This is a genomic window from Rhizobium oryziradicis (assembly GCF_001939045.1).
In the GTDB taxonomy this organism is placed as follows: Bacteria; Pseudomonadota; Alphaproteobacteria; order Rhizobiales; family Rhizobiaceae; genus Allorhizobium; species Allorhizobium oryziradicis.
Genome location: NZ_MKIM01000028.1, coordinates 746918 through 803619 on the forward strand (window position 1 = coordinate 746918; position 56702 = coordinate 803619).

Here is a 56702-nt window from a genome sequence, read left to right on the forward strand (position 1 = left end):
GCCGCAATTGATCGTCACACCTTCACGCATCGTGCAATGATCGCCCACGTCCAGGGTCGTTTCCTCGCCCGTATGATGCACACTTTGCGGATCGCCTCCAATCACAGCATTGGAGAATATCTTGCCGTAAGCGCCAATTGTTGTGCGCCCGGTCACCACCGCATGCGCCAGCAATTCCGTGCCTTCGCCCAGCACCACCTTGGGACCAACATAGCAGAATGGTCCGATGGTGACATTGTCCCCAATCACCGCGCCATCTTCGATGACACTTGAGGGATGAATGCGCGCGCTGGCCGAAATGGATGTCATTGTTCTTCCTTACGTACGATCATCGCTCCGATATCTGCTTCCGCCACGAGAGCGCCATCAACTTTGGCGTCGCAATGGAATTTCCAGATATTTCCACGCTGCTTCTGCTTGGCAACGTGATATTCCACACGATCTCCAGGTACCACAGGCTTGCGGAAACGGGCATTATCAATCGTCATAAAGTAGACAAGATCCCCAGCATTTCCCGATTTGCGTGCACAGATCGCACCAGCCGTCTGCGCCATGCCTTCAACCAGCAAAACACCCGGCATAATAGGCTGAGTTGGAAAATGGCCGGTAAAATGTGGCTCATTTGCCGTCACATTCTTGATGCCGATGGCAGAGCTGTCGCCATCAATATCGATAATGCGATCAACCAATAGAAAGGGATAGCGATGCGGCAGGAGCTTCATGATCTCCAGAATATCCGCCTGCCCCAATTCATTCTGCTCAATAGTCATTTCTGCCCCTTTCTCGCTTTAGCTCTGTTTTCAGATCGCGCGATGATCTCAGCACAATCTCGCAGAAACTCTCCAAGTGGACGCGCTGGTATTCCGCCGAATTTCTCTCCAGCGGGAAGATCGCCCACAACGCCGCTCATGGCGGCAATTTGAACACCATCCCCAATCTTGATATGGCCGTTCACACCCGAACCACCGCCGATAAGCACGCCATCACCAATCACTGTGCTTCCGGCAATCCCCACTTGCGCCACAATACCGCAATGGCGACCAATGCGGACGTTGTGGCCAATCTGAACCTGATTGTCGATCTTGGTGCCTTCACCGATCACCGTGTCATCCATCGTGCCACGATCAATGGTGGTGTTTGCGCCAATTTCAACATTATCTTGAATGATCACGCGGCCGATTTGCACGATCTTGACCATACCACGGGCCCCAGGTGCATAGCCGAAGCCATCCTGACCAATGCGCACGCCATTGTGAATAATCACGCCATTGCCAAGATAGGCGGCAAGCACACTCGCTCCTGCCGCAATCGAGCAATTGCGCCCAATCTTGACACCCCGACCGATCACAGCCCCAGCGCCGATATGGCACCCCTCGCCGATCTCGACGTCCGCACCAATGACCGCCATCGGCTCAACGGTAACTCCACCTTCAAGCCGCGCAGATGGATCGACAAAAGCCGCTGGCGAAATCTCTGCTGTTTGTGAACGGGAAATGTGCAAAGGAAGCTGCGCCTCCGGATGCAAAATCTGCCCGGCAGTCGCAAATGCAGCGTGAGGATTCTTGATCAGGAGAACAGGAATATGGCCTGGCACCAATGAGCGAAGAGCTGGATCACATAAAACCGCCCCTGCATCGCAAGTCTCAAGCTCAGCGCGATTTTTTCTCGAAAGAATGTAGCAAAGCTCGCTTTTCTTGGCCCGGTAAACCGGCGCAACGGACCGTATAAGCCGATCCTCTGCGCCGTCACTCGTCACCAATTCCGCCCCAAGCTTCTCAGCCAACTCTTTCAAGCTAACCCCCGCATGGGGCGGGTAAAAATGTTCATGCTCCATTATACAATCCCAGACCTCTGAATTCGTCTGAGGTTCCGACTATAGAAATCAGAACTGGTTCGCAATGGAGAATCGGAACTGTTGCACTTTGTCGTAGCTCTGCTTGACAACAGGCTGTGCAAAATCGAACCGCAGTGGACCAAATGGCGATGCCCAGATGATACCGGCACCAACGGACGCGCGCCATTCCATATCGGAACCCTGCACGCCAGCGCTGTTTTTCACATCATTTCCATAGAGAGTTCCGGCATCACTGAACACCGCAAGTCTCAAACCGGCATCCTGCGGAACACCCGGCACTGGCATGCTGGCTTCAGCAGAGGCTGTGAAATAGGTAGTGCCGCCAAGCGGATCTTCGTTGGTTGGCATACGAGGGCCGATACCGTTGTTCTTGAAACCACGGATTTCCTTGCCGCCGATCTGGAACTGGTCGAAGACATTCAGGTTGCTACCCGTTGCCATAACGTGACCGGCACCAACGGAGAGCGAGCCGATAACGTCAAGCTCGTCGGACAGCGTCTTATAGTATTTCGCCTTACCGTAGATCTTGTAGAACTCGGAATCACCACCGAGACCTGCAAATTCATGCGTGAAGCTGGCGTAGATACCTTCATGTGGCAGTGTGCGATCATCAAGTGTGTTATACACGAAGCTCTGCGACACCGACGACTGAACCCAAGGGCTTCCAGCAATCAGGTCGAGATAGGGTGCGGACATCACATCATCACCACCACCACGCACACCGTTAGCACCATAAGCGCCGTTATTCTTATACTTAATTTCCTTGTAAGTATAACGGAATGTAGTCGCCAGGTCTTCCGTAATCGGCGCGGTTACACGAATTGTGCCCCCCTGCTCGTCATACTTATAGAAATCGTTGCTGCTGGTTGTGCTCTTGAAAATATCAAAGCCGACAGCGAGACGATAGCCCAGGAAATAAGGCTCGGTGAACGAGAGATTGTAGGTCTGGCTGTTATCTGTACCAGCGCCTGCAGCCACGCGGATATACTGGCCGCGACCGAGGAAGTTCTTTTCTTCCACGGATGCCTCAAGCACGAGACCGCCACCACCAACAGCATAACCGGCACCGATGCCGAACGAACCCGTGGACTGATCCTCAACATTCACGACAATGATAACGCGGTCAGGTGCGCTGCCCTGCGCTGTCGTGATATTGACAGAGCTGAAATAGCCGAGCGCCTCGAGCCGACGCTTCGCACGGGAAATAACTTCCTGATTGAAGGCATCGCCTTCGCTGATATCGAATTCGCGGCGAATAACGTAATCGCGTGTACGGGTGTTACCCCGGATTTCAATCCGCTCTACGTAAGCGCGCTCACCCTGGTCCACCATGTAGGTAACACCAATTGTGCCTGTCTGCATATCGCGATTGCCACGAGGCACGATACGAGCAAAAGGATAGCCCATTGCAGAAACGCGCTTGGAAATGGCTTCCATCGACTTCTGAATTTCGCGAGCGCTGTAAATGCTTCCTGTCGAGGTCGTAACAAGCCCCTTCAACTCGGCTGCATCAACACCGGCAACAGAACTGTCAACGCTGATATCGCCAAACTTGTAACGCTGCCCTTCGTCGACCGCGATATTGATCGTGTATTCGTTGGTCTGCTCATTGAGCGACGCGTCAGACGAGACGATTCTGAAGTCTGCATAACCATGATTATAGTAGAACTGACGCAGTTGCTCTTCGTCAGCCTTCAGCTTGTCTTCGTTGTAAACATCCTTGCGGGTCAAGAAAGACAGCGGATTGGATCTTTTCGTGCTCAGCACCGCAGCGAGGCGACTGTCACCATAGGCATGGTTACCGGAAAAGTTAATCGCAGCAATCTTGGTTCTATCGCCTTCATTGATGACAAAAGCAAGATTAACGCGACCAGCACCAACAACGGCTGTCTGGGTTGTCACCTGAACATCGCTACGGCCAATTGCGGCATAGGCGGCCTTGATACGACTGATATCCGCATCCACCAATTCCTTGCTGTAAGGTCCAAGCGGCTGAGTCTGAACAACGGTTTTCAGCTTGTCATCCTTGATCTTCCGATTGCCGTTGAAGACAACCTGGTTGATCAACTGATTTTCACTGACATTAACAACGAGGGAGCTGCCGGAAACGGAGATCTTCACGTCCGAAAAATATCCGGTGCCGTAAAGACGCTTCACCGAATCATCGATATCGGAATTCGTGAAAGCCTTACCCGGCTGGATCGTCAAGTTCGAGCGGACAGCCTCCGTCCCGACGCGGGTTGCCCCGCGAACATCGATACGCTGGATGACTGCAGCATTAGCCACAGACGTAGACGCGATAATACCGATCCCAGCACTCAGGGATACTACACCAGCAGACAGCGCTACCGCCGACACCGCGTTCAAAAATCTTGAACCAGCCTTCATGTGAACTTCTAACCTTTTTTCCGTTGTCCCTCGGTCAAAAAACCGACTCCGGTACTTTGGTGGTTTTAACCGCTTTTGCTCTACAAGCAAGGTCGCGGGTTAATTTCCATTTACTTCGTTTCAATTTGCGGCAAATTCACCACGACCAATTTGAAACATCGTAAACAAATCCTTTCGATCAATGCAAGCCGTAACCTACCCAATCAATCGACTAATATCATTCCAAGTCGCAAACACCATGAGCGAAAGAATCATGACCATTCCAACTCGGAACGCAATCTCCTGCGCATAGGCACTTACCGGCTTACCCCGAACTGCTTCAATCGCATAAAGGAATAAGTGTCCGCCATCAAGCACCGGAATGGGCATGAGGTTAAGTAAACCGATGGAAACAGACAGAACAGCTGCCAACTGCAGCAATGCGGCCACACCTAAGGTCGCAACTTGGCCGGAAGCCTGCGCCACACGGATAGGACCGCCGAGCTGATCGGCATTCATGTGGCCGGCCAACATGTTATGAATATAGTCGTATGTGCCAGCCACAATGTTCCATGTCTGCTGAACACCCTCTTTTATTGATTCGACCACACCGAGTTTTTCCACACGAAAATTACCGCTTTTGGCCGTGGTCATTATGCCGATCTGGCCAACTTCCATTTTATTGCCAAAGCGATCCGTCGTTTCAGTGCGGCGCGGCGTCAGCGTCATGTCGATATTTTGGTCACCGCGTTTTACAGTCACGACAATCGGCACTTCAGGCCGAACACTGACATAGCGCACAACATCGTCAAAGGTTTTGACCCGGCTGCCATCGAGCGCAAAAAGCACATCGCCCGGCTCCACACCCGCCTCTGCCGCAGCACTTGCAGGCTTGACTTCGGCCACAACTGGATCAGAAACGGCCTTGCCGTAGATGCTGAACGTGACCGAAAAAATTAAAATTGCCAGCAGGAAATTAGCAATTGGTCCAGCGGCCACGGTCGCGGCACGCTTCCAAAGCTTTGCACCGTTTAGCGTTCTGGCGCGCTCTTCGCTCGACATGGCGTTCAGCTCGGCCGTATTGCCCTTGCTGGACGCATCCGCATCACCAAAGAATCGGACATAGCCGCCGAGCGGGATCAGGCTCAATTTCCAGCGGGTACCGTGGCGATCATTGAAGCCAATAATTTCTGGGCCGAATCCCAGCGAAAACGCAAGAATACGAATGCCAGACCAGCGGCCGACCAGGTAATGCCCCATTTCGTGTACGAACACGATCAGGGAGAGAACCAAGACGAAAGGGACAATGTACCCAGTCAGGAAACCGAAAATAGCCATAAGCCCGCTCACTTTTCCACAGCCCTCACGCCAAACATCTTATCTTGGCAGTGTTAAAGCACAGCTGGAGGCTTCACGCCAGATCAAAGCGCAAAGCCGCTATGCGGCTGATAGGATGGATAAAAATCAAGCACTTTGATTTCGGATCACTTCCCGACAAAACCAAAAAGCAAACCGCCAATAGAATCAGTTAACCCGCTGCCACTGGCCGCCAGCGACATGGCGATGATGAATGCGCCAAAACTGGCCGTCGCCAGGCCATCGACGCGGTCCATGACACCGCCATGGCCGGGAATGAGATGGCTCGAATCCTTGGCACCAAACCGACGCTTGATGAAGGATTCGAAAAGATCGCCCATTTGACTGAGCACGGATAACGCCAAAGCGAGAAGCGGAATCCACAGACCGGAGACTGAAAAATAACTGAAAGCGACGATGTAGCCACCTATTACGCCTGCAATTGTGCCACCAATTGCCCCTGACCAGGTTTTGCCGGGGGAGATGCGCGGCGCAAGCTTTGGCCCGCCCAATGTACGCCCAACGAAATAGGCGAGTATATCTGTGCTCCAGACGATCACGAACACAAACAGCATGGCAACAAAGCCAAGGGCATCATCATCGCGAATGGACGCAAGAGCGACGATACAGGCACCGGAATAGAGAACACCAGCCGATAGCCACCAGGACCATCGCCAGATAAAGGTCGCCAATATCAGCGTAACGGTAAATCCTCCCAGCAGCGGGAGGCTGAGGGTCATATCACCGACCACCACATTCAGCGCGATCACCGCCACCGAGAACCAACCGGCCGTAGCCCCGCGAATGCTGTTCTCAACAAGGCCGGTCATGTGCGACCATTCCCAAAATACCGTCAGACCAATGACAGCGGCGAGGCCAGCAAAATAAAACCCGCCAAGCCATGTGGCTGCCAAAACGACAACCAGCATGACAATAGCGGACAGAGTACGGAGCCTAAGTTCACGCGTCATTGAAACTCACGAGCCTGCGACGGAAACGGGTGGATTAAGGCCACCAAACCGCCTGTTGCGGGAGGAATATTGCGCAAGGGCTGCCAAAAAATTATCCTTGCCAAAATCCGGCCAATACTCGGGCACGAACATCAGCTCCGAATAGGCCGATTGCCACAAGAGAAAATTGGACAAGCGCTCTTCACCACTCGTGCGAATGATCAAATCGGGGTCGGGAATGCCAGCAGTGTCCAGACGTGCAGAAATCGCTTCTTCTGTCACGCCATCGTCTGCCACGTCCCCTGAGCGTATATCGCGCACAAGAGCGGCCACAGCGCGGGTGATCTCGTCACGCGCGCCGTAATTGAAGGCAATCACCAGCGTCATGCCGCCATTGTTGCGAGTCTTTTGCTCAGCCTCGATCAACAGGTTGAGGATGTCGCTTTTGAGGTTGGCTCTGTCACCAATTACCCTCACCCGCACATCGCGCGCGTGCAATTCAGCTAGATCACGACGAACAAAGGTTTTCAGCAATCCAAAGAGATCTATGATCTCGGTTTCGGGTCTGCGCCAGTTTTCCGAAGAGAAGGCAAAGAGGGTCAGATATTTAATGCCGACATCCCCCGCCGTGCGCACAACGGTATGAAGTGTTTCCATACCCTGCCGGTGGCCATAGGCACGCGGCATATTGCGCGCATTCGCCCAACGTCCGTTGCCATCCATGATAATGGCAACATGTTCTGGTAAGGCGGGAGACATAAAACTCGTCATATCAGGTCCTGCATTGACGGCTCAAATCGGGCACCAATGGCTGCTTATAGCATGGCGTTCAACTGGTCTCAGTTGAACAATAACCTACATGCTGAAAACGAAGGATAAAGCGCGGCTCTGCTTTATCCAACAAACCGCGCCGCGCTTTAGACGTGCATGATTTCCTTTTCCTTTTCGACAAGCAAGCGGTCGATATCGGAAATCGTATCATCGGTCATCTTTTGCACCTTATCAGACAGAGAGCGGGCATCATCCTTACCGATGTCGCCGTCTTTTTCTGCCTTCTTCAGGTCGTCCATCGCGTCACGGCGAACATGGCGCACGGCAACCTTGGCATTTTCGGCATAGCCATGGGCAACCTTGACCAAAGACTTGCGGCGCTCTTCGTTCAGTTCAGGCAAAGGAATACGAAGATTCTGGCCATCCACAATCGGGTTCAATCCGAGATTGGATTCGCGAATGGCGCGATCCACCGCGCTCACCATGCTTTTATCCCAGATCGAAACGCCCAGCATGCGTGGCTCTGGCACAGTGATGTTGGCAACCGTGTTGAGCGCCACACGCGATCCATAGGCCTCGACCATGACCGGATCGAGAATGTTTGGCGAAGCGCGGCCGGTGCGCAACGACGCAAGGTCGTTCTTGAATGCATTGATTGCGCCATCCATGCGACGCTTCACATCATTGAGGTCAATACCAACTGTCATGTCGAAGTCTCCGTAAACTCTTGTGAGCTTTTTGTTCGTCTTGTCGGGAAACGCGGCGAACCGCCCTTCCTCGCAAACTTTCATCGCGTCTTGAAAACGTTAAATTGGGTCGGTGTCAATCGTCGCTGACAACCGTTTTCAATCCACCGCCGGCCAGAATTTTACCAAACTCGCCCTTTTCATGAATTGAGAACACGATAATTGGAATATTATTCTCGCGTGCGAGTGCAACAGCCGTCACATCCATCACCGCCAGGCCTTTTTCAAGCACTTCGCTATGGGTCAATCTATCGAAGCGTGTGGCGTTTGGATCTTTTTTGGGGTCTGCCGAATATATCCCGTCAACCTGCGTGCCTTTGAAGATCGCCTGAGCGCCAATCTCCGCACCCCGAAGGGTGGCCGCCGAATCAGTGGTGAAAAACGGATTGCCTGTGCCACCCGCAAAAATCACCACCCGGCCTTGCGACAAATGATGAATGGCTGCGCGCTGCGAAAAACTCTCACAGATCTCCGGCATGGCAATGGCCGACAAGACAACCGTTTCAACGTCTTGCTTGCGCAATGATGTTGCCAGCGCCAAGGCGTTGATCACCGTGCCCAGCATGCCCATGTGGTCGCCGGTGACACGGTCACCGCCCTTGGAGGCCACAGCGACACCACGGAAGATATTGCCGCCGCCAACCACGACGCCAACTTCGACGCCCATGGCACGTGCCTCTGCGATGTCGGATGCGATTCGATCTGCGACCGCAACATCAATGCCGAATCCTTGGGAGCCCATCAGAGCTTCTCCAGAGGCTTTGAGAAGAACGCGTGTGTAAAGGGGTTTGGAGGTCATGGTCTCTCCTGAAATGGAACTCAAAGCTGTCAGGTTCACATTGAGCCTGGCAGCCTCTCGATTCTTGTGTGGTCGTTTGTCTGTCTGGAAAACCGGGGACCACTTTTCTCTGACAAACTCTCAATGCCGGATACACGAAGGGCATCGCGTTGTCACGCGATGCCCTGAGTTTTCCCATGCTAGGAGCGTTTTACGGTAAAGACCGATCAGCCCTTGGCGACAGCAGCAACTTCGGCTGCGAAATCGCTTTCTTCCTTCTCGATGCCTTCACCGAGCAGAAGACGCGCCATGCCGACAACTTCAATCGCGGCACCAGCTTCTTTTTCAGCTTCCTTGATAGCAGCGCCAACTGTCAGGTCAGGGTTGACAACGAAAGCCTGCGACAGAAGAGCAACTTCTTCGAAGAACTTGCGCATACGGCCATCAACCATCTTTTCAATGATGGCGTCTGGCTTGCCGGATTCGCGAGCCTGTTCGATGAAGATTGCGCGTTCGCGCTCGGCAACAGCCTGATCAACTTCTTCAGCGCGGATGGCGAGTGGGTTGGTTGCAGCAATGTGCATGGCAACCTGACGACCAATCGAGGTCAGAACAGCCTTGTCGCCAACGGACTTCAGAGCAACGAGAACGCCGAGCTTGCCGATGCCGTCGCCAGCAGCGTTATGGATGTAGGTGGCAACAACGCCATGCTCAACTTCGAGCAGGGCGGCGCGGCGCAGAGCCATATTCTCGCCGATGGTGGCAATTGCGTCCTTGATGGTGTCAGTGACCGATTTGCCGGTTGCTGGGTAGGTTGCAGCAGCAATGGCGTCTACAGAGCCGTCTGTGCCCAGAGCAACGTTGGCAACGCCACGAACGATATCCTGGAAGGAATCATTGCGGGCAACGAAGTCTGTTTCAGAGTTGACTTCAACCACAACAGCCTTGTGGCCAGCGCCAGCAATACCGATCAAGCCTTCGGCTGCGGTACGGCCAGACTTCTTGTCGGCCTTGGAGATGCCCTTGGCGCGGAGCCAGTCAATGGAGGCTTCCATGTCGCCATTATTTTCAGCCAAAGCCTTCTTGCAATCCATCATGCCTGCGCCAGTCATTTCGCGCAGTTGCTTCACCATTGCAGCAGTGATCTCGGTCATTGTTTGCCTCTTGTGTCTGTTCATGGGCGGGCCAGCCAACAGAATCTGTCACCAGCACCCGGACTGGGCACGACTTGTACCCGGAAATGTTACACCGTGATGAAACCCTGTCATCACAAAGATCAGGCAGATGCTCTCTGCCGATCCGCTCAGTGAGCGAAAGGAGCGGGCCGCCACACAGTCTAATCCTGAGGTGGCGGCCCATCAATCCGTAGAACCTATCATATCTCTATAAAATCAAGGATATGTTCTATATTCTTACCATAATGGATAAAAGAGGGCGGGCTGGTGACAGCCCGCTCTCCTCACTCATTAAGCTTCGGCAGAACCTTCGAGCGCAGGCTCAACAGGTGCTTCGAAAGAAGCGCCGATGTCACGGCCCGAAGCGCCCTGCTGACGAGCAATACCATCGATGGCAGCGCGCGAAATCAGGTCGCAGTACAGAGCGATGGCGCGCGATGCGTCGTCATTGCCTGGGATCGGGAAGTCGATCAGGTCAGGATCGCAGTTCGAGTCGATGATAGCAACGACTGGAATGCCCAGACGCTTTGCTTCGTCGATGGCGATCTTTTCCTTGTTGGTGTCTACAATCACCATCAGGTCAGGGGTGCCGCCCATATCACGGATACCGCCAAGAGCCTTTTCAAGCTTTTCGCGTTCGCGCTCAAGGTTCAGGCGCTCCTTCTTGGAATAGCCCTGTGCTTCCGAATTCAGGATCTCGTCGAGCTTGCGCAGACGCTGGATCGAATTAGAAATGGTCTTCCAGTTGGTCATCATACCGCCGAGCCAACGGGAGTTGACGTAGTACTGAGCCGAACGCTTTGCAGCATCCGCAATCAGGTCAGACGCCTGACGCTTCGTGCCAACGAACAGAACGCGGCCACCACGAGCAACAGTGTCGGAAACGACCTGAAGGGCGCGCGACAGCATAGGAACTGTCTGAGCCAAATCGATGATGTGGATGTTGTTACGATCGCCGAAGATGTACGGCTTCATCTTTGGGTTCCAGCGATGAGTCTGGTGACCAAAGTGAACGCCAGCTTCCAGAAGCTGACGCATGCTAAAATCAGGCAATGCCATGCCTTTTCTCCTTTTCCGGTTTAACCCCCATGAAGCAAACAGCGCTCTTTGCAGAGACGCCACCGGGCGGAACCATTCGGATTTCTCCCGAACAATCCCAAGCTTCACGTGTGGAATGCCGGTCGCCATATAGCGGTTTGACCAGCAAATCAAGGCTAAGACATCAAAAACCCACGCATGACGCTATTTTTCCGCATTGCAGGTCTCAGCCGGCAGCATTTCCAGCTTCGAGAGGTTGCCCGTCAGAATCACGTCGCCGTAATCCAGCGTAAGATCGCGGGTAATGCCATTGTCATAGAGATTGAACGACTGGGTATAGATTGGCAACTGATCGCCGGACGACTTGTCTTCATAATAGGCAATGGAAACAGGCCAATAGCTATGGCCAGACAGCGGGTCTTTGCTATCTTTGCCAAGGGTTTCGGTTTTCCCCAGCACCGTGGTCGTCAGATAGCTTTTGTCGCCATCTTCCGTGCCATCAAAAATGCGCGTTTCAAAAAAACGATTACCTTTGCGGGCATGATCAATCATTTCAAGCACGTGCTGGCTTGGGAAAAGCGCCTTGGCCAATTGCAATTCACGCTGCTGCGGCTCTTTCAGCTCCACCTGCATGCCATTGGCCTTGCCCATGGCAAAGCCTTTCACATCCTTGTCCAGCTTGTCATCGGTAAAGGATTTGCTTTCAAAATCAAAACGGCTGGCCCCGACATTTTCAAATGTCTTGATCTGCTGATCGGTGACGCTGACCTGATCGCCGGTTTCAATCTTGGTCACGAACCGAAAATTAGTTTTATAGCCGGTACAGGTCGAACCGTTGAACTCATAGACCATGCGTCCGCTCATATCATCAACACCTGATTGATCCGTCGCTTTTTTCAGGCGGATGTCATAGGTGGCGCGGTGAGGGGCAAGAATCGTCGGCGTATGCGGATCAACCTTCACAGGTGTCATTGCCGTGTTAGCAGTGAGTGCCAGAACAAGGGCCAAGGTCGCCTGCGGCATGCATAATCTCCTGTTGCAGTCCAAAACAATGCTATAAGAACTGAGTTGTCAAAAGCGAGGCAGTTCCGCCTCACATACACGTTTATCACCACGTTTCAGTCGAATACGGGATTTGATCATGTCCGACACCATTGATAGCCGCCTGACCACCCTTGGCATCACCCTGCCAGTTGCTGCTACACCTGCCGCAAATTACGTTTCTTTCGTCATCAGTGGCAACCTCCTCTATCTTTCGGGCCAGTTGCCCATGGAGAATGGCAAAATTGCTGTCACCGGCCTGCTGGGTGCAGACGTTGAATTGGCAGACGGCCAGCGCGCAGCTGAGCTTTGTGCCATCAACATTCTCGCACAGGCCAAAGCCGCATTGGATGGTGATCTTTCGCGAATCGTCAAGGTCATCAAGCTCAATGGCTTTATTGCCTCCGCGCCGGGCTTTACCGATCAGCATCTGGTGATGAATGGTGCCTCCAATCTGATTGCCAATGTGCTTGGCGAGGCTGGCAAACATGCCCGTGCCGCCGTCGGCATGGCTGCCCTGCCCTTGAATGCGGCAGTTGAAGTTGATGCCATCATGGAGATCAGCCTGTGATTGACGCAAGCTGGATCAAGGATGTTCCTGTTGCCCATCGTGGCTTTCACGACCAGAACAAACTGGTTTGGGAAAACACGCTCTCGGCGGCAGCGCGTGCCGTGGACGCTGGTTTTGCCATTGAGTGCGACCTGCAATACACCACCGACAGCGTGCCCGTGGTGTTTCATGACGACGACATGCAACGCCTGTGCAATATGACCGGAGACGTGCGTGACCGCACCGCAGCCGAATTGAAGCTGATGTCGATTGGCGGCACCAAGGACAAGGTGCCCACGCTGAAACAGCTGCTGGATCTGGTCAAGGGTCAGGTGCCGCTGATTATTGAACTCAAGGGTCGGCTGGGTAACGACGAGGGCTTTGTCGAAGACGTGCTCGACGTTCTCGATGGTTATCAGGGAAAAGTCGCCCTGATGAGCTTTGACGTCCACCTGCTCAAAGAGTTGAAGGCGCAAAACTGCCCCTATCCTGTTGGCTTGACGGCGGAAGGCACAAAGCCCGAAAGCTTCTTTGCCCATGATGAAGCAATGCAACTGGGATTGGATTTCATTTCCTATTGCGTAGCGCACTTGCCCAACAGCTTCATTGAAGCCCAGCGGCAGAAAAACATTCCCGTGATTACATGGACAGTCAGGGATGAAATCATGCGGGCGCAGACCTATAAATATGCAGATCAGATGACGTTTGAAGGGTTCGATCCCAGAGACCCGGTCGTCACTGCGTAAGTTGGAGCCGCATGACCGAGGAAGTCACAATCAGGGTCGAGCAGTCCTTTAAGGACATTGCACAATCTGCCTGGGACAGGCTTTCCGGTGCCAGCAAGGCATCGGAAAATGCCGCCTATAATCCTTTCAACAGTTGGGCCTATCTTTCATCTTTGGAGGAATCTGGCTCGGCCACCGCCAAAACCGGCTGGATGGGCCACCATCTTTTGATGGAAAGCAGCTCCGGCCAGCTTTTGGCGGCCATGCCCTGCTATCTCAAAAACAACAGCCAGGGCGAATACGTGTTTGACCATGGCTGGGCCGATGCGTTTGAGCGCGCCGGTGGGCGATATTACCCCAAGCTTCAAGCGTCCATTCCGTTCACACCCGCAACCGGGCCTCGGCTGATGGTGGCACCCGGCGTGGATGCACAAAGCGCTTATGCCGCCCTGTCGAGCGGATTGGCGGAGGTGGCAAAGCAACTGGGCGTATCATCCGCCCACGTGACCTTTTTGCCAGACAACGAATGCGCGAGCTTTGAAGCGTCCGGTTTTCTGCCGCGGACCGATCAGCAGTTTCACTTTATCAATGAAGGATATGCCGATCACGATGCCTTTTTGGAAACGCTGGCCTCGCGCAAACGAAAAACGCTGCGCAAAGAACGTCGCTCAGCGCTTGAAAACGGCATTACCATTGATTGGTTGACCGGCAAGGACCTGACCGAGGATATCTGGGACCAGTTCTTCGGCTTTTACATGGACACTGGCAGCCGCAAATGGGGCAGGCCTTACCTCACCCGACAGTTTTACGCGCTGATTGGCGAGCGCATGGCCGATGATATTTTGCTGGTCATGGCCAAACGCGAGGGGCGTTACATTGCCGGTGCCATCAATTTCATTGGCTCCGAGGTGCTGTTTGGTCGCCATTGGGGTTGTATAGAAGACCATCCATTTTTGCATTTTGAGGTGTGTTATCATCAGGCCATTGATTTCGCGCTGGCCAAAGGCTTGAAGAAAGTTGAAGCAGGCGCACAAGGCGAGCATAAGCTGGCGCGCGGATATCAGCCCGTGACCACCCACTCAGCCCACTATATTTCTCACCCCGGATTGCGACGCGCCATTGCCGACTATTTGGAGCATGAACGCCGTGAAGTTGCCCATGCGCAGGAAATTTTGGGCGACCATACACCCTTTCGAAAAGGCGAGCGCCAACCGCGCGATGGCGAAGAATTTGACGGTTGACCAACAGTACCGACAGCATCACAGACAATATATCGATAGAGAATGAGGAGACCCGCATGAGCATTTCGGCCTATGATCCCGACAACATCTTTGCAAAAATCATCAAGGGCGAGATTCCATCGGTCAAACTCTATGAGGATGACGATACGCTGGCGTTTATGGATGTGATGCCGCAGGCTCCCGGCCATCTTCTGGTGATTCCAAAGCAGGGATCACGCAATCTGTTGGATGCCGATCCGGCCGTTTTGGCAAAGCTGATCCCTGTGGTGCAGAAATTGGCAGTTGCCGCGCAAGAGGCCTTTGATGCCGATGGCGTCTATGTGGCGCAATTCAATGAACCGGCCGCTGGCCAAACCGTATTTCACCTGCATTTTCACGTCATTCCCCGTCATGATGGCCTGCCCTTGAAGCCGCATGTGGGTGGCATGGAGAATATTGACGTGCTGAAGGCCAATGCCGCAAAGATCATTGCGGCTTTATAAAAACGCCAAGCCAAGTGCCAGCAGACCAAGCGAAACGGTCACACCCACAATGATGCGTTGCCCTGCCACGAGAAAGGCCACAAAGCCAAGACTGGTGGCCGCAAGGCGCAGCCACAGCGGTGACGCTGCCAGTGCCCCGGTTGGAAAAACAATGAGTTTGGCGGTGACGGCCATCACCAGAGAGGTGGCCACCGCCCTCACCCAATAGAGAGGCTCCGAGCCTTCTTGCAGGCGGTTTCCGGCGATCACGCCCAGCCAGCGCCACAGATCGGTGGCAAGCCAACCGGCCACGATAATCACCACAAAGGGCCAATAATCCGCCATCATGCACCTTCCTGCGCCAACACAGCTTTGGCGCGCCCGCGAATGAAAACGCGATCAATCAGATAGGCCAGAGTTCCACCGCCAATCCCGGCAATCAGAATGTCAAATCCGGGAACGATAACAGCCAGCAGCGGGCCGGACACGATGCCGATGACAAAGGCAACCTTCACCACCGTTTGGCGGCCGGTTGCCCAGATGGAAGCGACAAAATAGACCGGCGTAAGAAAAAACAGCACGCCCGCAACAAGAGGCGGGAATGTTGACACCAGACTGTAGCATATGCCCACCAGTATCGTGTTGACGGCCACCAGTGTCAGACCAAATCCGGCAAAGAAAGCAATGCGGCCTTCGCGCGGAATGGTCTTCAGATTGGCCATCGCGAATACCCAGGCGGTGATGGCGACAAAATGAGACAGGATCAGCAGCAGCCAGGTTGGTGTTTTGCTGTCGCGCATTTCCGGCACCAATGATGCCACCATTGGCATCATACGGATCGACGATAGCGAGACGGCCAAAAAACAGGCCAGCAGACTGGCACCGCTGCTCATCATGCCAATCAGAATCATCTTGGCAGGCAGCGCCCAGATAATCGCCGTCATAAACATGGCTTCGCCGCGACTAATGCCACTTTCAACCGCAAAGGCGCTAAAACCCACAAACGACACCATGAGGATCATGGCAGGGATACTGAAGAGACCACGCATGCCAATCAAAAACCAGCGGAGCTGCGGGCGGGCCTCAAAAAAAGACGATGACATCAACAAACCTATCAAAAGACAATGCCGGGCAGCGTGCCCGGCATTGTTGATTTTCCATCACTCGTGTTTCGACTCCAACGCTTGGTTCCCAAGCATCGGCCCGAAACCCTAGCTTATCTTTTGTTTGTGTTCAGGATTCACAAACGCTTGACGACTGCCACCGGGAATCAAGCGTTTGATCCAGAAATCTATGGACGCTTATTTCTTCTTCGGAACCTTCGGCACGGAGCTTTTCTTTGCCGATGGCTTGATTTCGTTCAAGGCCTGAACCTCTGGCTCAGCCTTTGCCTTTTTTGCTTTCGGCAATGGCTTGGTCACAACGTCACCATCATCGTGCATGGCTTCGATCTGCTCGGCCTCCGGCTTTGGCGCAACAGGTGTTGCATCCGACACGCAATCCAGCGTCAAGCCGTCTGTTCCGTCATCCTTCGTGGCAACGCCAACCTTAACCAGACCGCCCTTCTTGAGTTTGCCAAACAGGATCTCATTGGCCAAAGGCTTCTTGATATGCTCCTGAATAACCCGACCCAAAGGACGTGCACCCATTTTTTCGTCATAGCCCTTTGTCGCGAGCCATGCCACGGATTCTGGCGACAATTCGAATGTGACTCCACGGTCAGACAATTGCGCTTCCAGCTGCATGACGAACTTCTGAACCACCTTGTGAATGACTTCACTTGGCAGCGGAGCGAAGGGAATGATCGCATCCAGACGATTGCGGAATTCCGGCGTGAACAGGCGGTTAATGGCCTCCTCATCTTCACCGCTGCGCTTGGACGAGCCGAAGCCAATGGCAGATTTTGCCATTTCCGAAGCGCCCGCATTGGTTGTCATGATCAAAATCACGTTGCGGAAATCGATCTTCTTGCCGTTGTGATCCGTCAAAGAGCCATGATCCATAACCTGCAACAGGATGTTGTAGATATCCGGATGAGCCTTTTCGATTTCGTCAAGCAGCACCACGGAATGCGGATGCTGATCAACACCATCAGTCAACAGGCCGCCCTGATCGAAGCCAACATAGCCGGGAGGTGCACCAAGCAGGCGCGACACCGTATGGCGCTCCATATATTCCGACATGTCGAAGCGCTGCAACTCGACACCGAGGGACGAAGCCAGCTGCTTGGCGACCTCGGTCTTGCCAACCCCGGTGGGGCCTGAGAAGACGTAAGAACCAATCGGCTTGTTTGGCTCGCGCAAACCAGCACGCGCCAGTTTGATGGCTGTGGACAGCGCTTCAATGGCATCATCCTGACCATAAACCACCGAGCGCAGCTCCTGCTCGAGATTGGCCAAAACCATCTCGTCGTCCTTTGACACCGTCTTGGCCGGAATGCGGGCCATGGTGGCAATGGTCACTTCGATTTCCTTTTCAGTGATCAGCTTGCGCCGACGCGACGCTGGCAACAGCATCTGGGCCGCGCCAGTTTCGTCAATCACATCAATGGCTTTATCCGGCAGCTTGCGATCGCTGATATAGCGCGCCGACAGCTCGACGGCGCTCTTGATCGCCTCATTGGTATAGCGCAGCTTGTGATATTCCTCGAAGTAAGGCTTGAGCCCCTTCATGATCTCAATAGCATCATCAATCGATGGTTCATTGACATCAATCTTCTGGAAGCGACGCACAAGTGCGCGGTCTTTTTCAAAGAACTGCCGATATTCTTTATAGGTTGTCGAACCGATACAACGAATGGCACCAGAGGACAGAGCAGGCTTGAGCAGGTTGGACGCATCCATAGCCCCACCCGATGTTGCCCCTGCGCCAATCACCGTATGAATCTCATCGATAAACAGCACGGCACCGGGATAATCTTCCAGCTCCTTGACGACCTGCTTCAAACGTTCTTCAAAATCGCCGCGATAACGGGTGCCGGCCAGGAGCGTGCCCATGTCGAGCGAGAAAATGGTGGCATCCGCCAAAGCTTCCGGCACCTTGCCTTCAACAATGCGCTTGGCCAGACCTTCGGCAATCGCGGTTTTGCCCACGCCCGGATCACCCACATACAGCGGGTTGTTCTTGGAGCGGCGGCAAAGCACCTGAATGGTGCGGTTGACCTCGTTATGGCGGCCAATCAACGGATCAATCCGACCCTTCTTGGCCTTTTCATTGAGATTAACGCAATAGGCCTTCAAGGCATCCGGCTGCTTCTTGGCCGGGCCTTCTTCGTGATCGCGATTGGGCTTGTTGCTGGCTTCGCTCTCTTCTTCCACGCCGCGTGGCGGGCGTGACTGAGAGGTGCCAGGCCGCTTGCCAATGCCGTGGGAGATGTAGTTCACCGCATCATAGCGGGTCATTTCCTGCTCTTGCAGAAAATAGGCCGCATGGCTTTCGCGCTCGGCAAAGATGGCCACCAGCACATTCGCGCCAGTCACCTCTTCGCGGCCAGACGATTGCACATGGATGACCGCGCGCTGAATAACGCGCTGAAAACCCGATGTGGGTTTGGAATCTTCGTCATAGCCAGTCACCAGATTGGCCAGTTCGTTATCGACGTATTCGCTCACTGTTTTGCGTAAAACATCAAGATCCACATTGCACGCCCCCATAACAGCGGCGGCATCGGCATCTTCTATCAACGCCAGCAGCAAATGCTCGAGAGTTGCATATTCGTGATGACGCTCATTGGCAAAAGTGAGAGCCTGATGCAGCGCCTTTTCCAGGCTTGGAGAAAATGTTGGCACGGTCAGATCCTCATTTCTTTTCCATGACGCATTGCAGCGGATGTTCGTGCTGCCGTGCGAAGTCCATGACTTGGCTTACCTTGGTTTCGGCGACCTCATAGGTGAAGACGCCGCATTCCCCTACCCCGTGGTTATGCACGTGCAGCATGATGCGGGTTGCTGCTTCCCTGTCCTTTTGAAAAAACCTCTCCAGTATATGTATCACGAACTCCATGGGCGTGTAATCGTCATTCAGGATGAGAACACGATACAAGTTCGGCTTTTTGGTCTTCGGCTTTGTGCGCGTGATGACAGACGTGCCCCGATTGGGTCCGTCTCCACCATTCCCCGGCCTTTGCATGACGATCGGTTGCGCGATCATTTTCAATATAGTCTCCCGACACCCGGTCTTTTTGGCAGAATCCGAATCTGCAGGACGTTAACCTGTCCATAAGGTAGTTCATTTGTCGACGATTTTAAGCCCATTGCCCATCACTTCAAACAGAATTGCGCAGCCTCATTTCGAAAAACCTTAAGACACTGCAACTTCATCGTCTAACTTTCATTTTTTTCGGCTCGTTCACGCTATCCGTGTTTCATCCAGCGTGCCGCGATGTCCTCATGAAAGATAGGTTTTAATTTACATCCTTCAAGCGAAAGCCCCAATTGCAATTGGGCCCATGCAAAACAATCTTGTGATACGAAATTTAGCAGGCCTTCACTGTCCGAAGCTGACCAATAAACACAACGGCTGTGCAAGATGGTTCTGGTCGTGGCGCTGTTGCACGTTACATTGAGCGCAACCCTCACAGGATTTTACAGCACAGCGGGTTTGATCAAGCGCTCCTCCAGACACGAAAAATCGCAAGAGAGCGATGCAGGAAGAAGAATATGATTTCAAAATGGCGATGGATTGCACTGCGGTTTGTAAAAAGGCTCTGGTTTCGCCCGGCAATCTTTGCCCTCATCGGCTTAGCAACGGCGCTGTTTTCCGTGTTTTTCTCGCCACAATTGCCGCCATCGCTGGCGGGAAAAATCGGGGCCGACGCGGTGGACGGCATCCTCAACATTCTCGCCACCAGCATGTTGACGGTCACCACATTCTCCCTGACCACAATGGTTACCGCCTACGGCTCCGCCGCAAGCAACGCGACGCCGAGGGCAACACGCCTTGTGGTCGAGGATTCCACAACACAGAATGTGCTGGCCACCTTCATTGGTGCCTTCCTGTTCAGCCTAGTCGGCATCGTCAGCCTCAGCACCGGGGCTTACGGAGACCAAGGCCGCGTTATCCTGTTTGTGGCAACCTTGCTTGTCATTGCCGTCATCGTGCTGACATTGCTGAAATGGGTTGATCACCTTTCGCGCCTTGGCCAGATGATAGACACAATCGGGCGGGTCGAAGCCGCCACAGCCAACGCGGTCAAGGCGCGGCAGGGCAATCCTTATCTTGGTGCCTTGCCGCTGCCCAAGGACTTGGCAAGCGACATTTCCGGCTTCACCATCCATGCGCAATCCATTGGCTATGTGCAACATGTTGATGTCGGCACGTTGAACATGATCGCCCAGGCGCACAATACTGTGCTCGACCTCCTCGCCGTCTCCGGGAGTTTTGTCGGACCCAACCGCCCCATTGCCAGACTTGGTGTGGCTGTAGACGATGACGCGATCGCCTCCATCCAAGGCGCATTCACCATTGCTGAGACCCGCTCCTATGAGCAGGATCCGCGTTTTGGCTTTTGTGTTTTGTCTGAAATCGCCTCACGGGCCCTCTCACCTGCGGTGAATGATCCTGGCACCGCCATAGATGTCATCGGACGCGCGGTTCGCTTGCTGGTGATGATGCAGCCAGACGCCGAAAAAAAAGCAGACCCTGAACAGGAAACACCTGACGTTGCTTTCCCCCACGTTCGCGTTCCAGCGCTTAGCATTGAAGACCTGTTTGCAGACGTGTTTGCGCCAATTGGTCGCGATGGAGCCGCGATGATCGAAGTTCAAATCCGCCTGCAGAAAGCGTTCGTCGACCTTTCGTCTTGCGGTAACGATTTCAAACGGGCGGCAAGAACACAGTCCCGGCGAGCGATGCAACACGCCGAAAAAGCAATCGTGTTAACCGAGGACTTTGAGCGGCTGAACGGCATTCGAGCCTATATATGAGTGCCCGCACCCGTAAAAATAACGCAGCAATTGCAAACAAAAAACGGCCGCCCGATAAGGCGGCCGCTCTGTCTAGCAATCAATGCTTATATATTATGCAGCAGGCGCGACAGGCGCAGGCTTCGTTGCTTTTGCAACAGGCGCTTCATAAGGCTTGTAAGCTGTCTTGGCCAAATTGGCATACATTTCGCCAATCTTGGTTGCTTCGGCAACAAAGGATTCGTAGGAGGTCTTGGCGAATTTCGTCTGCAATTCAACCACGGTTTCGATGCTGCGCGCAGCTGTGAGCTGCTCGACAAAGCTGGTCAATTCCTGAACCGACTTCTTGGAATATTCAGTCGCTTCGGCCGCGATCGACTGAAAGTTTTTGGTCACTTCCGCATAGTTTTTGACGGCCGTGTCCATTGCTTCCTTGCTCTTCTTGCTGGCTTCTTCGATATTGATCATGCGAGCACTCCTTTTCCTCTTGCTTCGACCACTTTAGGGCATTTCCCTAAAAAAGGTCAAGTGAATTTGTGCGACGCACCATATCTCAAAAGTTGCAATTGTCAAAAAACAAAAAGGGCGTTCACATCCATGAACACCCTTCTCGACACGATATAGCCAGATATTTCAATTAGTAACGCAACGCGTGATTACAAATCCACGTCAAGAATGGCCATCGAAAAATTGTAGGAAAGATCGCCATCTTCATCATCTTTGAAAACGACGCCGAGAAACTCTTCGCCGACATAAACCTCTGCCGAGTCATCCTTGCGCGGACGAGCCTTGACAACCATGGTTGGATTGAAGGTACGCTTGAAATAGGCGTCCAGCTTCTTGATTTCGTCTGCTTTCACACATGTCTCCATCGGTCTTCCACAGCGCAACGGCGTGCGACAGCCGCAAAGCGGCACTGTGTTTTTTAAAATTCCAGCACAATCATTACCAACCGGAACGATCAGCAACGTTACGCCATGACTGCATAAGCCTTCAACCAAGGCAGCGCCAAGGCAAAAATCACACAGAAAATCACATTGCAGCGCTATGCATTTCGCAAATCACATAAAGCACACTGCAACATTTATACACGCTGCACCATTTTCTCCTGCGATGCACTTTGGTGCAGGACGTGATGCCGTGGCTTGCGGCCACACATCTGCATCAAAGCCAATGCGAAACACCACAAGCGAGCCGCTTGTTGCACGGGCCAAACGACCATGTAAAGCAGCGAATGCACACAACCGCGGCATTACCCAAATCTATCTGCCTCTGTTTCAGCAAAACAATTGCCGCAGCATTCCATCACACGCCAGCGACCATCTGGTCCATGGAGCGTGCGGGTTCTGCACAGCCGGCCTCGCCAACCACCTTGGCAGGCACACCGGCCACAGTCTTGCCTGGCGGCACCGGCTTTAACACCACAGAGCCTGCAGCAATGCGCGAGCAGCAGCCGATGTCGATATTGCCAAGCACTTTTGCGCCCGCGCCAATCAGCACACCATTGCCAATCTTCGGGTGACGATCTGCCCCTTCTTTGCCGGTGCCACCCAAGGTGACGCCATGGAGGATGGACACATTATCGCCAACGCGCGCAGTCTCGCCCACCACCAGACCTGTCGCATGATCCAGAAAGATCCCGCGTCCAATGAAAGCAGCCGGATTAATGTCGGTTTGAAACACGCTGCTTGAGCGGCTTTGCAGATAGAGCGCAAAATCGCGACGGTTGTTGTTCCAAAGCCAATGGGCCAGCCGATGGGTTTGAATGGCGTGAAAGCCCTTGAAGTAAAGTACGGGCTCAATAAAGCGGGTGCAGGCTGCATCTCGGTCGTAATAGGCCTGAATATCAACGCGGAGAATCGAGCCCCACTCCGGCCAATCCTGAAGCATTTCATCAAACGTCTGACGCAGCAGCGCGGACTGCAAATCGGGGTGATCCAGCCTTTCGCAAATGCGATGGATAACGCAATCTTCCAAAGACCGATGGTTCAGCACCGTCGAATACAGAAAAGCTGCCAGCAAGGGATCTCTATCCGCGGCACACCGCGCCTCTTGCTTCAGCGTATCCCATATCGGGTCCATTGGCTTGATCATCTCCCGCTTCGCAAGATCGGTCTTGGCCGCCATGGCAATCTCCTCATTGACGTTCGCGCTCCAATATATAGATCATATGTCTCTGAGACCAGATGGGAGCTGAAAAATGAAACAAGCGCGCATATTTGGTGGCGGTGGTATCCGTGCTGCCGGGCAAAATGGCATTGGCGCTTTGATTTTTGATAATCCAACCCGCAAAAATGCCATCACCAAAGCCATGTGGCGCGCCGTTCCTGATGCTCTCGATTGGCTTTTGGAAGACGGCCAGATCCATTGCATTGTCATGACAGGCGGCGGCCAAAAAGATTTCAGCGCCGGAGCCGATATTTCTGAGTTCGCCACAGAGCGCGCCACGGCCGTTCAGGCCCGCATGTATGAGGCGGAAAACAGCGCGGCGTTCACCGCACTCCGCGAGGTTCGCATTCCGGTGATTGCCTCTATTCGCGGCGCTTGCTACGGCGGTGCCTTTGGTTTCGCAGCAGCAGCAGACCTTCGCATTGCCGATGACACCGCCGTTTTTTCCATTCCCGCCGCCCGTCTGGGCCTCGCTTATCCGGCAGATGCGGTTGCCGACTTGCAGCGGGGCTTGGGAAGCCAAATGGCCAGACACATGTTGTTTACCGGAGCCGCCCTGCCCGCCAAAGAGCTTTTGGCCTGCGGTTTTCTCAGTCAGGTTGTTGTACCATCGGCTCTGGAGGGGGCTGCCTTTTCACTTGCGCAGACTATCGCCGCCAATGCCCCACTTTCTGTCTCGGCGGCCAAGCTTGCCCTACGGGCCAGTGAAAGCGAAGATGAAAACCTGCTCACCGAAGCGGCCGTGCTGGGAGCTGCCACCTTCGAAAGCGCAGATTACCTTGAAGGCCGCACCGCATTTCTCGAAAAGCGGCCTCCGGTTTTCAAAGGTGAATAATCCCCCTCAAGGCTGATCGAGTTCGCGATAAAAGTCGAGTACGGCGGCCTTGAACACGCGGTCGCCGACAGCCAGCATATGATCGCGATTGGGAATATCGACGGCGCGGGCATTGGGCATCAACGCGGCCAGTTCCTGCGCCGATCCGGCGATATCATCCTTTGTGCCAACGCCAATCAGGGTTGGCACGGTGAGGCGTCCAAGTTCTTCGCGCGTTACAAGATCGCGCGATGTGCTGATGCAAGCGGCAAGGGCTAGACGATCACTGCCGGTCTGCTCGGCAAAGGCCCGAAACATTCGACCACGCTCATGGCTCACCACGTCGAGCGAAGGTGCCAGAAGCGCATCAGCAATCGGATCCCAATCACCAACGCCATCGCACATGCCTATACCCAGACCACCAAACACCAAGGATCGAATGCGCGTTGGAAAATCCAGCGCCATAAACGCCGAAATACGCGCGCCCATGGAATAGCCCATCACATGGGCCTGTGCGATGCCGAGATGATCCAGCAAAGCTGCCGCATCTGACGCCATGTTTTCGGGATGATAAACCTCTGCCTCATGGGGCTTATCACTTTGGCCATGGCCGCGATTGTCCAGCGCAATCACCCGGTAGCCTGCATCTGCGAGTGTCTTCAGCCAGCCCGGATGAACCCAATTGACCATGGCAGAGGATGCAAAGCCGTGAATCAACAAAACTGCGGGAGCGGATGGATCGCCCTCATCAAAATAGGCAAGAGACAGCCCATCATGGGTAAAGCGGGAAAAAGCAGGCGCATTCAAGTTCATGGCAATCAATCCGTCAGTCAGGCCATCATCAGGCATAGGGGAAAAATTTTTCCCAACGATAGTGCACCTGCTGCCGCCCGCAAGCCCAACACCTTGAAAAACTGTGGGGCGCTTGCTGCATTGCCACTACACTTTTGCAAAAAAGAGGGCTAATGTCCGCTCACCCCGTTGAGGCGGCCTGCTAGGGCTGCATGTGAAAACATGACAGCTACGCACTGCCGCAACTGTTTTCATCTTCTGCAAAACCCGGCCCTGAACGGTGTTGGCAATTTTGCAATTCAAGGCATTCGGAGCATAGACATGGCCGGTCATCACATTCCCCATTTCCAAAATGATGGCGGACACCAGGTTATCGAAATTGGCGTGAAGGAATTCATGTGCACGGGCGCTTCCGTTCCGTTTGACCATCCGCATATTTTCATGGATCTGGGGCAGGACAACGAAAAAGTCTGTCCTTACTGCTCCACACTCTATCGCTACAACAGCACCTTGAAGGCAACCGAGACCGTACCGGCGGGTTGCGTATTTCACGTTAAAGCAGCCTGATCTCAGTCAGGCAGACGGATTTTTCATGTCCACGAAAGCCGTGGCAATTGTTGGCGGTGGCATAGCTGGTCTTGCCGCTGCTCTTTGCTTTGCCCGAAAGGGTATTTCGACTCGTATTTTTGAAAAAAGCGCTGCCCTTGAAGAGGTCGGCGCGGGCCTGCAACTGACGCCCAACGTCACCTGCATTCTGGATCAACTGGGTCTTTTACCAGCTTTGAAAGAGCTGTGGTCTGAGCCCGATGTCGTGGCGCTCGCGTCAGGCTTGACCCTGAAACGATTGGGCAGCGTGCCCGTGCGCGACACTGCAAAGACCCGCTGGGGTGCACCTTACGCAGTGCTGCACCGGGCAAGTTTGCAACGGGTGCTGGCCAATGCCGTTATGCAAAATCCGCTTTGCGCGCTCACATTGGATCAACAGGTCGAAAGCCCGGATGCGCAAGTGCTGCGTGATCCGTGCTCGGGCAAGCGACCGGATCTGTTGATTGCTGCCGACGGTGTGTGGTCACGGCTGCGCAATTTCGTGGCCGGTGGCCCCGACGTGACATTTTCCGGCAATATTGCCTGGCGCATGACCATCCCTCAACATCAGGCACCCGCCTTTATTGATCGCGGGACCGTTACAGCCTATCTCGCCCCCAAGGCGCATCTGGTCACCTATCCCTTACGGGAAACCGAGAGTATCAACATCGTTGCCATTAGCAGCGGCGTAGACGCATCCGAGGGCTGGGCCGCACAGGCCGGTGCCGAGCAACGAGCGCTGCTGGAGAAATCGTTTCACGGATGGAACAGCGCAATACGGGATATGCTGCTGAAGGCTGAAAATCCAACGTTCTGGCCCTTGTTCGAGGCGGGCGTTGGCCGCTGGCACAATGACAAGGATCTTATGCTGATCGGCGATGCCGCCCATGCCATGATGCCATTTTCAGCCCAAGGCGCAGGCATGGCGATAGAGGATGCCTATGAACTGGCCAATCTTGTGGCGGCCCTGCCCGTTGAACAAGCCCTTGCGCAGTTTGAACAGCAGCGCTCTGCACGCATCGCGATGGTGCGCAAACGCGGCAATTTGAACAAATTCGCCTATCACGCCGCCGGTCCTTTCAGAATTGGCCGCGACGTGCTTTTGCGCTTGCGCCCGCCCGCCAGCTTTGCACGCGATCTGGATTGGCTCTACGGGTACCGCGCACCCACCTGAAACCTTCCCGACGCTGTTTTCAGATCGTATTTGTCGCGCAACGCCCCATGCAAAGGCGTTGCGCACCTCAAAGACCTTACTTCAAAACCTCACTTCACAAGGGCGGCTGCCGCAAAGCCGCGCTCCAGATCGGCGATAATATCGGCAACATCTTCGAGGCCAATTTGCAGGCGGATCAGCGGACCTTCCGCTGGAGCTTTGCGGATTTTGCGATCATTGAGATTGACCGGCACGGCCAGGCATTCATAGCCACCCCACGACCACCCCAAGCCAAACAGGCGCAAGGCATCAAGGAAGGCATGGCTTTTCGCCTTGAACTGCGCAGGCTCATCCGCCGCTAACACAAACGAGAATATACCGCTTGCGCCCTTGAAATCGCGCTTCCAGATGTCGTGGCCAGGAAAGCTGGGTAAGGCGGGATGGAGGACAGAACTGACATCATCCCGCTGCTCCAGCCATTCCGCCACCGCCCGTGCGCTGCGATCATGATGGGCAAGGCGTACCCCCATGGTGCGCAAACCACGCAGCACTAGGTAAGAATCGTCTGGCGCGCCGCATAGCCCCATAAGCCCATTGGCTTCTTTCAGACGCGGCCAATGCGCGGCATTGGCTGAAACCGTACCCATCAGAATATCCGAATGACCGGCCGGATATTTTGTCGCCGCATGCATGGAAATATCGACGCCAAAATCCAAGGGGCGGAAATACAGCGGGGTGGCCCAGGTGTTGTCCATACTGACCACCGCACCATGACGATGGGCAACATCCGAAATTGCGCGAATATCCTGCATTTCAAATGTGTTTGATCCGGGTGATTCTGTGTGAACCAACCGGGTGTTGGGTCGCATCAACGCCTCGATGCCAGCACCAAGCAGCGGATCATAATATTCAACCTCAACACCAAGGCGCTTGAGCATCGTATCGCAAAACTGCCGGCAGGGGCCGTAAACCGAATCAACAATCAAGGCGTGATCACCGGGCGATAAAAATGCCAGAAACGGCACAGTGATGGCCGCCAGACCAGAGGGAAGCAAAATCGTGCCTGCCGAACCTTCCAGCGAATCGATCGCTTCGCAAAGCGCATCGGTCGTTGGCGTGCCGCGGGTGCCATAGGTGTATTTCTGCGTGACCGTTTCCATTGCCGACGCTTGGGGAAAAAGCACAGTCGAGGCACGCACCACCGGCGGATTGACAAAACCGTGGTAGCTCGATGGATCATGGCCAACATGGCAAAGACGCGTATTAACACCGGCTTCGGACAACCACTTTTCTTCATCTGACATTGGATAAAATCGCCTTCTCGCTGCATGGGCTATCCATGGGTTTTCGCCCACCATCGCCACATCGGTCAAGGGCGATATGGAGAAACCATTCGGATGAAATTATCACCTTATTTTGCGTCTATTTTTTCATCAAATCCCTGGTGATTTCGTTTCTTTGTGACTAAATATTGTGCAAATTCACAAAAATGCCGCTTTTCAACGCAATTTCCATCCATAAACTCTTGACCATGAACCCATTTATGAATGTGATGCGTCTGCACGCCCCTCGGGGACGCGTGCCGTCAGTGGAGAGGGGGAGAACTCGCCCAAGTTGCTGCCGAACGAACGACACAAGATAACAAAGGTTGGGAAACATGAAAAAGACGCTTCTGTCAGTTGCGCTGGGCGCTGCAGCATTCGGTTTTAGCGCTTATGGCGCTTCTGCGGATACGCTGAGTGATGTTAAAGCAAAAGGTTTTGTACAATGCGGCGTGAGCCAGGGTGTGCCCGGCTTCTCGAATCCTGACGACAAGGGCAATTGGAGCGGTCTGGACGTAGACTATTGCCGCGGTATTGCCGCTGCCGTCTTCGGTGACGCCACCAAGGTCAAGTTCACACCACTTTCCTCGAAGGAGCGCTTCCCTGCCCTTCAGTCTGGTGAAGTGGATGTGCTGACGCGTAACACCACATGGACCATCAGCCGCGACACATCGCTGGGCTTCAACTTCCGCTCGGTCAACTACTACGATGGCCAGGGCTTCATGGTGAAGAAGGCTCTGGGTGTAAAGTCCGCGCTTGAACTGTCTGGTGCAGCAGTTTGCGTGCAGGCTGGCACGACTACCGAGTTGAACCTCGCCGACTATTTCAAGGCAAATGATCTCAAGTACAATCCTGTTGTGTTTGAAAAAGAAGCCGATGCGACATCTGCCTATGATTCTGGTCGTTGCGACGTGTACACCACCGACCAATCAGGCCTCTATTCGATGCGTTTGAAGCTGAAGGAGCCCGACAACAACATCGTTCTTCCAGAAGTCATCTCCAAGGAGCCGCTTGGACCAGCTGTTCGCCAGGGCGACGACAAGTGGTTCGATGTTGTGAGCTGGGTTCACTACGCGATGCTGAATGCTGAAGAAGCTGGCATCACATCCAAGAACGTTGATGAGTTCAAGGCAAACGGCGGCCCAGACATCAAGCGTATGCTGGGTGCAGAGCAAGGCAGCAAGATCGGTGCAGACCTCGGTGTATCCGAAGACTGGGCTTACAACATCATCAAGCAGGTTGGTAACTACGGCGAAGTCTTCGACCGCAACGTTGGTTCCGGTAGCCCTCTGAAAATCGCACGTGGCGTCAATGCTTTGTGGACCAAGGGTGGCTTCCAGTACGGTCCTCCGATCCGTTAATCGCAAGATCTCTCAAAAGATCGCCACTCCGGGGAGGTCGCTCAAGCGTCCTCCCCTTTGAAAACCCGTTAAGGGAAAGCACGCCCAAAAAGGGCGAATAAGGGGAAAAAGGCCTCAATGGCAGACAATGCGACAAGCTCGTCTAAAGCCGGAAAAACCGGCTCTTCGTCTCTGATCTACGACCCAAAAGTCCGTGGTATTTTCTACCAAATCGTCACTCTTGCACTCGTCGTTCTGTTCATCGGGATCGTCATCAGTAACACCAGTCACAACCTGCAAAAAGCCAATATATCTTCTGGATTTGGCTTTCTTCAAGGGCGCGCAGGCTTTGATATTGGCCAGCGCTTGATCGCTTATAGCAGCGATTCAACTTATCGTCAGGCGATTATTGTCGGCCTTCTCAATACATTGCAGGTTGCCGTTGCCGGGATTATTACAGCATCCGTTATCGGCTTCATTGTGGGCATCGGACGCTTGTCCAAGAATTGGCTGATCGCCAAGATTTGTCAGGTCTATGTCGAGATCTTCAGAAACATCCCGCCATTGCTGGTGATTTTCTTCTGGTACAAGGGTGTTATCTCGGTTCTGCCCCAGCCCAAAGACTCGATTAAGCTTCCGCTTGAAATTTACATCAACAATCGTGGCGTGACCTATCCAAAAGCGGTCTATGGCGACGGCTCAGAGTTTGTTTTTCTCGTTTTTGTTCTTGGCATTATCGCCAGTTTATTCATGGCATCCTGGGCAAAGCGCCGGCAAATGGCGACAGGACAACAATTTCCAACACGTTGGTTGGCACTCGGCCTGATTATCGGCCTGCCTGTGCTCGCCTATTTTGGACTTGGCCAGCCATTATCGTTCGACCTGCCTCAAGTCGGACGCTTCAGCATGCAGGGCGGCTCAGTCATAGGCCCAGAATTTACCTCGCTGTTTTTGGCGCTGTCATTTTACACAGCCTCATTCATTGCTGAAATTGTGCGCGGTGGTATTATGGCCGTTTCCAAGGGTCAGACCGAAGCAGCTGGTGCGCTCGGCTTAAGTGCCGGCCAAACATCTCGCCTCGTTGTCGTGCCCCAGGCCATGCGTCTCATTATTCCGCCTCTCACAAGCCAATATCTCAATCTGACAAAGAACTCATCTTTGGCGGTTGCAATCGGCTTCTCCGATATCGTCTCAGTGGGCGGTACAATTCTCAATCAAACCGGTCAGGCTGTTGAAATTGTTGCTGTCTGGCTCGCTGTCTATTTGTCGATCAGCGTCAGCACAGCAATGTTCATGAACTGGTTCAATGCCAAAATGGCTCTGGTAGAGAGGTAATATGATGGCAAACCAGAAAACAGCTTTTGTCAGTCAACAGCTCATCGGTCCCTCACCTGCACCCGCAGGACAGGTCGGAGCAACGGCGTGGATCAGAAAAAACCTGATCGCCACGCCGAAAGATGTCCTGCTCACCATCATCTCCCTCGCTGCGCTGGCCTATGTCTTGCCTGGCATTGTTCAGTGGCTCTTCATTGATGCCGTCTGGACCGGAAGCGATCGTACCGTCTGCCTGAGTGCCGCACAGGGCGGCGCAATTGCCGATGGACAGGTGGGGGCATGCTGGGCGTTTGTGGGCGCAAAATTCCAACAGTTTATATTTGGCCGTTACCCCTCTGCGGAGCAATGGCGACCAATGCTCGTCATGATCATGTTTGTGCTCCTATTGGTGCCGATGCTCATGCCGAAGGCACCGTTTAAAGGCTTGAATGCGCTGTTGCTTTTCGTGGTCCTGCCAGTCGTTGCGTTCTTCTTGCTGACAGGCGGCTTTGGCCTGCCGCATGTTGAAACATCCAGCTGGGGTGGCTTGATGGTGACGCTCATCCTGTCCTTCTTCGGGATCGCGGTGTCCTTGCCGGTTGGCATCCTGCTGGCATTGGGGCGGCGCTCAACCATGCCCGTGATCAAAATGCTGTGCGTGATCTTCATTGAAGTTATTCGTGGCATTCCTCTGATCACCGTTCTGTTCATGGCCAGCGTCATGCTGCCATTGTTTTTGCCCGATGGCTGGACCTTCGACAAATTGCTCCGTGCACTGGTCGGTGTGTCGATCTTCTCGTCTGCCTATATGGCCGAGGTTATTCGCGGTGGCTTGCAATCCATTCCAAAGGGCCAATTCGAAGGCGCTGATTCGTTGGGCCTGAGTTACGTCCAGAAAATGCGGTTGATCATCTTGCCGCAGACGATAAAGCTGGTCATTCCCGGCATCGTAAATACGTTTATCGGTCTGTTCAAGGATACGTCGCTTGTGTCCATCATCGGCATGTTTGATCTTCTTGGCATCGTGACCCTTAACCTGTCTGACTCGAATTGGGCGACACCTGTGACGGCTGTAACTGGCCTGATATTTGCAGGCTTCGTGTATTGGATCTTCTGCTTCGGCATGTCCCGGTACTCCCATTTCATGGAAAAGCACCTCGACACTGGCCACAAACATTAAATTCTAAGGAACCGACGATATGGCTGTCGCTCAAAATTCTCTGACAAAGTCAGACCACAAGACTGCGATTGAAATCATCAATATGAACAAGTGGTACGGCGAGTTCCATGTGCTTCGTGATATCAATCTGAAAGTGAAAACCGGCGAGCGGATCGTCATTGCCGGGCCGTCTGGCTCTGGCAAATCAACCATGATCCGCTGCATCAATCGCCTTGAAGAGCACCAGACGGGCAATATCATTGTCGAAGACATCGAGTTGACCAACGACTTGAAAAAGATCGACGAAATCCGCCGTGAAGTTGGCATGGTGTTTCAGCACTTCAATCTGTTCCCGCATCTCACGATTCTGGAAAATTGCACTTTGGCACCAATCTGGGTTCGCAAGATGCCCAAAAAGGAAGCAGAAGAAATTGCAATGCATTATCTGAAGCGGGTCAAGATTCCCGAGCAAGCCCATAAATACCCGGGCCAGCTTTCGGGCGGCCAGCAGCAGCGCGTAGCCATTGCGCGTGCGCTCTGCATGAAGCCGAAGATCATGCTGTTTGATGAACCTACCTCGGCCCTTGACCCGGAAATGGTGAAAGAAGTGCTGGACACAATGGTGAGCCTTGCGGAAGAAGGCATGACAATGCTGTGCGTAACCCATGAAATGGGCTTCGCCCGCCAGGTCGCCGACCGGGTTATTTTCATGGACCAGGGACAGATCGTTGAAGAAAATGCACCTGCTGAATTCTTCGATAATCCTCAGCATGAGCGCACAAAGCTCTTCCTGAGCCAAATTTTGCACTAATATTGTCTCGGGAAAATCCACTCGGGTTTCCTCGGCACAAACGCTTATAGAGCGAAAATTGGCTCTATTGATGATTTGCAAAACGCCCCGGTGCCATGCGCCGGGGCGTTTTGCATGCCCGCCTTTCGCGATGGTGTGTCGCCGCCCTATACCAACTTTGGCCCGAACAGTGGGAACGTTTAGGAATGGTCAGTGCAATATGCCTATCGCCAGCACGGCCTTTGCACTTTATCATCCTGTTGAATTTCATAGAATTTGGGAGAGAGACATGGCTGAGGATCTCAATCGTATTGATTACATCGAGTTGAACGTCGCGAATATCGAGATTTCAAAGAGCTTCTATGGCAAGGCTTTTGGCTGGAGCTTTACAGACTATGGTCCAGACTATTGTGAGTTCAGTGACGGCAGGCTGAAAGGTGGTTTCACCACCACAGCTCAGGTTTCCGCAAAAGGCGGCCCGCTCATCATTCTTTTTGCGGCAGAATTAGAGGCATGCCAGCAAAAAGTTGAAACCGCGGGCGGCACAATTTCCAATCCGATTTTTTCGTTCCCAGGTGGTCGTCGGTTCCATTTCAACGATCCGGACGGCTATGAGTGGGCAGTCTGGTCTGATCGATAAAAAAGGGCGCTTGAAGCGCCCTTTTGCTTGAAAAGCTGCTGCGACCTTATTTAAAAAGCCGGGCAAAGACCAATGTGGGTTTAGAGCCCGCCTGGTTACATCCAAACCTGACGGGCTCTATCCGTGCCGTGATTACTCACCACCGCCCAACGAGTGAACATAGATGGCCAGTTCCTTCACCGTGGTGTCGCCCAAACGGGCGGTCCAACCGGGCATTACGCCATGCTTGGGATGCGCCACTTGCTGGGCAATCTGCTGTTCGCCCTTCACCTTCAGCCAGATAGCATCGGCCAGATTAGGCGCGCCCATATCGCGATTACCCTCCGCTTTTTCTCCATGGCAGGCCGCGCAATTATCCGCAAACACTTGCTTGCCTGGCTCGACCAGAGCCGGATTGAGCGGCTTGTCCGTCAGGCTGACCACATAGGCGGCAACCTGGCGAATTTCTTCCGGTTTCAAGATATCGGCAAAGGCTGGCATTTCCGATGTGCGGGTTTCTGGATCACTCGCATAGCGAATACCGTGCTGTAGCGTGGTATAAATCGCATCAATGCTGCCGCCCCAGAGCCAATCATCATCGTTCAGGTTTGGATAGCCTTGTCCGCCAGCCGCACCCGATCCGTGACAGGGGGTGCAATTGACTTTGAAGGCGGCAGCCCCGCCAGCGGTCGCAAATTCCGTCAACTCTTTGTCTGCCAGAATATCCTGCACCGGAAGGGCTGCAATTTTATCAATGAAGACAGATTGCGCCGATTTCGCAGCGGCCAATTCCTGTGTCACCGCCGCACGATTGGTATAACCAAACCAGCCCTTGGTGTTGGTGCTCAACATCGGCCATGCCGGATAGAAGATTGTATAGGCAATAGCCCAGACGATGGTGACATAGAATGTATAGACCCACCAACGCGGCATGGGGTTGTTCAGTTCGCGGATGCCGTCCCACTCGTGGCCGGTGGTTTCGACGCCGCTGACCTCATCAATGTCTTTTTCTGCCATGATCAATCCTCCCGCAAAGGGATAGAGGCGGCCTCGTCTGCAAGCTTCTTGGCTCCGGGCCGAAAAACAAACAGAACAACGCCCAGGAAAAACAAAGCCATGCCAAGCATGCCCCAGCTATCGGCAAAGTGGCGCATGGCGGTGTAAATTTCAGTTCCTTCCATGGTGCCCTCCTTAACGGTATCCGGTTGCGTCATCGTATTTGGTAAAGTCCACCAGCGTGCCCAGCATTTGCAAGTAAGCAACCAGAGCATCCATTTCGGTCAGCTTGGTGGGGTCACCATCAAAATCACCGACCTTGGCCTTGGGGTAGCGCGCCAAAAGCCCCGTGGTGTCGGCGTTCGGATCAGCCTGAGCGGCAAGATCGGCTTTGGCATTGACAATCATGTCCTGCGTATAAGGCACGCCGACCTGACTGTTGACGGTCAAATCACGTGAGATATCGGTGATCTTGAGCGGCGTGTCCTTCAGGAAAGCGTAGCGCGGCATGATCGATTCCGGCACCACATCCCGTGGGCTGCTGAGATGCTGAACATGCCATTCGTTGGAGTAGCGATCCCCGACGCGGGCCAAATCTGGTCCGGTGCGCTTCGATCCCCACTGGAAGGGGTGATCGTACATGGATTCTGCCGCCAGCGAGTAATGGCCATAGCGCTCCACCTCATCGCGGAACGGGCGGATCATCTGGCTGTGGCAGAGATAGCATCCCTCCCGCAGATAAATGTCGCGTCCAGCCAGCTCGAGCGGGCTATAGGGCCGCATGCCCTCCACCTTTTCGATGGTGTTTTGCAAATAGAACAGCGGAGCGATTTCAACGATACCGCCGATAGACACGACAAGAAGCGAGCCGACGAGCAACAGGCTGGCGTTCTTTTCGATAACCTTGTGTTTATCAAGAATAGACATGGTTGCCCTCCTTATTCAGCCGGTTGCAGGGTTGGGGGCAAGGCGGCTCCACCAATGGGCGCTTCTTCGCGCTGATGGCCGAGAATTGTCATCCAGACGTTGTAGGCCATGATCAGGCCACCTGCGAGGTAAAGCCCACCGCCGAGTGCACGCATCACGTAGTAAGGGAACATGGCCTTCACGGTTTCGGCGAAGGAATAGACCAGGAACCCTTGCGAGTCATACTCGCGCCACATCAAGCCCTGCTGAATACCAGCCACCCAAAGCACTGCCGCATAGACGACGATACCGAGCGTTGCGAGCCAGAAGTGCCAATTGACCAGACGCATCGAATAAAGACGATCGCGATGCCACAGCTTTGGTGTGAGATAGTAGATTGCACCAAAGGTGATCATGCCCACCCAGCCAAGTGCTCCGGAATGCACGTGCCCAATGGTCCATTCGGTATAATGGCTCAGAGAATTCACAGTCTTGATAGACATCATCGGACCTTCAAAGGTCGACATGCCGTAGAAGGCGATGGCCATGACCATCATGCGGATGATTGGGTCTGTCCTCAGCTTGTCCCATGCGCCTGACAGCGTCATCAGACCGTTGATCATGCCGCCCCAGGAGGGCATCCACAGCATAATCGAAAACACCATGCCCAAAGTCTGTGCCCAATCCGGCAGAGCCGTATAGTGCAGATGGTGCGGACCGGCCCAGATATACATGAAGATCAGCGCCCAGAAGTGGATGATCGACAGCCGGTAGGAATAGACCGGGCGATTGGCTTGCTTGGGCACGAAATAATACATCATTCCGAGGAAGCCGGCTGTCAGGAAGAAGCCCACCGCATTGTGGCCATACCACCATTGCGTCAGCGCATCCTGCACGCCAGAGAAGGCGGAATAGCTTTTGACACCGAGGAACGATACCGGGATCGCCAGATTGTTGACGATATGCAGCATGGCAATGGTGACAATGAACGCAAGGTAGAACCAATTGGCCACATAAATATGCGGCTCCTTGCGCTTCAGGATCGTGCCCAGAAACACCACAAGATAGGCCACCCAGACAATCGTCAGCCAGATATCGACATACCATTCCGGCTCGGCGTATTCGCGCGCCTGGGTGATGCCCAGTACATAGCCGCTGGCCGCCATGACGATGAAGAAATTATAGCCCCAGAACACGAACCAGCCGAGAGAGCCACCGAACAGACGTGCACGACAGGTGCGCTGAACCACATAAAGCGAGGTCGCAATCAGCGCATTCCCGCCAAAGGCGAAGATAACGCCGGAGGTATGCACCGGCCGCAAACGACCAAAATTAAACCAGGGGCCGAAATTCAGCTCGGGCCAGGCCAGTTGCAGAGCTACGACCACACCCACGAGGAAACCAACGACGCCCCAGAACACTGTGGCAATCACGCCATAGCGCACAACCTCGTCAAAATACTCGGATTGGCTATTGGCCGATGATTTAGCGCTCACGGCAGCCGGTGCAAACTTGGTATGCCGGAGCATAAAAACGGTGCCGATAAGCAGCACGATAAAGGCGACCCACATGTGGGCAGCAAAAAGACTGTCGTAGGCGAATCCCGCCCCGAGCAGTGCGGCGAAGGTCAAAAGGACCAACCCCATCGTCTCGAACGTATAATTCATTGTTGGAGTCCCCCAACGGCTTGGCGTCCAGAGCAGCCGTTCTCCAAAGGATACCGGCCGCTCCAATGTGCAATCTCGCAACCCCATGACGGATGTGTCTCCAGACATCCTCAGGCGTTGTGCGCGCAAGGTTGGCGGCAGCGCCGCGCAACCTCTGCGTTGCCTGCCTTTGTGCCATCAAGAGGGGCAAGTGGCCTTGATTCAAATCAAGGCAAGACGGTGCCCGATTTCAGATAGATAATGTCTTATCGACTGCCAAAACCAGAAACAGCACAGCAAAAGCATCTGTCGTTGCTGCAATTGGCGTAAAAAAGGGAGGCATCAATGGAGATGGACATGCGGCGCACGATTGAGCCAATCCCCTCAGCACAAAATCACCTTTCGGGCCTGGTTCCATGTGACACCAGCCTTGAATGGTTGCAGCGCGCCCACGCGGAGCAGTTGGCGCTTTGCGACCATCTTGAAGAAATTGCTGATTCGCTGCCGGGCAATGTTGATTTGCAAAAATGTCTCTATGCCGCCAAAGCCCTCGGCCCCTTGATCAAGGGCGTGCACACTTATGAGGAAACCATTCTGTTTCCCTGGCTGGAGAGTACATCGAACATCCAGCCCGCGCTTCGCGAGACCTTGAACCGCCTGAAATTTGAGCATTGTGAAGATGCCTGCTTCGCCGAGGAATTAACGGACACATTGCTGCGGCTGGGCAGCGGCCAGTCGGTCAACGTGGAAGCCACAGGCTATATGTTGCGTGGCTTCTTTGAAGCCTTGCGTCGCCACATCGCGTTTGAACGCGAGCATATCTTGTCAAATCTCAAAGCGGGCAATCAATAATAACATCAATATATGCAACGCATAAAAAAAACCGCTGCCCGAAAGACAGCGGATTTTTTTCTATTTTCAAGCAAATGAAAAGTCGTAATTAGCCGTTTGCGGCCTTCAAACGCTTTTCATCACGGCCACCCTTCATGCGCTCGGCCAGCAGGAAGGCCAGCTCCAACGCCTGATCGGCATTCAGACGTGGGTCGCAATGGGTGTGGTAACGGTCCTGCAAATTCTCTGCAGAGACAGCACGGGCACCGCCGGTGCATTCCGTCACATCATTGCCGGTCATCTCGATATGGATGCCGCCTGGGTGCGAGCCTTCAGAGCGGTGGATCTGGAAGAAGCTTTCCACTTCCGACAGAACACGCTCAAATGGGCGGGTCTTGTAATTGTTGAGCGTAATCGTGTTGCCATGCATCGGATCGCAAGACCAAACCACCTTGCGACCTTCCCGCTCCACGGCACGGATAAGGCGTGGCAGATGATCTGCGACCTTGTCGTGGCCAAAGCGGCAAATCAGCGTCAGACGACCGGCTTCATTCTGCGGATTGAGAATATCAATCAGGTTAAGCAGATCATCAGCCTGCAACGAAGGGCCGCATTTCAAGCCAAGCGGGTTCTTGATGCCACGGCAATATTCCACGTGGGCGTGATCCGCCTGACGGGTGCGGTCACCAATCCAGATCATGTGGCCCGACGTGGCGTAAACATCGCCCGAGGTCGAATCAACGCGGGTCATCGCTTCTTCATAGCCAAGCAGCAGAGCTTCGTGGCTGGTGAAGAAATCGGTTTCGCGCAAGGACGGGTTGTTCTCGGCATTGATGCCCACGGCCTTCATGAAGTCCATGGTTTCGCTGATGCGGTCAGCCAGCTTGCGGTAGCGCTCGGCCTGCGGGCTATCCTTGACGAAGCCCAGCATCCACTGGTGCACATTTTCCAGATTGGCATAGCCACCCATGGAGAAAGCGCGCAGCAGATTGAGCGTTGCAGCCGACTGGCGATAGGCCATCAACTGACGTTGCGGATCAGGAATGCGCGACTCTTCGGTGAACTCGATGCCGTTGATAATATCGCCACGGTAGCTCGGCAGCTCGACATCGCCTTGCCGTTCCATGTCGGACGAGCGTGGCTTGGCAAATTGACCGGCAATACGGCCGATTTTCACCACGGGAAGCTGGGCACCAAAGGTCAGAACAACGGCCATCTGCAAGAAGGCGCGAAAGAAGTCGCGGATTGTGTCGGCACCATGCTCAGCGAAGCTTTCAGCGCAATCGCCGCCCTGCAACAAAAAGCCATTGCCTTCGGCCACATTGCCAAGAGCCTTTTTCAATCTGCGCGCTTCGCCAGCAAAAACCAGCGGCGGATAGGATGCGAGCTGCTGCTCGACTGCCTTCAATGCTTCTTGATCTGGATAGGCCGGAACCTGCTTGATTGGCTTTTGCCTCCAGCTCGTCGGGGTCCAATTCTGCGCCATAGTCTTCACCTACATATAATCCTGGCCGTCCTTACGCCCAGCTTTGATCGGCGGCTTATAAACCGTTGCTCATAGCTTGGAAAGCTCTTCTTGAGCGCAAAAGTGCTTTCTAGAGTTTGTCAGGGAAAAGTAGAAACGGGCCGATAAACAGCCCGCCCTAACTTCATGCCCATGTATGCCAGCAAATGCGCTTAAACGCGCTCGCCATGGCGCACCCGATAGCTCGGGCTATACATGGTGACCAGCTCCTCCGCAGCGGTCGGATGCACCGCCATGGTGCGGTCAAAATCATCCTTGGTGCAGCCTGCCTTCAACGTAATGCCCAAAAGCTGCGCCATCTCGCCTGCGTCGTGGCCAAGGATATGCGCACCCACCACCTTGCGATCCGCAGCATTGACGATCAGTTTCATGATCATCTTTTCCGCGCGGCCAGACAGCGTCGCCTTCATCGGGCGGAATTCGGCCTTGTAAATTTCAATTTCCGCAAAGGCCTTGGCCGCCTCTTCTTCCGACATGCCAACAGTGCCAATTTCCGGCTGCGAAAATACGGCTGTCGCGATCATGTCGTGATCGGGCGATGTCGGATTGTTCTTATACTCGGTTTCGATAAAACACATCGCCTCATGGATCGCCACCGGCGTCAATTGCACCCGGTCGGTCACATCACCAAGGGCAAAAATGCTTGGTACATTGGTGCGCGAATATTGATCGACAATAATGGCTCCGCGTGCATTCACGGCTACGCCCGCTGTTTCGAGCCCCAGTGATTTTGTATAGGGATCGCGCCCCAGCGCCAGCATCACCTGATCCGCTTCCAACACGCCATTGTTCAGCGTGCGCACGTTCAATACACCCGTATCGGTTTTGGAAACCTCTTCAATCACATCGGTGCAGAGAATGCGAATGCCCTTGGCTTCCATAGCCTGATGCAGGCCGCGGCGGACATCCTGATCAAAGCGCGACAGAATTTCCTTACCGCGATAAATCAACGTGGTTTCAACACCGAGACCATGAAAAATATTGGCAAATTCAACAGCGATGTAGCCCCCACCGGCAATCACGATCTTGCGCGGCAGCTCTTCGAGATGGAAAGCCTCATTGGAGGAAATGCACAGTTCATGGCCTGGAAGCGATTTGTGATAATTTGCCTCGCCGCCAACGGCAATAATGATGCGTTCCGCAGTCACGATTTGGCCGGTCTTAACGATGCGCACGCTGTTTGGGCCAGCAATTTCGGCACGGCTTTCAATCTGCTCGGCACCCGCATTGGTCAGGCCTTTGCGATACAGGCCTTCAAGCCGTGCGATTTCCTGATCTTTGGCTGCAATCAGCTTTTTCCAATCAAAACTGCTTGCACCAACACTCCAGCCAAAGCCAGCAGCATCTTCAAAATGCTCATGAAATTGCGATGCGTAGACAAACAGTTTCTTGGGCACGCAGCCGCGTATCACGCATGTGCCGCCAAACCGGTACTCTTCCGCAATTGCAACCTTTTTGCCCATGGATGCAGCAAGGCGCGCGCTACGCACACCACCGGAACCGCCGCCGATGACAAAAAGATCATAATCGAAAGATGACATGGTAAACTCCTAAAGCATGTCGCGTTTTATTGTCCTCAATAAAACGATAACGTACATGCGGCAAATTAAGAACGAACGCGCGTCGCGACCCCGACGGTGGTCTATAGCCCCTCAGGGGAGCCAGACACGCGAGGGAGGCCAGCAAACTTCTTCACATATGGAGATGACAAAGACAAAATAAAAGCCCGGAATGTCCGGGCTTTTGAAATTCGCCTGCCCTTGGATCAAGGCTTCGCAGGTTCTTTTGCGGGTTCTTTCGCAGGCTCTTCAACGGGAGCTTGCGACTTCAGTTCTTTTCCAGCCGTCTTCATCAGCGCCTCATTGGTGCTCTTTTCAAGATCACGTGCAATGCCAGCCGCCCAGATATCGGCAGCCTTGCCAAGTTCGCGGTTGGCGACAGGCTGATCCTTGATCAGCTTTTTGCCAGCCGGGCTATTGAAGAAAGTGGCAATCTGCTTCAGTTCGTCCTGCGTGAATGCCTTGGCATAAACAATGGCAGCCTCTTTTTCGAGATCGCCACGGCGTGCGGCCAGCGTGATCGCCTGCTTGTCAACGGTGGTGTTGATCTGCTCTTCCAGGTTCGGATAGGCTTCGATCAACTGACCCTTCAAACGGGCTGCGATATTGGGCAAAATGTTGTCGAATATATTCGTAACACCCAATGACGCGATTGCCGACCGAGCAACATCGATCTGCGCGTCCGTGACTTCTTGCGCGCGCGTGACGGGCGCAGCAAGAAGCGAAGCAGCGATAACCACACCGGCTGCAAGACGACCGATACCTTGATACTTGCCCATAAAATTCATGCTCCTGTTAGCTTCAAAAGCGCCGCGCGTTCACATCTATGCCGCGCTGGCAAACTCATTTCATAATTCACTGCATCAATCACGTCCGGCTATCAGGCCGACGGTTCCATCACCCGCGCACCGTTCGGGCCTGCCACAACGGCAAGCGAGGCAAGACCGATGAACAGCCCATGCTCCACAACACCCGGAATCGCAAACAATGCTTCTGATAGCGCCACTGCATCAGGAATGCGGCCAAAAGAAGCATCCAGAATCTGATGTCCACCGTCCGTCATAAAAATTTCATCGCCCCAGCGCCGAACGGACAGCTCGCCGGACAGGCCGAGACGCGTTGCTGCCTTCTCAATGGCGATCCGGGTGGAGACGGCACCAAAGGGGTTGATCTCAATCGGCAGAGCAAACGCACCCAAGGTTTCAACCACTTTGGTTTCATCGGCAATGACAATCATGCGCGACGATGCAGCCGCCACAATCTTCTCTCTCAACAGCGCACCGCCGCCGCCTTTTATGAGGCTCAGACGGCTGTCCAACTCATCCGCGCCATCAATGGTGAGGTCCAGCTCAGGCAATTCATCCAGCGATTTCAATGGCACACCCAGCTCGACACACAGCCGCGCTGTGCGCTCGGAGGTTGGAACGCCTTGCACCTTGAAGCCGTTTGCGACCTTTTCGGCCAGCAAACGCACGAATTCTTCGGCCGTGGAACCTGTGCCAATGCCAAGCCGCATGCCGTCTTCAACATAGGACAAGGCCACTTCGGCCGCTTTGATCTTCATCTGGCGAACGTCCATGCGCCAACCGCTCCTTTAAGAATGCGCCACCCTCATTTGAAGAAACGAGCAAGGGTGTCGCAATACTGAATTCATGCGCCCGGTTTTAAGGCCAGTCTGGCCACACCTTAATAAATTGACCAAGCTCTCGCTTGTTTACACGGCTCTCCTTGCAAACGAAAGCCCCTTTTGCGATCAGTCCCACGTTGCATTTGTGGGCGGAAATGCCTACCCATTTGCACCGTCTTCCCTGTATGAAAGAGAACGCGCGTGTCAAAACCCACAATTGTCTTCGACCTTGATGGAACCCTCATCGATACCGCGACAGATCTTGTCGCAAGTCTCAATTACACCATTGCCGCTGCCGACCTCGAGCCTGTGGGCGCAGATGACCTCAACCATCTGGTCGGCCATGGTGCACGTGTCATGATTGAACGCGCCTTTGCTCTGCGCGGCAAACCTCTTGCCGAAGACGAATTATCACCGCTTCTCGATCGTTTCATTGCGCATTATCAAGCCAATATGCCGGGCGAAAGCCAACCCTACCCCGGTCTGATCGATACTTTGGACAGGTTTGAAGCTGCCGGATACAGGCTTGCAGTCTGCACCAATAAAATGGAAGGCTTGGCCCGCCCATTGCTCGACGGCCTCGGTTTGACGCGCTATTTCTCAGCCATCACCGGCGGCGATACATTTGCTGTGCGCAAGCCCGATGCTCAGCACCTCTTGGGCACAATCGAGAAAGCCGGTGGTGATCCGCAACGCGCCATTATGGTGGGCGATAGCCGCAACGACATTCTTGTCGCTCAAAACGCCAACATCCCGTCTATCGCCGTGCCCTTTGGCTATTCCGACGTGGCGGTGGCAACACTCAACCCCACGATTGTCATCAACCACTTTGATGAGATGACGTTAGAACTGGTTGAAAAGCTGTTGATTCAATAGAGCTTATGGTCTTCTGCGCGGAGGGCAAGCGACTGCCCTCCGGGAAGCCTTTATGCGTCCAACATTTCCCGCACAGCAACGGCCAATTGCTTGAGCGAAAACGGCTTGGGCAGGAAGCCAAATTTGGCGTCGGCAGGAAGGTTACGGGCGAAGGCGTCTTCAGCGTAACCGGATACGAAGATAAATTTCAGGTCAGGATAGTTTTTCCGCAATTCCTTCAACAGCGAAGGACCATCCATTTCCGGCATCACCACGTCAGAAACGACGATATCCACCTTGCCTTCCAGCTCTTCCATGATGTCCAGGGCTTCAACGCCCGAACATGCCTCGTGCACCGTGTAACCACGGGTTTCCAGCATGCGCTTGCCACCTCGGCGCACCGCGTCTTCATCCTCAACCAGCAGCACCACGGCCGAATTGCCCGTGAGGTCTTCAGGCTCTTTGTCCTTCTCAGTAGGTGGCGCTTCCAGCGCTTGCTTTGCGGCCCCGGCCTTGGCCTCGGCATCAAGGGTCGAGATTGCCGGTGTTTCCATCACATGGCGCGGCAGGAAGATGCGGAAAATCGTTCCCTCCCCAACTTCGGAGTCGAGATAGATATAACCACCGGATTGCTTGATAATGCCATAGACCATGGCAAGACCAAGCCCGGTGCCTTTGCCGACATCCTTGGTGGTAAAGAAGGGTTCGAAAATCTTGTCAATAATATCGGCCTCAATGCCGGTGCCGGTGTCCGCAACCTCAATCAGCACAAACTCTTCCGCTGGAAGACCGCGATAATTGAAGGTCGATGCTTCGGCACCCGACACATTCCGGGTGCTAATTGTGATACGCCCACCCTGAGGCATGGCATCACGGGCGTTGACACACAGATTGATCAGCACCTGCTCGAATTGCGACAAATCCGCCTTTACCGCCCACAGATCACGGCCATAATCCACGAACAATTTGACATTGGTGCCCGAAATCAACCGATCCACCAGCATTCTGAGATCGCCAATAACATCGGTGAGGTTTAGTATGCTTGGCCGCATGGTCTGCTTGCGCGAAAAGGCCAAAAGCTGGCGCACGAGGACAGCGGCGCGATTGGCATTGCGCTTGATTTCCATCAGGTCGGCAAAGCTCGAATCTGACGGGCGCGCTTGCAAAAGCAAATGATCGGATGACAGCAAAATCGCGGTCAGCACATTGTTAAAATCGTGGGCGATGCCACCCGCCAAGGTTCCAACCGCGTTCATCTTCTGCGTCTGGGCCATCTGGGTTTCCAGCGCCTTTTGGTCGGTCACATCGACCGCATAGACAATCGCCGCCTCTTCCGGCGCTTCATCGCTCTGGTCAATCACCGCGTTGACGTAAAAGCGGAAGTGGCGAGCATCATCGAGCGGATGGCGCGAATCGATTGGCGCAATATCGACCTGCCTGTCGCGCGCATCAGAGAGGGCGTCTTCAAAGCGGGCACGCTCGTTTTCATGCAACACCGCTTCCAGCTTCACCTTGCGATCAATGTCGTCGCGCGAGACAACGCTTGAGAAAAACTTCAAGAACGGCGCATTGGTGCGCAAAATCCGCCCTTGCCCATCCACAGAGGCAATCGCCATCGGCGTGTTATTGAAAAACCGGGTAAAGCGCATGGATGCCGACGAATCGGATCGATCACCCGTGCTCGCCTCCTGACGCGCCAACACGATTGTGCGGCTTTCGCCCGGAGCGCCGTCACGCGCAGATCGCACCCTGTGCACAAGGCGGGCCGGAAAGCTGCGGCCATCGGCGCGACGCAAATCCAGCTCCAGCGTGGCTGTTTTTGACAGGCCTGGCTCCGCCTGGACGGATTGAATCAGCGCCATGCCCTCCCCGGCCACCAGATCCTTCAGATAGATAGAGCCCGGCGAAAACTGCGTCAGATCAATGCCCAGCCATTCAGACAATGTGGCATTCAGATAGAAAACCTCACCTTTTCGGCCTGCAGAGAAAAATCCGGCAGGTGCGTGATCAAGGTAATCGATGGCATTTTGCAATTCCTTGAAAAAACGTTCCTGCTCATCGCGCTCGGTGGTAATGTCCGCGATCTGCCAGATTTGCAGGTCGTTGCGGCTGCCATGGCCCAGCAGGCGGCGGGCGCGCAGCCGATACCAATGCGCACCCGATCCATTTTCCGAAAGCGGACCCAATGGCTTGAGCAGACGAAACTCTTCATAACCGTCGCGCCCGTCGCGCAAGCCATTGATCAGGCGATACAAGGCCTCGCCAGCCTCACGGTGGCGCGACAACAGCGCTTCGAGGGTTTGCACCTCGGTTGCCCGCCGCACACCCGTCATGCGGCCATAGGCGGCATTGGCATAGATAATATGGCCCCGTTGATCGGTGATCAGCGTGCCTTCGCTTTGATTGTCGAGAAACGCACGACCAAGCCCATCGGACGGGGTTTGCGGCATCACCTCAATGAAACCGATGAAGGCGGACACCAGAAAAAAGATGCCGACAATGGCCAGAACACCGAGAACGCCCAGCACGATTTGATTGTCGAGCGCGTGTCTGAACACCACAAAGGCACCGGCTGCGGCCAGCAACACAATGGCAAGGATAACAATGCGCAGCGCCGCCCCACTGTTGGGTCTGCGATCAACCAGCGGCCCCACGCTATGCTCCGTCTGCGGCTGGTTTGTCATTCTTTCCTCGTTCTGAAAGGCATTTCGCCCTTTGATAGCGTGTCTTGCAGCAAATTTCCTTAAATCCGAATCGATTTAAGATGAACCCGATGCAGCAGATATAGAGTGCTACAGTAAACTTTTGTGCGCCATAGAGAACGAATGGTGCTCTAGGCCTCCTGTCGCGGCAGCAATAGACAGAATCGCTGTGTATATGAACTCTAACAATTTGTAAGGTGCGCAAAAAGCACAACTGGCTTGTGATTTTCCATCATTCACAGGCAATCTCACACGGTTGCCGCAATGTTATGGAAGAAACCGCGCGGACTTCATCCTTATCACCAGAAATAGACAAACATCACGCGTTGGCTTCTTGCCTCCGTTGCGGAAACAACGTTGAAGTAGCCTTGAGATTCAGACGGAGACTGTGACCATGATAGACGAAATCCTCAACGCCTATGGAGCACGCTTTGTCATAGCAATCGGCGGGGTGTTTTTGGCGCTTGTTGTGCTGGTTGCCGTATTGTGGATTATTCGAAACAAAGCACCTTCCCCTTTTGTGCGCGGTGGACGCAGCCGCCAACCTCGCTTGCAGGTGCTGGACGCCGCAGCCGTGGACGCGCGGCGTCGCCTCGTGCTCGTCCGTCGCGACAATATTGAGCATCTGATTTTGATTGGCGGGCCAAGCGATATCGTGATTGAAAGCGGGATTGGCGAACCAAAGGCTTACCTTGCAGGCGAACTGGCAGCAAATGCCGCGCTGACTGAACAGCAGGCGTCAGAGACGCGAATTGCGCAGCAAGAGCAGGCCGCTCTGCATATGCCCGAAAGAGCTTTGCCACGAGAAGAGCCAGCACCGCGCCCAGAGCGTGCACAGCCAAAAGAACCACGCCCGCAACAGCCGCGAGAGGTGCACCAAAAAGCCGAACCGGTCGAGCTGGTCATGCCTTCCGCGCCGCCGACGGTGGAAAGACCAAAGAGACCGGAGCCGCCTGTCAGCAAACCTGCCCGTACGCCAGAAATAACTCCTGAGATGGCGAGGCCGCGGATGCGTCCGCCTGCCCCGGTGGCTGCCCCTGTGGCAGAAGTTGCGCCCGCGCCGCGCGCACCTGCTGCGCCGGAGCCACCAACGGCACCTTCTAAAATTGAGCCATCAGCACCTATGCCCGCCAAACCGCCGGAGCCCGCAAAGGAAGAGGTTCCGAATGTGGAATTGGCACCCGAGAGCGCCCAAACGCCTCCAAAGGTTCGCGCTGAAGATGCTGCTCTTGTGCTTGATACGGCACGCGCGCGGCTTGCTGCGCAAAAGGTCGAAGCGCCCAAAGTCGAGCCCTTTGCTGCGGACCGGTTTAAGCCGCCGGTCGAGGATTTTGATATTCCAACACCGAGTGAGCCCGCCCCGCGCGTCGATCCCGACATGGAAAGCATCAAAAGCGAGTTTGAGAAAATTCTGGATGCTGACGTGCTCCCAGAGCCTCCGCAGCGCCCGCGCCCGACAGTTGAGCCACCTGTTACCCATGCCATCCCGGTGATCAACAGCCCTCAAATGGTGCCCAGCGTTGACGCCAACCGGCCAGCGCATGGCAAAGAAGGTAATTTGCAAGACGAAATCGCCCGTATATTTGGCGAAATGGGCGAGCCGCGCAAAAACTGATCGCGAGTTTTATGCTCGTGTCCAGATCTTCAGCGAACAGAAATGGCGGGCAAAAGCCCGCCACTCAAACATGTCGCGCTTCATAGTTGATAACATACATCCGGTAAAATAAGAGCTTGAGCGTGTTGATACCCCCTTTGCTCGGTGGCTCCTGATCCTCGGGCCTGTCCCACAGCTGTCGGGTTTCAATTTCTGGACATGGCGCTCGGTATTGATTCTATTTGTGTTCAAGCGTTTGGCGACGATTTGGACACGAAACAGGACAACGGCGGGCAAATACGCCAACACACCGCTGCCGCTCACCATGAGGTAAGCTCAAAAGAGCACGCAGTAATCCTTTAGAGAAGAACTATGCAAACCTGCAGAATGGCCGGGAGCTCTAACCCGGATTTTTTCATTGTGCGTAAGCCGTCTGCGCTTCGTAAGCGAATTACTGAAACACAGATATCGCTGGCGGGTTGAAAAGCCCCTGCACTTTGGCAAATTTATCGCCAAAAATAACAACAAGACAAAGCCCGTCCGGCAGATCAGGCTTCAAGACAGCATAAATCATTGCAGCGCAGCGGGTACAACCCGCTGCAAGCACCACAATAAATCTATATTCACTCGTCGCGGTAGACTTTTTCGCGACGCTCGTGCCGTTCTTGCGCCTCAATCGAGAGGGTTGCAATAGGCCGGGCGTCAAGACGCTTCAAGCTGATAGGCTCGCCGGTTTCTTCACAGTAACCATAGGTGCCTTCATCGATACGCTGCATCGCTGCGTCGATCTTGGCGATCAACTTGCGTTGCCTGTCACGCGCACGAAGCTCAATCGCCCGATCGGTCTCGGACGAAGCGCGGTCTGCAAGGTCTGGGTGATTTGCACTTTCCTCAGCAAGGTGGCCAAGGGTTTCTTTTGCTTCTCTCAGAATGTCATTTTTCCAGGCAAGTAGTTTTGCACGAAAATATGCACGCTGGTTAGCATTCATAAACTCATCGTCATCCGAGAGCACTGGCTCAATAAGATCGATCTTCTCACTCAACGCGATTCTCCTGAAGAACATCTCTTGGCGGACGTATAGCCTTGAAAATTGTCTCATTCAAGCCTTACTCTTGCCTTTGTGTGATTTTTAAATTTGTCACAAAAATCGTCTAAAGGACTATATTTTCATCATTTTAAAGTGAACTCCAAGAGGAGAGCATGGGGACTTGACAGCATTTTCCCGATCGCACTGATCGGGATTCAACCCTTTGCGCATATAGCAGTTGACGCCGTACAAGCCCTCGGGATAGGCATAAACAGCTTCAACGGAAACCTCTCGCATGATCGTTGTTTCTTCGTCTCTGTCGCGTATTTACCTTTTGCGCCACGCCGAATCCGGGTGGCCAGAAAATGGGCAGAAGGACTTTGACCGCTCCTTGAGCGATGCAGGATATGCACAGGCAGAAGTGGTTATGGACCAGGCCGCAGACCGAAATTATCGGCCCGATCTGGTTTTATGCTCAACCGCCGTGCGCTGTCGCCAAACCGCAGAAGCCGTGCGCCGCACACTTTGCGCAGAAGACATCCCGCTGCGCTATATTGATCAGCTCTACAACGGCGCTCTGAAGGTCTATCTGGAAATCCTGTCAGCAACAGACACGGCCAGCTCCGTGATGCTGATTGGCCATAACCCGACGATCAGCGAAACGCTGGAAACGCTGGTGGGTGCTGATCAGGTGGCAGCCGTGATTGCTCAGGGTTATCCGCCTTGCGGCCTTGCCGTACTGGAGCGCAATATTGATGCCTCGACCACAAAACCAGATTGGCGCGTGATTGATTTTCTTCAGGCCTAAATGTTTAGTCCCGGTTTATAGGCTCTCTTCAATCCGCTCTCTGCAAACCCTATATGAGATGGAGAAGAAGAGGATACACTGAACGTGCCGCCATCTCTGACCCGCTTTGCAGACGAAACCCGGATTGCACTTGATAACCTGACCGACCGGGCCTCCAACCTGCTTTATCCCACCATACGCTTAGGTGTTACGGGCCTTTCGCGGGCAGGAAAAACCGTTTTCATCTCATCGCTGGTCCATAATCTGCTCAACGGCGGACGCTTGCCGCTGTTTGAACCGCTGCAATCAGGTCGCGTGGCCCGCGTTAGCCTAGAGCCGCAGCCAGATGATGCGGTGCCGCGCTTTCAATATGAAGATCACATCAGCGCGCTGGTGCGTGACCGTATCTGGCCGGATTCAACCCGCGCCATCTCGGAATTGCGGCTGGTGATTGACTATAAAAGCGCCAGCGGCTGGAACCGCATGTTTTCATCCGGCAAGCTTGCCATCGATATCGTCGATTACCCCGGCGAATGGCTGCTGGATTTGCCGCTGCTCAATCAGGATTATGCCACGTTTAGCGCCAGTACGGTGGCGCTGGCCAACACCGGCGTTCGGCAAGAGTTGGCAGCACAGTGGATGCAATTGGCGCTGGGTGTTGATCCAGACGCACCCGCCGATGAAACGACTGCCAGAGCGCTTGCATCGGCTTTTGCCGATTACCTGAAAGCCTGCAAAGCAGATGAACGCTCTCTCTCCACGCTCCCGCCCGGTCGTTTCCTGATGCCCGGTGATCTTGATGGATCACCCGCCCTCACCTTTTCGCCCCTGCCGTTCCAGGCTGATAATAAAGTGGTTCGTGGATCATTGCGCGCCATGATGGAGCGGCGCTTTGAGGCCTATAAGTCTGTGGTGGTCAAACCGTTTTTCCGTGAGCATTTTGCACGGCTGGATCGCCAGATTGTCCTGGTCGATGCGTTGCAGGCCATCAATCGCGGCCCCGAGGCGGTGCAAGATCTGGAAAGGGCACTGGCCGATGTGCTGGCTTGTTTTCGCCCCGGCAATTCGAGCTGGCTGGCAAGTTTGGTCGGTCGCCGCATCGACAAGGTGCTGGTGGCCGCCACCAAAGCCGACCACCTGCACCACGAAAGCCACGAGCAATTGCAGGCCATCACCCGGCGTCTGGTTGACAGAGCGATCACCTCGATTGGCATGGCGGGTGCCGGTATTGAGGTGCTGGCCCTGGCATCGGTGCGAGCAACCCGCGAAGCAACGGTAAAGCAAGACGGCCATCTGCTGCCCGTGGTGGTGGGAACGCCGATGGCAGGCGAAACCATCGGATCCCAGAGGTTTGATGGCCTGCGCAAAACGGCGGTCTTTCCCGGAGATTTGCCCCACAATATCGAGCCGCTGTTTCGCACAACACCGCTTGCAGCCGAGGTGCGTGATGGCGCTCTGCCCGACCTCAATATCATTCGCTTTCGTCCGCCGGAACTCGATGAAACCGGCGGCGGTATCAAGCTGTCCATTCCGCATATCCGGCTGGATCGCGCCTTGCAATTTCTGCTGGGAGATCGTCTCGCATGAGCAAGCCACCACATGATGAGCGGCCCACGCCCCGCCGCCCCGCTGTATTTACGCTCGATGATGATGCACCGACAGCCACTGCGAAAGATGCGCAGACAAACCGCCCCGCCGAGGCCACCAAACGCCCACCCCGGACGTTTGCGCCAGACATTTCGATTACGCCGGATGCTGAAGACCCTTTTTTGCGTGAAATGACCGATGATGAGATTGTGCCGATTGCCACACCGCGCAAGCCCGGATTTTCCTTTGGCAAGCTGGCAATGGCGGCCTTTGGCACATTGCTGTCCCTAGCGGTGGGCATCTGGATTGATGATCTGATCCACAATCTTTTCACCCGTGCCGATTGGCTGGGCTACACAGCCTTAACCCTGCTTTCGCTTGGTCTTTTTGCGCTCTTCGTGGTGATTGCGCGGGAAGTGGCCGGGATATACCGGTTGAATGCCGTGCAGGCGATCAAGGAGCGCGGCGCAGCACTTGCCCTGCAAGGCACCGCCAGTGAAGCGCGGCAGCTCGTCAAGGAAGTGGCGGCCCTCACCCGCCATCGCCCGGAAACGGCGCGTGGCCGATCCGTGCTGGATGCAGCCGAGGGTGATATTATCGATGCACCGCATCTGATTGCTCTGGCTGAGCGCGAATTGCTGGGACCATTGGATGCCAAGGCCCGCAACATGATCGTGCAATCATCCAAGCGCGTCTCTGTTGTCACCGCCATCAGCCCGCGTGCGCTGATGGATCTGGCCTATGTGCTGTTTGAAGTCGTGCGCCTCGTGCGTGGCATGGCCGAACTTTACGGCGGCCGCCCCGGCTCTTTTGGCATGATGCGACTGCTGCGTGATGTTTTCGCCCACCTTGCCGTGACCGGCTCAATTGCCATTGGCGATGGATTGGCACAGCAGGTTCTTGGTCATGGCTTGGCATCTCGGCTGTCGGCACGACTCGGCGAAGGTGTCATCAACGGGCTGATGACAGCAAGAATCGGCATCGCGGCCATGGATCTTTGCCGCCCGTTGACCTTCAAAGCGTTAAAGCGACCGGGGGTAAGCGATTTCGTTGGCGACCTGCGCCCTTCCATGGGAAAAGACGATAAGCCTCTGTAATACCATATTTTTCATCGTGCTTTCCATAGAGAGAATATGAGCTTTGGTTAAGACGGATTGGGGTTCTCAGTGAAAAAGAAAGGAAATGTTAACCATCTTTGCGCTATAGATAGCCCATGAGTTTAGCTGTTCGCGCCAAGGAAAAGCCGATGTCGCACCGTTTTTTTTCGATCCTCGGAAGCCTGTCCGCTGCTTGCGTGATTGCTTTGCCGCTTTCTTCCGCAACTGCCGCCCAAAAAGATCGTGAGTTTTTTGAATCCGCATCTGGCGTTTGGAGCGGTCCCGGTGAAATCGTCGCTGGCAAATATAAGGGTACAAAATTTAGCTGCAACCTCACAGGCGAGCCTGTTGATGGTGGCGATACCGGCATCAAGCTTGGTGGCACTTGCCGCGTTGGCGTGTTCTCGCAGCCCATGAACGCGGTTATCTCCATGAAAGGCGGCACTTACACCGGCCAATTCCTCGATGGTGCCAGCGGTAAGGGTCTCGATATTATTTCAGGCGAAGTGACTGGCAACAAAGCCGTTATGGGCATCAATCGCGCCAAATTGAATGGTGCCATGGTTGCCAGCATGCAAGACAACAAGGCGATCAATGTCACCATCTCGGTGAAGGTTGAAGAGCGCATGATCCCCGTGATCGGGCTTCGCCTCAACCGTCAGGTTGATCAAGTCGCGGTTGGCTCCATCAAGAAATAAACAGACGATCCAGACTTTTAAAAATCCCGCCGGTCAGAGATGAACGGCGGGATTTTTTATGTATCAGCTTTTTTCCACCAGTCAGCCTTGGCATTGACTTGGGTAATATCCGTTGTCTCTACGCCCTCCAGCCATTGCGCCACTGATTTTCCCGACACAATCCACTCTGCCGCAATATCTGCCAATGGCTGCAGCACAAATGCCCTCTCCAACATGCGCGGATGCGGAACAGACAGGTGCGGCTCTGCCACCACCTGATCATCGTAGAGCAAAATATCAATATCCAGTGTGCGCGGCCCCCAGCGCTCCTTGCGAACCCGCTTCATCGAGCGCTCCAGACCCAGACAGGCATCCAGCAATTGCGCCGGCGGCAATGTGGTTTTCACCAAAGCGCAGCAATTGAAAAAGTCGGCCTGATCCAGCTTGCCCCAGGGCGGCGTGCGATAGAGGCCGGAAACAGCAAAAACTGCGCAATCACCGCGCTCATTCAGCGCCTTTAGCGCAAGCGCCATCGTCAAGGCCGGATCACCAATATTGCCGCCCAACCCAAGTGCTGCCGTCGCAGCGCAACACTCATTTATGGTGGTCAACGGAAACCTCAACATAATCCAGCATGCCGGTAATCGGCGCACTGGGTTTGCGCACCGTGATCTTGGCGCGCACAATGGGCTCAAACCGCGCGCAGAGTGACTTGGCAATGTCCAGCGCCAAAGCCTCAATCAAATAGCGGCGCTTGCCCGTGACAATTTCTTCGATCACGTTGAAGGCCACGCCGTAATCCACGGTACCAGATAGTTCGTCGGTTTCCAGCGCTTCAGAAAACAACACTTCCAATTCAGCATCGACAAAAAAACGCTGACCAAGAAACTCTTCCTGTTCATGAAAACCGTGGCGGGCAAAAAATCCGCAATTCTTCAAGGTGATTTTATAAACATCCGCCATTGAGCCATCCTTCCGCAGCGCCGCGCATCAACGCACAATCCACCGCCCTCGTTTAGGCTGTATCAAGTTCAGATTAAACCGGACAAAGCCTCATTTTTTCATTTTCACTTGGTTTTTCCAAAAAAGCCGGTGATCGCAGACCGCTGATACGGTTTCACTCATATTTTGGCGCATGCGCACTGTCGTTTCATCGAGGACAATGAGTGCGACATGCTCTAAATCCGGGCTTGCGCTGCCAACATCGCATCGGCAACCGCCAAAGCATCCCGATTGACCTTCACATTATGCACGCGAAACACGCTTGCGCCCTTCATGCGCAGCAACACAGAGGTGGCAGCCGTTGCATAATCGCGCTCAGCGGCATCACGCCCGCTCAATGTGCCCAAAAACCGCTTGCGCGACGTGCCCACCAGCAGCGGAAACCCAAGACCATGCAACTCTTCAAAACGCGCCATCAGATCCATGTTCGTCTCAACCGTTTCCTTGGCAAAGCCAAAGCCCGGATCAAGCGTGATCGTTGCGGGCAACACCTGAGCAGCCGCGGCAATGGCCAGCGAATTTTGGAAGAAGAGATTTTGATCAGCAATCGGGTCGGCAAGAACCTCGCGACCTCGCCCCGTATGCATCATGCAAATACCAGCACGAACATTGGCTGCAACCGCAGCAATCTCCGGCTCTCGTTGCAAACCATAGACATCATTGATGATGTGCGCGCCCGCCGTGAGCGCCAATCTGGCTGTCTCTGCCCGGTAGGTATCGATTGAAATCAAAGCATCCGTCTGTTTGGCAAGAGCCTCGATGACGGGCAACACCCGATCCTGCTCTTGCGCTGCCGATACTGGCTCGGCCCCCGGACGGGTGGATTCTCCGCCAATATCGAGAATATCGGCCCCCTCTTCCAGGCAGCGCAACCCAAAGCTGACGGCATCTTCGACTGCCACATGATCACCGCCGTCTGAGAAGGAATCTGGCGTAACATTGACAATTGCCATCAGCCGCGCCTTCCCGCCAAGCGTGAGCGTGCGTCCATGGGCCAACAGCCAATCCCGGTCTGCAATCTTCACAATCTCTTCCTTACCCAAAGCCGTCACCGCACCGAATAAAGCAAACCGCGCAATGGACATAAAGTTTTACCAAATCCAGGCGCGTTCTTGTTTGACCTGCTGCGCTCTATGCACCAAAGTAGATGGAGTTTCAATGTGATGGATGCGATCTATGATAAAAGCAAGCGGTGTCTCAACCTCTCTCACGCTTGCCCTTTTAACGCTCGTCACGACACCTGCTTTTGTTGCACAACAGGCCAACGCCCAAACAATCGTACATAAATCCATCCGCTACTTCTCCATTGGCGGCAAGACCGCAGCTGAGCTTGATCGGCAATTGGAGACCAAAGGACCGCACACCCAAACCACCGGCAGCCGCCATCCCGGAGCCACCAAAATCAAATTTGGCGGCACAATGGACTACGTTCAACAAGGCGGCCGCTGCAAAATCGGTGACATAAAGGTCAAAGTTGCCATCACCCTTATCCTGCCAAAGTGGACAAACCGGCACAGGACCAATTCGGAACTTGCCCTGATATGGGACACTTTATCCTCCGATATCAAGCGGCACGAAGAGCGCCACGCGGAGATCGCAACGCAGCATGCAAGAGATCTCGACCGACGGCTCAAGGCGCTGCCGTCTGCCACAAACTGTCAGGTGTTGGCGCAAAAAGTCTCGGCGTTAACCGATCAGGTAACAGACGAGCACGACGCTGATCAATTGCGGTTTGACCGGATAGAGGCCATCAATTTCAACGCCCGAATTTTGCGCTTGCTTCATAACCGCATGCCAAAGCATTAAACAGCCATCCGCAAAAGCCTTTCTGACGACAGGAAGAGCGGGCCCGCGCCACAACATCAGCATTTCACAAAATGCTCTGGTCCAAAGCGACGGGTGTCAAGCTTCCAATGGTGGGAAATGACCCATTATTTCTTGCAGTATGACGTTAAGCAAATCTAATATATAAAGTTATTCATGAAATTGCATAGAGCATCGGCCGAAAAATAGGATCCGGTTTTCGGATCAAGCCGATGCGTAAACATAAACTGAGAGCATCGCGTCCGATTTTTGATCCGGTGCTCCAGCGTGTTCAGCATTCAGTTCAGTCTGTGTTGAGTTCCATCTGTTTCCCCGGTGCGTGCAAGGCTTGCAAGAATCCCTCCCATTGCACACCACAATCGCACCAAATTGGCCTCGCTCCTCTGATGAGGAGCGAGGCATTTTTTAGCGCGTTAAGCTTGGCGCTCCGGCACATGCACAACCAGACCGTCTAACGCCGGAGCCACTTTGATTTGACAGGATAGCCGAGAATTGGGCCGCACATCGGCTGCAAAATCCAACATATCCTCTTCCATTGGCGCAGGGCCGCCAACCTTTTCCACCCACGTTTCATCAACATAGACATGACAGGTGGCACAGGCGCACGCACCGCCACATTCCGCATCAATACCCGGAACCGAGTTGCGCACTGCATTTTCCATGACCGTCGAACCATCAGCGGCATCGAAATCGTAACGGGTGCCGTCAAAGGCAATAATGGTCAGTTTTGTCATTTTTGCTGTCCGCAGGTTAGATTCATTCAAACACATCCGTCTTCCAACAAATCCACAAATCAGTCAACCGACAGCCAAATGCAAAAACCCGCGCCATCCATGGCGCACGAAGCTGCAAGCATACGTTAAAGTTGCAAGCCTGATCAGACGCGGCAAATCTTGAGGATAAAATGCTCGGTTTCAACCACCGCCAATGTCACAGCCGCAATACGCGCTGCATCCCCGCCGTGCTCTTCTATCGCGCCTGCAGCGCTGACCACGTGAAATGCACCAATGGCACTGGCTGCACCCTTGAGGCGATGGGCAATCGCCTTTTGATCGGCATCACTTTCCGTCAAAGCCTGCAAGCATTTGCGTGCCTGCTTGGCAAACAATTGCAGCACCTCGATCTCAAGCTCTTTGTCGCCCATGGTTTGTGACGCAAGATGGGGCAAATCGATAGGACTTGCCTTGCACGGACCATAGCCGTTTTCAACTTCTGGTGCCTCGAAGGCAATGTTTATGGCCACCATGATCCGCACGATCCTTATTGTTCTACTTTGCTCATTCAAGCATTGCGGTCAATCGTGGGATTACGGTTAAATTTTGGCTGGGCCAGGCGAAAAAATGCTCATATGGTTAATTTTCTCCAATTGCCATATAAATCTGCATTTTTGCCCGCTTTCTTGCTTTAAATTGTGTTAATAAGCCAACTATCCCCTTAGGATAAGG

Annotated in this window: 57 protein-coding genes (1 of these 57 cut by a window edge); 21 read left to right on the forward strand and 36 right to left on the reverse strand. The window is 54.1% G+C overall.

The genetic code is table 11. The features are described 5' to 3' along the window. The 12 genes from lpxA to BJF95_RS19040 form a co-directional block, all read right to left on the reverse strand. Positions 1–309 carry the start of an acyl-ACP--UDP-N-acetylglucosamine O-acyltransferase gene (gene lpxA, locus BJF95_RS18985; RefSeq protein WP_075640965.1) on the reverse strand. Its footprint begins 507 nt before the window's first position, so 309 of the gene's 816 nt are visible here — the first part of the coding sequence; its start codon is at positions 307–309; the stop codon falls past the left edge of the window. After that, positions 306–770: a 3-hydroxyacyl-ACP dehydratase FabZ gene (fabZ, locus tag BJF95_RS18990; RefSeq protein WP_075640966.1), complete on the reverse strand. Its 465-nt coding sequence runs from the start codon at positions 768–770 to the stop codon at positions 306–308. Before fabZ ends, lpxA begins: the two co-directional genes overlap by 4 nt. Beyond that, positions 767–1834, reverse strand: a complete 1068-nt coding sequence (gene lpxD, locus BJF95_RS18995) for a UDP-3-O-(3-hydroxymyristoyl)glucosamine N-acyltransferase (protein ID WP_075640967.1) — start codon at positions 1832–1834, stop codon at positions 767–769. The genes fabZ and lpxD overlap by 4 nt, the downstream gene beginning before the upstream one ends. 48 nt (positions 1835–1882) lie before the next feature. Further along, entirely contained in the window at positions 1883–4243 is a 2361-nt protein-coding gene (bamA, locus tag BJF95_RS19000; RefSeq protein ID WP_075640968.1) for an outer membrane protein assembly factor BamA, read from the reverse strand. A gap of 195 nt (positions 4244–4438) precedes the next feature. Continuing rightward, entirely contained in the window at positions 4439–5560 is a 1122-nt protein-coding gene (gene rseP / locus BJF95_RS19005; protein WP_075640969.1) for an RIP metalloprotease RseP, read from the reverse strand. 146 nt (positions 5561–5706) lie between these two features. Continuing rightward, complete coding sequence (locus tag BJF95_RS19010) at positions 5707–6549, reverse strand: phosphatidate cytidylyltransferase (protein WP_075640970.1); 843 nt, start codon at positions 6547–6549, stop codon at positions 5707–5709. Between the two features lie 6 nt (positions 6550–6555). After that, positions 6556–7299 (reverse strand): isoprenyl transferase, encoded by a 744-nt coding sequence (locus tag BJF95_RS19015; RefSeq protein ID WP_075640971.1) that lies wholly within the window; start codon positions 7297–7299, stop codon positions 6556–6558. Positions 7300–7445: 146 nt separating this feature from the next. After that, positions 7446–8006 (reverse strand): ribosome recycling factor, encoded by a 561-nt coding sequence (gene frr, locus BJF95_RS19020; RefSeq protein WP_075641159.1) that lies wholly within the window; start codon positions 8004–8006, stop codon positions 7446–7448. A gap of 115 nt (positions 8007–8121) precedes the next feature. Beyond that, positions 8122–8844, reverse strand: a complete 723-nt coding sequence (gene pyrH, locus BJF95_RS19025; protein ID WP_075640972.1) for a UMP kinase — start codon at positions 8842–8844, stop codon at positions 8122–8124. A gap of 206 nt (positions 8845–9050) precedes the next feature. After that, complete coding sequence (gene tsf, locus BJF95_RS19030; RefSeq protein WP_075640973.1) at positions 9051–9977, reverse strand: translation elongation factor Ts; 927 nt, start codon at positions 9975–9977, stop codon at positions 9051–9053. A 312-nt stretch (positions 9978–10289) separates the two neighbouring features. Beyond that, positions 10290–11057, reverse strand: coding sequence for a 30S ribosomal protein S2 (gene rpsB / locus BJF95_RS19035; protein ID WP_075640974.1), 768 nt, complete (start codon positions 11055–11057; stop codon positions 10290–10292). 183 nt (positions 11058–11240) lie between these two features. Then, on the reverse strand, positions 11241–12059 hold the full coding sequence (locus BJF95_RS19040; RefSeq protein WP_075640975.1) for a cell envelope integrity EipB family protein: 819 nt from the start codon (positions 12057–12059) through the stop codon (positions 11241–11243). A 118-nt stretch (positions 12060–12177) separates the two neighbouring features. On the opposite strand from BJF95_RS19040, the gene BJF95_RS19045 reads away from it, so the two are divergent. The 4 genes from BJF95_RS19045 to BJF95_RS19060 are packed head-to-tail and all read left to right on the forward strand — an operon-like array spanning position 12178 to position 15075. Further along, positions 12178–12648, forward strand: coding sequence for a RidA family protein (locus BJF95_RS19045; protein WP_075640976.1), 471 nt, complete (start codon positions 12178–12180; stop codon positions 12646–12648). Then, a complete protein-coding gene (locus BJF95_RS19050; RefSeq protein WP_075640977.1) occupies positions 12645–13373 on the forward strand; it encodes a glycerophosphodiester phosphodiesterase in 729 nt (242 codons plus the stop codon). The genes BJF95_RS19045 and BJF95_RS19050 overlap by 4 nt, the downstream gene beginning before the upstream one ends. An 11-nt stretch (positions 13374–13384) precedes the next feature. After that, positions 13385–14593, forward strand: a complete 1209-nt coding sequence (locus BJF95_RS19055; RefSeq protein WP_075640978.1) for a GNAT family N-acetyltransferase — start codon at positions 13385–13387, stop codon at positions 14591–14593. Positions 14594–14649: 56 nt separating this feature from the next. After that, entirely contained in the window at positions 14650–15075 is a 426-nt protein-coding gene (locus BJF95_RS19060; RefSeq protein ID WP_075640979.1) for an HIT family protein, read from the forward strand. Here the strand turns inward: BJF95_RS19060 and BJF95_RS19065 are convergent. From BJF95_RS19065 to clpS, 4 genes are all read right to left on the reverse strand, one after another. Then, complete coding sequence (locus BJF95_RS19065; protein WP_075640980.1) at positions 15070–15402, reverse strand: AzlD domain-containing protein; 333 nt, start codon at positions 15400–15402, stop codon at positions 15070–15072. The genes BJF95_RS19060 and BJF95_RS19065 overlap by 6 nt on opposite strands. Then, positions 15399–16157: an AzlC family ABC transporter permease gene (locus BJF95_RS19070; protein WP_075640981.1), complete on the reverse strand. Its 759-nt coding sequence runs from the start codon at positions 16155–16157 to the stop codon at positions 15399–15401. The genes BJF95_RS19065 and BJF95_RS19070 overlap by 4 nt, the downstream gene beginning before the upstream one ends. 198 nt (positions 16158–16355) lie before the next feature. Further along, positions 16356–18842, reverse strand: a complete 2487-nt coding sequence (clpA, locus tag BJF95_RS19075; protein ID WP_075640982.1) for an ATP-dependent Clp protease ATP-binding subunit ClpA — start codon at positions 18840–18842, stop codon at positions 16356–16358. Between the two features lie 10 nt (positions 18843–18852). After that, positions 18853–19203: an ATP-dependent Clp protease adapter ClpS gene (gene clpS, locus BJF95_RS19080; RefSeq protein ID WP_075640983.1), complete on the reverse strand. Its 351-nt coding sequence runs from the start codon at positions 19201–19203 to the stop codon at positions 18853–18855. 509 nt (positions 19204–19712) lie between these two features. Between clpS and BJF95_RS19085 the strand changes: the two genes are divergently transcribed. Further along, complete coding sequence (locus BJF95_RS19085; protein WP_075640984.1) at positions 19713–20978, forward strand: DUF2254 domain-containing protein; 1266 nt, start codon at positions 19713–19715, stop codon at positions 20976–20978. Positions 20979–21071: 93 nt separating this feature from the next. Here BJF95_RS19085 and BJF95_RS19090 read toward each other — a convergent pair whose 3' ends face one another. The 3 genes from BJF95_RS19090 to cysE all read right to left on the reverse strand — a co-directional run bounded on the left by BJF95_RS19090 (position 21072) and on the right by cysE (position 23084). Beyond that, a complete protein-coding gene (locus BJF95_RS19090) occupies positions 21072–21425 on the reverse strand; it encodes a phasin family protein (protein ID WP_075640985.1) in 354 nt (117 codons plus the stop codon). 188 nt (positions 21426–21613) lie between these two features. Further along, entirely contained in the window at positions 21614–21817 is a 204-nt protein-coding gene (locus BJF95_RS19095; RefSeq protein WP_075641160.1) for a DUF3126 family protein, read from the reverse strand. 445 nt (positions 21818–22262) lie between these two features. Then, positions 22263–23084: a serine O-acetyltransferase gene (gene cysE / locus BJF95_RS19105; protein WP_075640987.1), complete on the reverse strand. Its 822-nt coding sequence runs from the start codon at positions 23082–23084 to the stop codon at positions 22263–22265. Between the two features lie 73 nt (positions 23085–23157). Between cysE and BJF95_RS19110 the strand changes: the two genes are divergently transcribed. Continuing rightward, positions 23158–23961 (forward strand): enoyl-CoA hydratase-related protein, encoded by an 804-nt coding sequence (locus BJF95_RS19110; protein ID WP_075640988.1) that lies wholly within the window; start codon positions 23158–23160, stop codon positions 23959–23961. Between the two features lie 6 nt (positions 23962–23967). On the opposite strand, the gene BJF95_RS19115 is transcribed toward BJF95_RS19110, so the two are convergent. Then, complete coding sequence (locus BJF95_RS19115) at positions 23968–24753, reverse strand: alpha/beta fold hydrolase (RefSeq protein WP_075641161.1); 786 nt, start codon at positions 24751–24753, stop codon at positions 23968–23970. 300 nt (positions 24754–25053) lie between these two features. On the opposite strand from BJF95_RS19115, the gene BJF95_RS19120 reads away from it, so the two are divergent. After that, a complete protein-coding gene (locus BJF95_RS19120) occupies positions 25054–25299 on the forward strand; it encodes a zinc-finger domain-containing protein (protein WP_075641162.1) in 246 nt (81 codons plus the stop codon). Positions 25300–25324: 25 nt separating this feature from the next. Continuing rightward, positions 25325–26491, forward strand: a complete 1167-nt coding sequence (locus BJF95_RS19125; RefSeq protein ID WP_075640989.1) for an FAD-dependent monooxygenase — start codon at positions 25325–25327, stop codon at positions 26489–26491. An 89-nt stretch (positions 26492–26580) separates the two neighbouring features. On the opposite strand, the gene BJF95_RS19130 is transcribed toward BJF95_RS19125, so the two are convergent. Continuing rightward, positions 26581–27774, reverse strand: a complete 1194-nt coding sequence (locus BJF95_RS19130; protein WP_075640990.1) for a cystathionine beta-lyase — start codon at positions 27772–27774, stop codon at positions 26581–26583. Between the two features lie 353 nt (positions 27775–28127). Between BJF95_RS19130 and BJF95_RS19135 the strand changes: the two genes are divergently transcribed. From BJF95_RS19135 to BJF95_RS19155, 5 genes are all read left to right on the forward strand, one after another. Beyond that, positions 28128–29153, forward strand: coding sequence for an amino acid ABC transporter substrate-binding protein (locus BJF95_RS19135; RefSeq protein WP_075640991.1), 1026 nt, complete (start codon positions 28128–28130; stop codon positions 29151–29153). Between the two features lie 117 nt (positions 29154–29270). Next, positions 29271–30467 carry an amino acid ABC transporter permease gene (locus BJF95_RS19140; RefSeq protein ID WP_075640992.1) on the forward strand — a complete coding sequence of 399 codons (1197 nt, stop codon included), beginning with the start codon at positions 29271–29273 and terminating at the stop codon, positions 30465–30467. 4 nt (positions 30468–30471) lie between these two features. Next, on the forward strand, positions 30472–31626 hold the full coding sequence (locus BJF95_RS19145; RefSeq protein WP_075641163.1) for an amino acid ABC transporter permease: 1155 nt from the start codon (positions 30472–30474) through the stop codon (positions 31624–31626). Positions 31627–31645: 19 nt separating this feature from the next. Continuing rightward, a complete protein-coding gene (locus tag BJF95_RS19150) occupies positions 31646–32416 on the forward strand; it encodes an amino acid ABC transporter ATP-binding protein (RefSeq protein WP_075640993.1) in 771 nt (256 codons plus the stop codon). Between the two features lie 268 nt (positions 32417–32684). Continuing rightward, a complete protein-coding gene (locus BJF95_RS19155; protein WP_075640994.1) occupies positions 32685–33035 on the forward strand; it encodes a VOC family protein in 351 nt (116 codons plus the stop codon). Positions 33036–33167: 132 nt separating this feature from the next. On the opposite strand, the gene ccoP is transcribed toward BJF95_RS19155, so the two are convergent. From ccoP to ccoN, 4 genes are read right to left on the reverse strand one after another with little or no spacing between them, the layout of a single operon-like run. Then, positions 33168–34031: a cytochrome-c oxidase, cbb3-type subunit III gene (ccoP, locus tag BJF95_RS19160; protein WP_075640995.1), complete on the reverse strand. Its 864-nt coding sequence runs from the start codon at positions 34029–34031 to the stop codon at positions 33168–33170. 2 nt (positions 34032–34033) lie between these two features. Continuing rightward, positions 34034–34195 carry a cbb3-type cytochrome c oxidase subunit 3 gene (locus BJF95_RS19165; RefSeq protein ID WP_075640996.1) on the reverse strand — a complete coding sequence of 54 codons (162 nt, stop codon included), beginning with the start codon at positions 34193–34195 and terminating at the stop codon, positions 34034–34036. 10 nt (positions 34196–34205) lie between these two features. Continuing rightward, positions 34206–34937 (reverse strand): cytochrome-c oxidase, cbb3-type subunit II, encoded by a 732-nt coding sequence (ccoO, locus tag BJF95_RS19170; protein ID WP_075640997.1) that lies wholly within the window; start codon positions 34935–34937, stop codon positions 34206–34208. An 11-nt stretch (positions 34938–34948) separates the two neighbouring features. Continuing rightward, on the reverse strand, positions 34949–36583 hold the full coding sequence (gene ccoN / locus BJF95_RS19175; RefSeq protein WP_075640998.1) for a cytochrome-c oxidase, cbb3-type subunit I: 1635 nt from the start codon (positions 36581–36583) through the stop codon (positions 34949–34951). Between the two features lie 336 nt (positions 36584–36919). Between ccoN and BJF95_RS19180 the strand changes: the two genes are divergently transcribed. Continuing rightward, positions 36920–37414 (forward strand): hemerythrin domain-containing protein, encoded by a 495-nt coding sequence (locus BJF95_RS19180; protein WP_245297373.1) that lies wholly within the window; start codon positions 36920–36922, stop codon positions 37412–37414. Positions 37415–37502: 88 nt separating this feature from the next. On the opposite strand, the gene BJF95_RS19185 is transcribed toward BJF95_RS19180, so the two are convergent. The 4 genes from BJF95_RS19185 to rpiA form a co-directional block, all read right to left on the reverse strand. Then, a complete protein-coding gene (locus BJF95_RS19185) occupies positions 37503–38879 on the reverse strand; it encodes a class II 3-deoxy-7-phosphoheptulonate synthase (protein WP_075641000.1) in 1377 nt (458 codons plus the stop codon). 191 nt (positions 38880–39070) lie between these two features. After that, entirely contained in the window at positions 39071–40459 is a 1389-nt protein-coding gene (gor, locus tag BJF95_RS19190; RefSeq protein WP_075641001.1) for a glutathione-disulfide reductase, read from the reverse strand. 224 nt (positions 40460–40683) lie between these two features. Further along, the gene (locus tag BJF95_RS19195; RefSeq protein ID WP_075641164.1) at positions 40684–41256 is read right to left on the reverse strand and encodes a DUF2059 domain-containing protein; all 573 of its coding nucleotides are present in this window, start codon (positions 41254–41256) and stop codon (positions 40684–40686) included. Positions 41257–41357: 101 nt separating this feature from the next. Further along, positions 41358–42056, reverse strand: coding sequence for a ribose-5-phosphate isomerase RpiA (gene rpiA, locus BJF95_RS19200; protein WP_075641002.1), 699 nt, complete (start codon positions 42054–42056; stop codon positions 41358–41360). A 249-nt stretch (positions 42057–42305) separates the two neighbouring features. Here rpiA and BJF95_RS19205 point away from each other — a divergent pair, with 249 nt between their 5' ends. Beyond that, a complete protein-coding gene (locus BJF95_RS19205) occupies positions 42306–42980 on the forward strand; it encodes an HAD family hydrolase (protein ID WP_075641003.1) in 675 nt (224 codons plus the stop codon). A gap of 50 nt (positions 42981–43030) precedes the next feature. On the opposite strand, the gene cckA is transcribed toward BJF95_RS19205, so the two are convergent. After that, a complete protein-coding gene (gene cckA, locus BJF95_RS19210; protein ID WP_075641004.1) occupies positions 43031–45643 on the reverse strand; it encodes a cell cycle histidine kinase CckA in 2613 nt (870 codons plus the stop codon). A gap of 412 nt (positions 45644–46055) precedes the next feature. Between cckA and BJF95_RS19215 the strand changes: the two genes are divergently transcribed. Beyond that, positions 46056–47276 carry a flagellar biosynthetic protein FliO gene (locus BJF95_RS19215; protein WP_139317561.1) on the forward strand — a complete coding sequence of 407 codons (1221 nt, stop codon included), beginning with the start codon at positions 46056–46058 and terminating at the stop codon, positions 47274–47276. A gap of 602 nt (positions 47277–47878) precedes the next feature. Here the strand turns inward: BJF95_RS19215 and dksA are convergent. Further along, the gene (dksA, locus tag BJF95_RS19220; RefSeq protein WP_075641006.1) at positions 47879–48298 is read right to left on the reverse strand and encodes an RNA polymerase-binding protein DksA; all 420 of its coding nucleotides are present in this window, start codon (positions 48296–48298) and stop codon (positions 47879–47881) included. A gap of 280 nt (positions 48299–48578) precedes the next feature. Between dksA and BJF95_RS19225 the strand changes: the two genes are divergently transcribed. The 4 genes from BJF95_RS19225 to BJF95_RS19240 all read left to right on the forward strand — a co-directional run bounded on the left by BJF95_RS19225 (position 48579) and on the right by BJF95_RS19240 (position 52452). Continuing rightward, positions 48579–49091, forward strand: coding sequence for a SixA phosphatase family protein (locus BJF95_RS19225; RefSeq protein ID WP_075641007.1), 513 nt, complete (start codon positions 48579–48581; stop codon positions 49089–49091). Positions 49092–49175: 84 nt separating this feature from the next. Beyond that, positions 49176–50657: a YcjX family GTP-binding protein gene (locus BJF95_RS19230; protein ID WP_075641008.1), complete on the forward strand. Its 1482-nt coding sequence runs from the start codon at positions 49176–49178 to the stop codon at positions 50655–50657. Next, entirely contained in the window at positions 50654–51754 is a 1101-nt protein-coding gene (locus BJF95_RS19235) for a YcjF family protein (protein WP_075641009.1), read from the forward strand. Before BJF95_RS19230 ends, BJF95_RS19235 begins: the two co-directional genes overlap by 4 nt. Before the next feature lie 149 nt (positions 51755–51903). Continuing rightward, on the forward strand, positions 51904–52452 hold the full coding sequence (locus BJF95_RS19240) for a hypothetical protein (RefSeq protein WP_075641010.1): 549 nt from the start codon (positions 51904–51906) through the stop codon (positions 52450–52452). 56 nt (positions 52453–52508) lie between these two features. Here the strand turns inward: BJF95_RS19240 and folK are convergent, their stop codons facing one another. The 3 genes from folK to folP all read right to left on the reverse strand — a co-directional run bounded on the left by folK (position 52509) and on the right by folP (position 54518). Further along, positions 52509–53042, reverse strand: coding sequence for a 2-amino-4-hydroxy-6-hydroxymethyldihydropteridine diphosphokinase (folK, locus tag BJF95_RS19245; RefSeq protein ID WP_280950452.1), 534 nt, complete (start codon positions 53040–53042; stop codon positions 52509–52511). Next, complete coding sequence (folB, locus tag BJF95_RS19250) at positions 53026–53394, reverse strand: dihydroneopterin aldolase (protein WP_075641012.1); 369 nt, start codon at positions 53392–53394, stop codon at positions 53026–53028. The genes folK and folB overlap by 17 nt, the downstream gene beginning before the upstream one ends. A gap of 215 nt (positions 53395–53609) precedes the next feature. Further along, positions 53610–54518 carry a dihydropteroate synthase gene (folP, locus tag BJF95_RS19255; protein WP_083638909.1) on the reverse strand — a complete coding sequence of 303 codons (909 nt, stop codon included), beginning with the start codon at positions 54516–54518 and terminating at the stop codon, positions 53610–53612. 91 nt (positions 54519–54609) lie between these two features. Here folP and BJF95_RS19260 point away from each other — a divergent pair, with 91 nt between their 5' ends. Further along, on the forward strand, positions 54610–55239 hold the full coding sequence (locus BJF95_RS19260) for a DUF922 domain-containing Zn-dependent protease (RefSeq protein ID WP_075641013.1): 630 nt from the start codon (positions 54610–54612) through the stop codon (positions 55237–55239). Between the two features lie 431 nt (positions 55240–55670). Here BJF95_RS19260 and BJF95_RS19265 read toward each other — a convergent pair whose 3' ends face one another. Next, the gene (locus BJF95_RS19265; RefSeq protein WP_075641166.1) at positions 55671–55991 is read right to left on the reverse strand and encodes a 2Fe-2S iron-sulfur cluster-binding protein; all 321 of its coding nucleotides are present in this window, start codon (positions 55989–55991) and stop codon (positions 55671–55673) included. Between the two features lie 143 nt (positions 55992–56134). Further along, positions 56135–56503, reverse strand: coding sequence for an Hpt domain-containing protein (locus tag BJF95_RS19270; RefSeq protein ID WP_075641014.1), 369 nt, complete (start codon positions 56501–56503; stop codon positions 56135–56137). Positions 56504–56702: the final 199 nt, after the last annotated feature.

Bases quoted from the DNA above. Each gene is read 5' to 3' on its own strand.
- fabZ (WP_075640966.1), bottom strand. From the start codon at position 770: ATGACTATTGAGCAGAATGAATTGGGGCAGGCGGATATTCTGGAGATC.
- lpxD (WP_075640967.1), bottom strand. From the start codon at position 1,834: ATGGAGCATGAACATTTTTACCCGCCCCATGCGGGGGTTAGCTTGAAA.
- bamA (WP_075640968.1), bottom strand. From the start codon at position 4,243: ATGAAGGCTGGTTCAAGATTTTTGAACGCGGTGTCGGCGGTAGCGCTG.
- rseP (WP_075640969.1), bottom strand. From the start codon at position 5,560: ATGGCTATTTTCGGTTTCCTGACTGGGTACATTGTCCCTTTCGTCTTG.
- BJF95_RS19010 (WP_075640970.1), bottom strand. From the start codon at position 6,549: ATGACGCGTGAACTTAGGCTCCGTACTCTGTCCGCTATTGTCATGCTG.
- BJF95_RS19015 (WP_075640971.1), bottom strand. From the start codon at position 7,299: ATGACGAGTTTTATGTCTCCCGCCTTACCAGAACATGTTGCCATTATC.
- frr (WP_075641159.1), bottom strand. From the start codon at position 8,006: ATGACAGTTGGTATTGACCTCAATGATGTGAAGCGTCGCATGGATGGC.
- pyrH (WP_075640972.1), bottom strand. From the start codon at position 8,844: ATGACCTCCAAACCCCTTTACACACGCGTTCTTCTCAAAGCCTCTGGA.
- tsf (WP_075640973.1), bottom strand. From the start codon at position 9,977: ATGACCGAGATCACTGCTGCAATGGTGAAGCAACTGCGCGAAATGACT.
- rpsB (WP_075640974.1), bottom strand. From the start codon at position 11,057: ATGGCATTGCCTGATTTTAGCATGCGTCAGCTTCTGGAAGCTGGCGTT.
- BJF95_RS19040 (WP_075640975.1), bottom strand. From the start codon at position 12,059: ATGCCGCAGGCGACCTTGGCCCTTGTTCTGGCACTCACTGCTAACACG.
- BJF95_RS19045 (WP_075640976.1), top strand. From the start codon at position 12,178: ATGTCCGACACCATTGATAGCCGCCTGACCACCCTTGGCATCACCCTG.
- BJF95_RS19055 (WP_075640978.1), top strand. From the start codon at position 13,385: ATGACCGAGGAAGTCACAATCAGGGTCGAGCAGTCCTTTAAGGACATT.
- BJF95_RS19060 (WP_075640979.1), top strand. From the start codon at position 14,650: ATGAGCATTTCGGCCTATGATCCCGACAACATCTTTGCAAAAATCATC.
- BJF95_RS19065 (WP_075640980.1), bottom strand. From the start codon at position 15,402: ATGATGGCGGATTATTGGCCCTTTGTGGTGATTATCGTGGCCGGTTGG.
- BJF95_RS19070 (WP_075640981.1), bottom strand. From the start codon at position 16,157: ATGTCATCGTCTTTTTTTGAGGCCCGCCCGCAGCTCCGCTGGTTTTTG.
- clpS (WP_075640983.1), bottom strand. From the start codon at position 19,203: ATGATCGCGCAACCGATCGTCATGCAAAGGCCGGGGAATGGTGGAGAC.
- BJF95_RS19085 (WP_075640984.1), top strand. From the start codon at position 19,713: ATGATTTCAAAATGGCGATGGATTGCACTGCGGTTTGTAAAAAGGCTC.
- BJF95_RS19090 (WP_075640985.1), bottom strand. From the start codon at position 21,425: ATGATCAATATCGAAGAAGCCAGCAAGAAGAGCAAGGAAGCAATGGAC.
- cysE (WP_075640987.1), bottom strand. From the start codon at position 23,084: ATGGCGGCCAAGACCGATCTTGCGAAGCGGGAGATGATCAAGCCAATG.
- BJF95_RS19110 (WP_075640988.1), top strand. From the start codon at position 23,158: ATGAAACAAGCGCGCATATTTGGTGGCGGTGGTATCCGTGCTGCCGGG.
- BJF95_RS19115 (WP_075641161.1), bottom strand. From the start codon at position 24,753: ATGAACTTGAATGCGCCTGCTTTTTCCCGCTTTACCCATGATGGGCTG.
- BJF95_RS19120 (WP_075641162.1), top strand. From the start codon at position 25,054: ATGGCCGGTCATCACATTCCCCATTTCCAAAATGATGGCGGACACCAG.
- BJF95_RS19125 (WP_075640989.1), top strand. From the start codon at position 25,325: ATGTCCACGAAAGCCGTGGCAATTGTTGGCGGTGGCATAGCTGGTCTT.
- BJF95_RS19130 (WP_075640990.1), bottom strand. From the start codon at position 27,774: ATGTCAGATGAAGAAAAGTGGTTGTCCGAAGCCGGTGTTAATACGCGT.
- BJF95_RS19135 (WP_075640991.1), top strand. From the start codon at position 28,128: ATGAAAAAGACGCTTCTGTCAGTTGCGCTGGGCGCTGCAGCATTCGGT.
- BJF95_RS19140 (WP_075640992.1), top strand. From the start codon at position 29,271: ATGGCAGACAATGCGACAAGCTCGTCTAAAGCCGGAAAAACCGGCTCT.
- BJF95_RS19145 (WP_075641163.1), top strand. From the start codon at position 30,472: ATGGCAAACCAGAAAACAGCTTTTGTCAGTCAACAGCTCATCGGTCCC.
- BJF95_RS19150 (WP_075640993.1), top strand. From the start codon at position 31,646: ATGGCTGTCGCTCAAAATTCTCTGACAAAGTCAGACCACAAGACTGCG.
- BJF95_RS19155 (WP_075640994.1), top strand. From the start codon at position 32,685: ATGGCTGAGGATCTCAATCGTATTGATTACATCGAGTTGAACGTCGCG.
- ccoP (WP_075640995.1), bottom strand. From the start codon at position 34,031: ATGGCAGAAAAAGACATTGATGAGGTCAGCGGCGTCGAAACCACCGGC.
- BJF95_RS19165 (WP_075640996.1), bottom strand. From the start codon at position 34,195: ATGGAAGGAACTGAAATTTACACCGCCATGCGCCACTTTGCCGATAGC.
- ccoO (WP_075640997.1), bottom strand. From the start codon at position 34,937: ATGTCTATTCTTGATAAACACAAGGTTATCGAAAAGAACGCCAGCCTG.
- ccoN (WP_075640998.1), bottom strand. From the start codon at position 36,583: ATGAATTATACGTTCGAGACGATGGGGTTGGTCCTTTTGACCTTCGCC.
- BJF95_RS19180 (WP_245297373.1), top strand. From the start codon at position 36,920: ATGCGGCGCACGATTGAGCCAATCCCCTCAGCACAAAATCACCTTTCG.
- BJF95_RS19185 (WP_075641000.1), bottom strand. From the start codon at position 38,879: ATGGCGCAGAATTGGACCCCGACGAGCTGGAGGCAAAAGCCAATCAAG.
- gor (WP_075641001.1), bottom strand. From the start codon at position 40,459: ATGTCATCTTTCGATTATGATCTTTTTGTCATCGGCGGCGGTTCCGGT.
- BJF95_RS19195 (WP_075641164.1), bottom strand. From the start codon at position 41,256: ATGGGCAAGTATCAAGGTATCGGTCGTCTTGCAGCCGGTGTGGTTATC.
- rpiA (WP_075641002.1), bottom strand. From the start codon at position 42,056: ATGGACGTTCGCCAGATGAAGATCAAAGCGGCCGAAGTGGCCTTGTCC.
- cckA (WP_075641004.1), bottom strand. From the start codon at position 45,643: ATGACAAACCAGCCGCAGACGGAGCATAGCGTGGGGCCGCTGGTTGAT.
- BJF95_RS19215 (WP_139317561.1), top strand. From the start codon at position 46,056: ATGATAGACGAAATCCTCAACGCCTATGGAGCACGCTTTGTCATAGCA.
- BJF95_RS19225 (WP_075641007.1), top strand. From the start codon at position 48,579: ATGATCGTTGTTTCTTCGTCTCTGTCGCGTATTTACCTTTTGCGCCAC.
- BJF95_RS19235 (WP_075641009.1), top strand. From the start codon at position 50,654: ATGAGCAAGCCACCACATGATGAGCGGCCCACGCCCCGCCGCCCCGCT.
- BJF95_RS19240 (WP_075641010.1), top strand. From the start codon at position 51,904: ATGTCGCACCGTTTTTTTTCGATCCTCGGAAGCCTGTCCGCTGCTTGC.
- folB (WP_075641012.1), bottom strand. From the start codon at position 53,394: ATGGCGGATGTTTATAAAATCACCTTGAAGAATTGCGGATTTTTTGCC.
- folP (WP_083638909.1), bottom strand. From the start codon at position 54,518: ATGTCCATTGCGCGGTTTGCTTTATTCGGTGCGGTGACGGCTTTGGGT.
- BJF95_RS19260 (WP_075641013.1), top strand. From the start codon at position 54,610: ATGATAAAAGCAAGCGGTGTCTCAACCTCTCTCACGCTTGCCCTTTTA.
- BJF95_RS19265 (WP_075641166.1), bottom strand. From the start codon at position 55,991: ATGACAAAACTGACCATTATTGCCTTTGACGGCACCCGTTACGATTTC.
- BJF95_RS19270 (WP_075641014.1), bottom strand. From the start codon at position 56,503: ATGGTGGCCATAAACATTGCCTTCGAGGCACCAGAAGTTGAAAACGGC.